This window comes from Neptuniibacter halophilus (assembly GCF_030295765.1).
GTDB classification, from domain to species: Bacteria; Pseudomonadota; Gammaproteobacteria; order Pseudomonadales; family Balneatricaceae; genus Neptuniibacter; species Neptuniibacter halophilus.
Genome location: NZ_AP027292.1, coordinates 57,672 through 115,342 on the forward strand (window position 1 = coordinate 57,672; position 57,671 = coordinate 115,342).

Genomic DNA, 57,671 nt, shown 5'->3' on the forward strand with positions numbered 1-57,671 from the left:
TTGAAGAGCTGATCGGACTGATCATCAAGATTCGTGCACTGGCGATCATCGCACAGATGTTCTGGGCACCTAACGCGTCGGGCCTGCGCCTGATGCATATGGAGTGTCAGGATTCTCAGGGGTTTTATCGCTGGACGCTGGGCTTTATCAGCTTCTACCTGATCTCCACCGCAGCCTGGAAGCTGCTGTTCCAGCATGGTATCGATCCGATCATGTTCGCGCTTATTGTTCCGGTTAACGGGCTGATACTGAATCTGGTCGCGATCATATTTATCTACGCGCACCGCAAAACCATCACCCACCTGTTTACCAATGGCTATGAGTCCGCCTCTTTACTGTTGCAGTTTATCCGCCAGAGCTGGCCCACGCTTCTGACCATCTGGCTGATGCTGCTCTGGACCATCTGGGCCAGTAACGAGTTTCTCGGCTACTACACTCAGGCAGATCACCTGACACCGGCCTGGTGGCTGACCCTGAGTTTCCCGCTGCTTGACCGGATTCTGTATGTGCTGATGAGCCGCCTTAAGGGTGTAAGCTGGCTGCAGAGCCGCACCTATGAACAGCGCTGCGACCGCTTTATCTCCCGCAGCCTGCTGATCTTCCGGATCAGTATATTCGTGGCTGTGCTCTATCACCTCACCAACACAATCGGCTACGACACCCTGTCCATGCTGACCGACAACTTCGGCAATCTGTTTGATAAGTTCCGTGACGTCGTGGTGGTGCTGATTGTCGCCTACGCCATCTGGGAGATTATCCAGTCAGCTATTGAACGTCATCTGCCCGAAGAGCTGCCAGAAGAAGACGCCGCAATGGCAACGCTGGAGGGTGAAGGCGGCGGTGCCGGGGCGAGTCGTTCTGAAACACTGCTGCCGCTGGTGCGCTCATTTTTGCTGGTTTTCCTGCTGGTCACCGTCACCCTGACGGTGATGAGTATCTCCGGCGTACAGATCGGCCCTCTGCTGGCGGGTGCCGGGATTATCGGTATTGCCGTGGGTTTTGGGGCCCAGAAACTGGTTCAGGATGTGATCTCCGGGATCTTCTTCCTCCTCGATGATGCCTTCCGCCGCGGTGAATACATTGAGGCTGCGGGCCTTCGCGGCACCGTGGAAAGGATCTCTATCCGTTCGATCCGTCTGCGCCATCATCTGGGGGCGGTACAAACCATTCCGTTTGGCGAAATGGCGACTATTACCAATTTGTCACGCGACTGGATCACAATGAAGCTCGAGTTCCGCCTGGCCTACGACACCGATATCGAAAAAGTACGTAAGATCATTAAACGGGTCGGTCAGGAGATGCTCACACATGAAGAGTATGGCCAGCATTTCCTGCTGCCGCTTAAGTCTCAGGGCGTGATCCGCATCGAAGAATCAGCACTGATCTGCCGGATGAAATTCACCTGTGTTCCGGGAGAACAATGGGTGATCCGCCGCGAAGCTTACCGTCTGGTTAAAGAAGCACTAAGCGAGAACGGCATTCACTTTGCTCATCGTTCCGTCCACGTGCTGATGCCAGATCAGAATGGCACCACGGAGGAGAACAGCGATGATCAGACACCCCAGCGGCGCATGCTGCTTGGTGCTGCGGCACTCGAAGGAAGTGCAGAGCTGCGTCGGCATGACAAAATCGATGATGAAAAAGCTAATCCGATCGGGGCCGACAGTGACAGCGTTTAAACACTCCGCTGACGGAGCGATATCACTTTACTTTTATCGCCAGATAACCCTGCATAAAAGGGTTTATGCCGAAAAAGCCCACAATAACCAAGGATAAGGGACAGGTTCTTGAACAAACTGGATAACTGCCGCCTGCTGATCTACAGCCACGACTCCTTTGGGCTGGGCCACCTGCGCCGTTGCCGTACGCTGGCCCACGCGCTGGTAGACCGCTACAAAGGTCTTTCCGTTCTGATCCTGACCGGCTCGCCGATTATCGGTCGCTTTGATTTTAAAGCCCGGGTCGATTTTGTCCGGATTCCCGGCGTCATCAAACTGCATAATGGCGAATATACACCCCTTGGTCTGCATATCGATCTGGCTGACACCCTCGCCCTGCGCGAGTCGATTATCCTGCATACCGCGCAAACCTTCGCCCCCGATCTGTTTCTGGTAGACAAAGAGCCGACCGGACTCAAGGGAGAGGTTAAATCCACACTGGAGATGTTTGCCAACACCCCGACCCGCTGTGTGCTCGGGCTGCGTGATGTTATGGACGATCCTGAACTGCTTGAACGTGAATGGCAGCAGAAAGCGGTGTGGCCGGTGCTGGAGGAACTCTATGATGAGCTATGGGTTTACGGTCCTGAAAGTCTGGGCAGCCCGCTGCAGGGATTAAGCATGGAACATAAGGTGGCCGACAAACTGATGTACACCGGCTACCTGCCCCGGCAACTGCCCGAAGCGATTCAGCCTGAGGCCCTGCAACTGCCACAACAGCCCTATATTCTGGTGACATCCGGTGGCGGCGGTGACGGCGTCGAGATGGTCGACTGGGTGATCCGCACCTATGAACAGCAATCGCAACCGATGCCCGCCTTTATCGTACTGGGCCCTTTCATGCCGCTGGCGGACCGGACCCGGTTCCAGCAGCGCGCCGCTCAGTTGGCGCAGGTTGAGACCCTCGATTTCAGTGAAAATCTCGAACACCTGATGGCTAACGCCCATGCGGTGATAGCCATGGGTGGTTACAACACCTTCTGCGAAATTCTCTCCTTCGACCGGCCGGCCCTGATTCTGCCCCGCAGCCAGCCCCGCCGCGAACAACTGATCCGGGCACGCAAAGCCCAGCAACTCGGGCTGCTCAACTACCTGCCTCTGGAGAGCGAACGCACAGCAGAACAGATGCATCAAGCGATTCAGCAACTGGTTGAACAGGCCCCGCCGTCTGCGGCCGCTGGCTGCGGATTGCTCAGCGGGCTCGATTTTGTTACCGACCGGGTCGGTCGGCTGATCGGTACCGAGGCCAGCCAAAACTCTTTTTTATCACAGAGCCCATATCGTCTATGACACGTCCTGCAAAAATCCTTTTCTATGTACAGTATCTGCTCGGCATCGGCCATGTCCGTCGCGCAGCCCTTAATGTCCGTGCGATGTGTGACGCGGGTCTGCAGGTCGATGTGGTATTCGGCGGTGCACCGGTCGAACATATCAGCTTCGCCCCGGCCCGCATGCACTATCTTGATCCGGTTAAAACCTCAGATCTGGGGTTTACCGGTCTGGTCAAAGTTGATGGCAGCGAGCTGACTGAGGCCGATAAGGCCAGCCGAACCCGGGCCTTACTCTCAATCTGCGATGCGCTGCAACCGGACCTGATCGTTACCGAAACCTATCCCTTTGGCCGCCGCCAGATGCGCTTTGAGCTGAAACCCCTGCTGCGCTGGAGCGCTGAACAGACCCATAAGCCCGTGGTCATCAGCTCGATCAGGGATATCTTGCAGGCGCGCCGGGATGAACGGGAACTGGAAACCGTCGAGCTGGTACAGCGCTATTATGACCATATTCTGGTACACGGCGATCCTGAGTTTACCCCGTTGCAGGCCAGCTTTTCCCGTACAGAACAGATTGCCGATAAAATTGCCTACAGTGGATACGTGTGCCCACCGCCTCTGCCCGCTGTCAGCCGGGAAAAATTGATTGTCGTTTCTGCCGGAGGCGGCGCCACCGGCCGGGATATCCTGCAAACCGCCGCTCAGTTACAACACTCTGGTTTTGCCGCAGATCATGAGTGGCTGCTGATTACCGGACCGAACATGCCACCTGAGGACAAAGCCTTTATTCAGACCTTTCAGGGGCCACGGCTTGAGGTCGTTGAGCTGGCAGATGATTTCGTAGGCTGCCTTAACCGCGCTGCCGCTTCCGTCTCCATGGCCGGCTACAACACCGTCATGGACCTGCTGCAGACTTCGGTTCCGGCCGTTGTTGTGCCGTTTGAGGCGGTCAAGGAGACAGAACAACTGGCACGCAGCGAACTGCTGGAAGCTCAGGATCTGCTGAAAATCATCCGCGAAAACCAGCTCTCCCCCGAAACCCTGAAAAGGGCACTGGAACAGGTGATCGGTCAGTCTGGTCAGCGTCCGCAGATAGATATCGAAGGTGCTGCGACCACCGCCCGACTGGTCAAACAGTGGGCCGAGGCCGGTACGGCCTATCAGGAGAACCCCTGAATGGCTGACTGGAAGCAATTAGTAAAGGAACTCGAGCAATGGCAGCGTCCGCTCACGCTCTGGTGGCGGGATGATGATGTCAGTCGCGACACGCCGGCATTACGCCAGCTACTGCAGTTGGCCGATCAATATCAGGTGCCGGTTCATCTGGCGACCATTCCGCAACTGACAGAGGATAGCCTGATCACGCTGATCGATACCACCCGGGCCCCCTGCTACATCTTGCAGCATGGTATCTGCCATCAGAACAATGCCCGTGAAGGCCAGCGTAAAATCGAACTGGGTGGCCAGTTAACTGCCACTGCCGCGTTGAGCGCTCTGGCCGAGGGCCGGCACCAGTTGCAGCAACAGTTTGCCTGCCGCTATCTGGATATTCTGGTGCCGCCGTGGAACCGGATCGATCCAGAACTGCTCAGCTCACTCTCAGCGCTTGGATATCAGCGGCTTTCTGTTCTGGGCCCGCGCGCTCCTCAGGCAGAACCGGCAGAGCTGAATGTACACCTTGATATCATCGACTGGAAACAGCGCAGGTTTGCCGGCGAAGCCCGCTTGCTGCAGCAGATAATTGACAACCTGCAGGCCCGCCGCCGCGGAGAACTGGACCCGGATGAACCTTACGGGTTGATGACCCACCATCTGGATCATGATGCAGAGTGCTGGGCGTTTCTCAGCCGTTTATTTGCCTGTCTGAAACCATTTTCCCATCTTAACTGGGCTGGCGGCCCGGCATTGCTCGAAGCGAAATAAAGGTTACCTGTGAAAAAAATTACTCTGGTTCTGAAAGGCTACCCACGACTCTCCGAAACCTTTATCGCTCAGGAGATTCATGCGCTTGAGCAGCGCGGATTCGAGATCACACTGGTTTCACTGCGCCACCCGACCGATAAACGCACTCATCCGATCCATGATCAGATCCGGGCTGATGTCATCTATCTGCCGGAGTACCTGCATCACGAACCCGGACGCGTACTCAAAGCCGCATGGGCCTGCCTGCGCCGTTATCCGGTTGGTTCCGCAATCAAAGCATTGTGGCGGGATTTTAAGCGGGATCACAGCCGCAACCGGGTGCGTCGCTTCGGTCAGGCACTGGTACTGGCAGCGGAGATGCCACCCGGTACCGAACAGCTTTATGCCCACTTTCTGCATACACCGGCTTCAGTCACCCGCTACGCAGCGCTGCTGACCGGCATCCGCTGGAGCTGTTCTGCCCACGCCAAAGATATCTGGACCAGCCCGAGCTGGGAGTTAAAAGAGAAACTGCAGGAGCTGGACTGGCTCTCGACCTGCACCCGGGCTAACTTTGATTACCTGCGGAGTCTGGCTGACCGGCCGGAGAAAGTTCAACTGGTCTATCACGGGCTCGATTTTAAACGCTTTGCCGCACCGCAAGCATCCGGGCAGACACAGGCTTCGACACCGGTCAGGATTATCAGCGTCGGCCGCGCCGTCGAGAAAAAAGGCTACGATGACCTGCTGACAGCCCTGTCGCAACTGCCTGCGGAGCTCGACTGGCAGTTCACTCATATCGGTGGCGGTGGCCTGCTGAAATCCCTTCAGGCACAGGCCCGTTCGCTCAATATCGAAGACCGGATTCAGTGGCTGGGCGCCCTGCCACAAAAAGAGGTGCTGGCAGCTTACCGCAACAGCGACCTGTTCGTGCTCGCCAGTAAAATCGTCGCCGACGGCGATCGGGATGGCCTGCCCAATGTACTGATGGAAGCCCAGAGCCAGAAACTTTGCTGCCTGGCGACCGATATATCCGGTATCCCCGAACTGATTAACCATGGCGAAAACGGCTGGCTGGTGCCGCAGGCGGATCCCGCTGCCCTGACCTCCGCGCTGGAAACGCTTATCCGTGACTCCCAACTGCGTCAGGCACTGGGCCAGAAAGGTCAGGAGCTGTTACAGCAGCGGTTTGATGTGGAACTGGGCATTGATCAGCTCAGCGAACTGTTCCTCCGATCGTCTGCGCCATGAATATTGCCTTTTACGCGCCGCTGAAGTCGCCCCATCACCCAAACCCGTCGGGTGACCGCCAGATCGCCCGGCTCCTGATCCGGGCGCTGCAACATGCGGGGCATAGGGTTTCACTGGTCAGCGAGCTGCGCACGCTGGAAAAACAGGGCGACCTGTCTGCCCAGCAGCGCTTATGCCGGATCGGCAAATATCTGGCTGACCGGCTGCTGCGGCGCTGGCAACATACTCAACAGACGCCAGACCTCTGGTTTACCTATCACCTCTATTACAAAGCACCGGATCTGATCGGCCCGCATATCTGCCGCGCACTGAACATTCCTTACCTGATTGCAGAAGCCTCCTGGTCTGAAAAACGCGCAACGGGCGAATGGGCCTGTTTCCACCAGCAGGTAGAAGCAGCCTTAGCCCGGGCCGATGGTATCTATACGCTGAATCCGGTCGATCGGCTGGAACTGTCGCGCTTTTATCAACGCACCCGGCCCGAGATGCTGCAACGGATGTATGACCTTCCGGCATTTATTGATCCGCCGGCGGTCACGTCTCTGAGCCGACAGGCGATTGCCGCGCGGTTCCAGCTTGATCCGGCACTGCCGTGGCTGATCACCGTCGCCATGATGCGGCCCGGCGACAAGATGGAATCCTATACCCTGCTGAGCCGGGTTCTGCAGCAGAGCCATGCCCGGTTTAACCTGCTGGTGGTGGGTGATGGAGTTTGCGGCGCTGAAGTGCGCAGCCTGCTGGGCAGTGATCCACGGGTGCGATTTGCCGGCAAACTCGACAACCCCGAACTGTTTCGTATGTTCAACGAGTTTTCTGTGAACCTCTGGCCCGCCGTTAATGAAGCGATCGGACTTAACTTTGTCGAAGCCCAGTCGCAAGGCGTGGCGATCATAGCCGGCCGGGAGCGTGGTGTGCACTCGGTTGTAGCCGATGGCCAGAGCGGCATTCTGACGCCACCCGGTGATACAGCAGCCATGGCCCTCGCGCTTGATCAGTTGCTGGCCGACCCGCAACGCTTGCAACGCTATCGCCGCCATGCTGCTGACTATATTCAGCAGCAGCACAGCTTAAACAGTACCACCGCACGGTTGAACGAAACGCTCGGTCAATTCGGGAGCCATCGTTAATGCAGCAGTTTTACTTTTTGCGCCACGGCATGACCGAGTGGAACCAGAAGAAGAGGATTCAGGGCCGCACCGATATTCCTCTTTGCCCGGAAGGCGTCGCACAAATGCAAGCCCGCGCCGCCGGGATGGACCCGGCCTATCGTCTTCTTGACTGGTACAGCAGCCCGCTTGCGCGTGCCCGCCAGACCGCGGCCCTGCTACAACTGGACGCTGCGACCGACCCGGCCCTGATTGAGATGAACTGGGGCGACTGGGAGGGACACACTCTGGCTGAACTGCGCCATGCCCGGCCTGATGCGATGGCCCTTGAAGAGGCCAGAGGCCTGCAGATGACCCCGCCACAGGGAGAATCGCCGGCCCGGGTACTGGATCGTATCAGCCACTGGGCCGCACAGATCAGTCACCCTGCCGGCATTGGCTGCATCAGCCATAAAGGGGTGATCCGGGCTGTTTACGCAGCAGCGGCTGACTGGGATATGCAACACAAAGCTCCGCACAAACTGGATTACAACTGCCTGCAGCAATTTGGCTATGCCAACGGTCGCTGGTACCTGCAGGCCCTGAATTTGCCATTAGATAAGATGCAATGAAACCAAGGTTTTCGACAGGTTATCTATACTGTGAGTAATCAGGCGAAAGCCGTCCAACGGGTGAGAGAACCGGACCAGACTTATGTACGCCACCGAAGCACTGACACGTTCTGAAACTTCAGACACTGCCGCACAATCAGTGCTGGAGGTCAGAAATCTGGCCGTCAGTTTTGCCGTTCATGGTACCGAAGTGGCTGCGGTGCGCGATGTCAGCTTTAAAATACCCCGCGGCAAAACGGTGGCTCTGGTGGGCGAATCCGGATCCGGTAAATCCGTTACCGCCCAGGCGATTCTTGGTATTTTGCCAACCAGCGCCCGGATCAGTGACGGAGAGATTCTGTTCCATGATCAGCACCGGCAAGTGGATATCGCTCAACTCGCACCGGCCAGCAGCGCCATGCGCAATCTGCGCGGGGACCAGATCAGCATTATTTTTCAGGAGCCGATGGTTTCCCTCTCCCCGGTTCACAAGCTGCTCGATCAGATAGGCGAAGCCCTGCGTCTGCACCGAAAAGTCAGCGCCGCCGAGACCCGGCAGGCTGTGCTCAGCATGCTGGAAAAAACCGGGTTTCCTGATCCCGAAAAAGCCCTCAATCAGTATCCGTTTGAACTGTCCGGTGGCCTGCGCCAGCGAGCCATGATCGCCATGGCTCTGATCTGTCAGCCTGCCCTGCTGATCGCGGATGAACCGACTACCGCACTGGATGTGACCGTACAGGCACAGATTCTCCAGTTGATTAAATCTCTGCAGGCGGAATTCTCCATGTCTGTGCTACTGATCACTCATGATCTGGGCGTAGTCGCCAATATGGCCGATGATGTGGTGGTGATGTTTCATGGCGAAGTGGTCGAAAGGGGGCCGATCCGTACCCTGTTTCGTGACCCTCAGCATCCTTATCTGAAAGCGCTGTTCGCCGCTATTCCCAGCTTTGATATGGCAGATGGCGCGCGCCTGACATCACTACGCCCGGTGACTCTCGATAGCCACTACGTTCAGGCCCACCGGCATCGCTGGAGCGAGGCAGAAAAACAGGCCGCTCCGCATCTGAGTATTCAGGGTCTGGGTAAGGACTATCACAGCCGCCATGGTAGCTGGCAGGGCAAGAGCAAAGTTATTCACGCGGTGCGGGATTTCAGTCTGGATATTCCGCCCGGCGAAAGTTTTGGTCTGGTGGGTGAAAGCGGTTGCGGTAAAACCACACTCTGCAAAATGCTGATGCGTGCGGTTACCCCTAGTCGCGGCAAGATTCTGTACAACGATCGCGGCCAGCAGATCGACCTGCTACAGATGGAGGAGCAGCCCTTACGCCAGTTCCGCCAGAAGATGCAGTTTGTATTTCAGGACCCTTTCAGCTCCCTGAGCCCGCGCATGACCGTGCTGGATATTCTCTGTGAGCCTTTTGTGATCCACGGGATCGGCAACGCTGACTTCCGGCGTCAGCGCGCCAAAGAGCTGATGAATCTGGTGGGGCTCGATAACCGCTTTCTTAACCGTTACCCGCACAGTTTCTCCGGTGGCCAGCGCCAGCGAATCAGTATTGCCCGTGCGCTGGCACTGGAACCCGATCTGCTGATTCTGGATGAACCGGTTTCAGCGCTGGATGTCTCCGTTCAGGCACAGATTCTGAATCTGCTGAAAGATCTGCAGCAGAATCTGGGGCTGACCTACCTGTTTATCTCGCACAATCTGGCGGTGGTTGATTATATTGCCGACCGGATCGGGGTGATGTGTCAGGGCCAGTTGGTCGAAGTAGCGCCGCGTCACACACTGTTCCGCCAGCCGCTGCACCCTTACACCCATGCCCTGCTCGCTGCGATCCCCTATGCCGAACTCGAGCGGCCGCTGGATTACAGCCAACTGGACCGCAAGCATATGGACCCGACCGCATGGCCCGGCCCTTATCAACTGATTAACGACGATCCCGGACTGATGCGCGAAGTCAGCCCCGGTCACCTGATACGGGAGGCCAGCCGGTGAAAGCGTTTTCTCTTTTACAGGGTCTGGGATTAAGTCTGATCCTGCTCACGACAGAGGCTGTAGCTGGCGTGGCTACAGAGATCCCTTACCTGCAGCCGCAGGTTGATGCACGGCAACTGCCACCGATGCAGCAGAGGCTGCCGGAGGTACCGGCAATGCCTTCGTTTGCAGACCGCGAGACAGGCCAGTACGGCGGGCGCCTGCGGATGCTGATGTCAAAAGCCAAAGATATACGTCAGATGGTAGTCTTCGGCTATGCCCGGCTGGTCGGCTACGATGCCCATCTGCAACTGCGGGCAGATATACTGCAGGGAATTGAGGTTGAAGATAACCGGGTCTTTACCCTGCAGTTAAGACCGGGAATGCGCTGGTCCGACGGCCACCCCTTTACCGCCGAAGATTTTCGTTTTTACTGGGAAGATATCGCCAGCAACGCAACCTTATCTCCGTTCGGCCCGCCTAAAGCGATGCTCGCGCAGGGCGAAGCCCCCCGCTTTGAGGTGCTTGACCGCTATAGGGTACGCTTTAGCTGGCCCCATCCGAACCCCTATTTCCTGCCCGCGCTGGCCGGGCCACGGCCTCTGTTCATCTATATGCCGGCGCACTATATGAAACAGTTCCACGCCGATTTTCAGGACAAGGCAGAGCTCGATCGCCTGATCGAACAGGCCCATAAACGCAACTGGCGCGGGCTGTTTGTTGAGATGGGCCGGCAGTACAAACTAACCAATCCCGATCTGCCAAGCCTGCAACCCTGGGTGAACACCACCCGACCTCCCGCCGAACGCTTCCTGTTCAGGCGCAACCCCTATTTTCACCGGGTCGACCCGCAAGGCCAGCAACTCCCCTATATCGATGAGGTGGAGATCAACCTTGCTTCCACCGGGCTGATACCGGCCAAAGCCGGGTCTGGCGAAGTCGACCTTCAGGCACGCTACCTGCGGATGGATAACTACACCTTCCTCAAAGAGGGTGAGCAGAACGGTCACTACCGGGTTTTCCTCTGGGAAACCGGGCGCGGTGCACAGATTGCCCTCTACCCTAACCTGAATGCGAAAGACCCCAGATGGCGCGAACTGATGCAGGATGTGCGCTTCAGGCGGGCACTCTCACTGGCGGTCAACCGGCATGAGATCAATCAGGTGGTCTATTTCGGTCTGGCACGCAAAATGGCCAATACCGTCTTACCCGAGTGCCCGCTGTATAAAGAATCATTCGCCACCGCCTGGAGCGACTTTGACCTGCAGGCCGCTAATCAGTTACTGGATGAGATGGGCCTGACGAAACGGGACAATCGCGGTATTCGCCTCTTGCCTGACGGCTCGCCTCTGGAACTGATGGTTCAGACCGCAGGCGAAAGCACCGAAGAAACCGATGTACTCTCACTGGTGGAGGACAGTTGGCGGCAGGCCGGCATCAAACTTTATGTCAAACCGACCCAGCGCGAAGTGCTGCGTAACCGGGTATTTTCTGGCGATGCCGTCATGTCTGCCTGGTATGGGCTTCCCAACGGGCTGCCGATTGCCAATATGAGCCCGGAACAGCTTGCGCCAACCCATCAGGATCAGTACCAGTGGCCGCAATGGGGCCGCTATTATGAAACCGGTGAGGGCGAAAGCCCCACTCTGATGGCGGTGAAAGAGCTGGTCAACCTGAATAATGCCTGGGGCCGGACCGACAGCTTCGCCTATCAGACTGAGATCTGGCAACGCATGCTGCAGATCCATGCCGATCAGGTGTTCTCGATCGGGCTGGTCAGCGGCGTACTGCAACCCATCGTGGTACATAAATCGCTGCGCAATGTGCCGGAAAAAGCCTTTTATAACTGGGACCCCGGTGCCTACTTCGGGGTGCACAATATGCCGGCATTTTACTTCAGTCAGGAGGCAGATCATGCCAGTCGTTAAGCCGCATAACGCTGAGGTACGAAGATGCTGAGCTATCTGGGCAAACGCATTGCACTGATGATTCCGACCCTGATCGTGATCAGCATACTGGTGTTTATCATTATCCAGTTACCGCCCGGTGATTATCTGGAAAGCTACATTGCAGAGCTCGAAAGTCAGGGCGAGAGCGTCGATCCGCAGAAGATCGCCTTCCTGCGCGAAGAGTATGGCCTCGACAAACCTTTATGGGAGCAATATATCACCTGGGCCGGAGGCTTTTTGCAGGGCGATCTGGGCTACTCCTTCGAATACAACCTGCCGGTCGCCGAAGTGATCGGTGACAAAATGTGGCTGACGATTCTGGTTTCCTTCTTTACCATTCTCGTCACCTGGCTGATCGCCTTTCCGATTGGTATCTATTCCGCTACTCACCCCTACAGTTGGAGCGACTACAGCCTCACCCTGCTGGGTTTTCTCGGTCTGGCGACACCGAACTTCCTGCTGGCACTGGTTCTGCTCTACCTGGCAAACCGTTACTTCGGCACCTCGATCGGTGGCCTGATGGACCCGGAGTTTCTCGACCAGCCCTGGAGCTGGGCAAAACTGGTATCGGTACTGGAGCACTTGTGGATACCGGTGCTGGTGATCGGCACCTCAGGCACCGCCGGGATGATCCGCCGGCTGCGCGCCAATCTGATGGATGAGTTGCGTAAACCTTATGTTGTTACCGGGCGTGCCAAAGGGCTGGGTGAAACCCGCTTACTGGTCAAATACCCGCTTCGGATCTCGCTGAATTTCTTTATCGCCGATATCGGCAGTCTGTTACCCAGTATTATCTCCGGCGCTGAAGTGGTTGCGGTGGTGCTTTCACTGCCGACTACCGGGCCGATCCTGCTGGCAGCGCTGCAGAGTCAGGATATGTATCTGGCCGGCTCATTCCTGATGTTTCTCGCCATTCTGACGGTCATAGGCGTGCTGGTATCAGATATTGCACTGGCACTGCTGGATCCGCGTATCCGCTTACAGGGAGGCGCTCAACGATGAACGAGCACTGGGTCAGCGATAAACCCTTCGATCCTCACACCACGGCCCAGCTCTCCGCAGAGCAGGAAAAGTTTTACATGGCCTCCCAGTGGCAACTGATCTGGTGGAAGTTCAAACGCCATCGTATCGCTATGCTCTCGGCCCTGTTTCTTGTACTGATCTACAGCGTGGCGCTGTTTGCTGAGTTCTTCGCCCCCTATGGCCTGCATAACCGGCATACCCATACCATCTACTCGCCGCCGCAGGCGGTACACTGGTTTGATCAGGGTGAGTTTCAGGGGCCGTTTGTTTACGGCTGGAATTACCAGTTGAACATGGACAAACTGATCCGCGAATACAGCGAGGATCGCAGTGTGCGTTATCCGCTACAGTTTTTCTGCCGTGGTGACAGCTACCAGCTCTGGGGGCTGATCGAATCTGACCGTCATCTGTTCTGTGTTGAACAGCCGGGCTCTGTATACCTGCTCGGTACCGACCGGCTCGGCCACGATATGCTTTCAAGGATCATCTACGGTGCCCGCATTTCGCTGACCATCGGCCTGCTGGGCATTATGCTGAGCTTTATTCTGGGGCTGACCTTTGGCGGGCTGGCAGGTTTTTATGGCGGCCTGATCGACAGCTCGGTACAACGGGTTACCGAGATCATCCGCTCCTTCCCGGAGCTGCCATTGTGGATGGCGCTCTCCGCCCTGCTCCCCCTGAACTGGAGCCCCCTGTGGATCTTCTTTGGTATCACACTGATCCTTGCCATGCTCGACTGGACCGGACTGGCGCGCACCGTGCGCGCCAAGATCCTTGCCCTGCGTGAGGAGGATTACACCACTGCAGCCCTGCTGATGGGCGCGAAACCCTCGCGGGTAATCTCCCGGCATATGTTTCCCAGCCTGTTCAGTCACCTGATCGCTTCTGCATCGCTCTCTGTTCCGGCAATGATTCTCGGTGAAACCGCGCTCTCTTTTCTCGGGCTCGGTCTGCGTCCCCCCATTACCAGTTGGGGAGTGCTGCTCAATGAGGCGCAAAATATCAATAACGTGGCGATTTATCCCTGGCTGATGCTGCCGGTCGTGCCGGTTATTCTGGTGATACTGGCGTTTAATTTTATGGGTGACGGGCTTCGCGATGCCGCTGACCCTTATCACCACTAAACCAGCAGCGCCGAAGAAGGCCCAAATGATGTTTATATCAGGAAGCGCTGCTGCAACACTGTAACATTAATGTCATAGTATTCACTTTTAATGGAACCCGCCCAACGGGCTCCCCCATACGTTGTTAAGGTCTGCCAGACAGACTCCAGGTTTCGATGCGAATACGCTATTCAGTACTTTTCCTCCTGCTTTGCTGCTGCTTTTTGACCCCGGTGCCCGTTCAGGCTGCCCGTGATAAGCTGCTGATCATCGGTGAGGAGTTCCCCCCGTTTGAGTTTGTGCAGGACGGTCAGGTCGTGGGGATCGATATCGATATCTGCAACGCCATTTTCCAACGGCTCGGTTATGACGTGGAATACCGTATTATGCCCTGGAAACGCGCCTGGTATCATGTTCAGGAAGGCATGGCGGATGTCGTCCTGACCACCAGTCGCAAAACCACCCGGGAGCCCTACGTGTGGTATCCGCAAGAGGATATGTGGCAGGATGATTTTGTCTTTTTCTTTCAGAAGGGGCGCTTTGATCCGGCCCGGATGAATCTCGAATTTGCGCGTGAGCAGGGGCTTAAAATTGGCACTATCACCGGTAACTCGTACCATCCCCGCTTCTGGCGAGCCTATCCTTTTGCCGATGGCAGCCAGGAATTTCCCGGCGATCTGGCGATTGCCCGACCTCATGCGGATCTGGTACCGGTTTCCAGCCTGAAACAGAACCTGCTTAAAGTTGCCCACGGTCGGGTTGACCTGACCATTGCCAGTTTCACCTATGGCCGTTACACCACGAATCTGCTACAACTGAATGATCAGGTTGAAGCCGGCAAGGTATCTTTATATTCAAAGCGTTATCCGGTTGCATTCGTGAAGAATTCTGCCAATCCTGATATACAATCTATTTACAGGGCTTTTGACAGGGAGTTGAAGGTATTTAAAGGCACAGAGGAGTACCGTGCTATTTTTGCCAAATGGTTGTCACAATAGATGCGTTCTATCAGCTTTAAACTGATCATCTCTTCACTGTTTGTCGCCATACTGACTACCACGGTCTATACCTCAATCAGCCTGCAGCGCACGATCGCGCAGGTGAATACCGAATTCGAACAAAGTATTGCCCAGTTTCAGGCATCTCATCTGCCATCGCTTGAGGAAGCGGTCTGGAACTTTAACGACGCGCAGGTTCAACGGATCATCAATGGCGTCACCACCTCCAAGTACATTAAACGTATTGAAGTGGAGGCGATCCCCTACTTCGAGCTCAGCGCCGGCGCTATGCCCTCCGTGAGCCGCGCCATTGCTTTTCCCCTGCAGCGGGAAAAACGTCGCATCGCCACCATCCATCTGTATCTGGATCGCAGCATACGCGAAGAGCTGATCAAACAGGAGATTCTCTCTGCGGTCTACTTCCTGCTGATCTTCTTCGCGCTGCAGACCCTGGCGATCTTTACCGCGGTGCGCTGGAGCGTGCTTCGTGATCTGAAACAGATTACCAGCGGCATCGAGAACATCTCACCTGATCGCCTGGAAAGCGGGTTGCAGGAAGGCGCCTCGCAGACCTACGAGATTGAACTGATCAAAGAAAAGATCAATCAGTTAATCGAACGTATTAAAGGTGAGCAGACCCGCGCACTTGAATATCAGGCACAACTGGAAGCCGAATCCAATTATGATGGCCTGACCCGTCTGCCCAACCGCAAAAACTGCCAGCAATTTCTGCAACAGCGCATCGCCTCTGCCGTGGCAGAAGAATCGGTTTATGTGATCTATCTCGACTTTATCAACTTCAAGTCGATCAACGGGCTATATGGCAGTACCGTGGGTGATCAGTTCCTGATCGAATCAAAGCGGCGACTGTCTTCGTGTCTGGCCGATAATTTTTATATCTCCCGCTACGGTAGCGACCGTTTTATCGTGATCAACAAACGCCCTGTGCAACAACAGGAGATTGAGCAGGTGGTCTGCCTGGTCAAAGAGGAGCTTGAAACCAAGTTCAGGCTGCCCCGCTCCCGGGTCAGTTTCTCACTGAAACTGGCTATTGGCGTGGTTCATTACCCTGAAGATTTCACCACATCCGAGCAAATGCTGCTGGCCAGCGAGCGCATGGGTAAAGCCTCCCGGAAAGCTGCCCGCCCGGTTTACTACGAGCAGTCACTGGATATGGAGATCAATGAGCGGGACCAGATCCGCCACTCCCTGATCAATGCCCTGCCGCGCCGTGAATTCAGCCTCAACTACCAGCCCATTGTTGATCTGAGAAGCGGCATCATTCAGGGCTATGAAGCGCTGATCCGCTGGCACAGCCCGGAACTGGGGTTTGTCCCGCCTGACCGTTTTATCGAGATTGCGGAAGACGAAGCGATGATTATCCCCATCGAGGAGTGGGTGATCGAGACCGCTTGCGCCGATATGGCCCGGCTTTGTACGCTGAATGATTGCGAGATCCGACTCGCCATCAACGTCTGCTATCAGCACTTTATCTCAGATGACTTTGTCGCGACCCTGCAAAGCGCCATTCGTAATAGTGGCCTGAGCCCGGATCAGATCGAGATAGAGCTGACCGAGCGAGTACTGGCCGAAGATGCCGTGCAGGTAGAACAGCGCATCCAGCGGTTGCAGCGGATGGGCATCAAGGTTTCGATTGACGACTTCGGCACCGGGTTTTCCGCCCTCAACTACATTAAAGACTTCTCCTTTGACACCCTGAAGATCGACCGCTCGTTCGTTCAGTCTATGCTCTCAAACGAACGCAATCTGGCGCTGGTTAAGAACATTATCCGTCTGGCTCACGATCTGGATATCGAGGTGATTGCCGAGGGTATCGAGCTGGATCAGCAATACCACAGCCTCAGCGGAATGAACTGTAACTTTGGTCAGGGCTACCTGATGAGCCGGCCACTGCCATTCAGGGAGCTCAATCCGAAACAGCAGTTTGCCAATAACACCGCATCTGAATAACCTGTTAGCCCGCGTGTTAACTTGCCGATGGACGGCGGTTGCCGGAGGCTTCTGCAACTGCCATCTGGTTCTGTCGCTGCTTCAGATGCGCCCGGATATCGACAATAATCTTAAGCACAATCACCAGCAGAATTACGGGACCTGCATCGCCTAACACCATCGCCAGCCCGCCCCCGAAAATCAGCACCATATGCATAAAAATAATCCGGCTGTAAGGCTCAGTCATCTGCTGTTTGATGCTCCTGCCAAGGTACTCTCTGCGGCCGATAAAATTAGTGAAAAACGAGAGCCCGTGGCTTAAAAACAGTGCCAGCAAGGCAGGCCAGAGTGGCACAAATAACGCAGCCACCTCCGCCAGACTGTCTCCGGGACCGCCACCGTTGAACCCTTCCACAAACAGGCCGTAGATAAACATAAAGTGGACCGCCATAAAGGCACCGAAATGCCCGACAAAGAAGGGGCCACTGATCAGCACCAGCCAGCGATTAATGATCGCCATCTTGCACAGATTAAAGAAACCGATCACGGCACTCTCTGCCCAGTACAGCACCATCACATCAGACAATCGCCAGCCCCACAGCCACCAGCCCAGTACCGGAATCAGATTGGCCCCCACCAAAAGCAGCGTCGACAGGTAGAACTGGCTCAGTGGCGCGGCCTCTTCTGCTTCAGCCTCAGCCAAAGCCGGCGCCGGCGCAGAGCGTTTTCGGGCCATGCGTTTTTCAGCCGCCCGTTCTGCGGCGAGCGCCTGATCATTCAGCTCCGCTTCGGTCGCATCACCCTCACGTAAAATCACCCCTGTGGCCTGCTCCAGCCGGGAGCGGATCTGTGTCAGACGCGACTCATCGATCGCTGAACCAAAATCGATCTGATACCCCCCGTCATCAAACGCCAGATGCGTGCCACGCCATGCGGTGCCTGAGTTTTTCTCAGGGCTCACCCTGCGTAAATTACGCAGTCGCTTCGGATCATAAGGAATAAACAGCGCCAGTCCGGGAAGACCGATTCCAATTTCCAGCCAGCCCGGCCCGGCCCGGAGTACCTCACGGCCAGTCAACATAATCACCAGCAGCAGAGTAAGAATCAACGGCGCCACCGACCAGCCCAGCAACCAGGCGCTGGTAAAAATCACTGAAGTCAGATCCATCAGTGAATCCAGACGCGCCCAACTGGCACTGGCCTGCTGATAAGCCCCAAAGGCCGGCACCAGAAAGACCAGATCGACTACGGCGATAATGCCTATAACCAGCCAGGAACGGCGAAAGGGCAAAACCTCGCGGATACAGCCTTTTGCCGCCACCGGTTTATCAAAACCGATCCGAAAATCGGGTGCCGGGCGCTTTAACTTTTTCTTCACAAAAATATCAATCCATTCAAAATGCGTGCAAACATCAACCCTGATACGGTCATCACAAGCAACGGCCCGGGAACCTTAGCTGCTAGCCCGGTTTGTTCTTGAGGGTAAACCACCTTTCCAGAAACTCTATGCACTGAATCACCGCCGGAGGAACAAAGCGCCGGGCCGGGTACAGCGCATAGAGCGTGAGTTGCGGCCGTTCGAAGTCCGCCAGCACCTCCACCAGTTCACCGGCTGCTAACTGATCACGGCAGACAAATTCAGGCAGGTAACCCACCCCCAGACCACCTTTTATCACCTGTAGCATAAACAGCACACTGTTAACCCTGAGGGAACCATCAATTCTGATCCCCCCTTCCAATGGCCAAAGATTTTTACCTCGGAAATAACTGTACTCAAAACAGTTATGCGCATGCAGGTCTTCAGGGACTTTAATCGCCGGATTCTTTTCAAGATAGGCCGGACTGACACAGATATGATAGTTGAAGCGGGTCAGAGGCCGCCCTACATAGCTGGAATCAAATGGCTGGCTTGAGGCCCGAAACCCCAGATCAAAGCCTTCTGCGACAAGATCCACATCTTCATCTCCCAGATGGATATCCAGATCGACATCAGGGAAGGCACGCATAAAGTCAGTAAACAGGCTGGAGAGATCCGTCAGCCCCAGCGCCATGGGGGCATTCACTTTCAGTTTACCGCGAGGCTCTGCCTGAAGTTCCTCGACAAAGCGTTCTGCTTGTTCCAGTTTTTCCAGCACTTCCCGGGCTCTTGTCAGATACCCCTCTCCGGCATGAGTTAACTGCAGATTTCGAGTTGTTCTGTGCAGCAACCGGGTACCCAGTTCATCTTCCAATCGGCTGATCTCTTTACTGACCATCGATTTTGATAGCTGGTTCTGCTCAGCCACTCTGGTAAAGCTGCCCGCCTCCATCAGACGAACAAACAACTGCATTGCTCTGAGTTTATTCATTATCCCGTTTCTTATTTGGAAACATCGCTTTTACATTATTCACATATATAAAACAAACAATACATTCTACTCTCTCCCTTGTCATCTGAGACCGCTCAGACAAGCGCCTCAGAGCTGCTAACTATGGCTTTCATCCAGGGAGAAACTCTATGTATTCACTATATTTTTTACCCGATGCCTGCTCACTCGCCACTCAGGTAGTGCTCCGAGAACTGAATCAGGAGGTCAAATTAATTAACCGGCAGAACATCGCAGACTTTCACTCAATTAATCCCGCGGGGGTCGTTCCTGTACTGATGGACGGGACGGATAAGCACACCGAAGGGGCTGCGATTCTGCTCTTTCTCCTCAACAGGCATCCGAACCGGCTGTTCCCCTCTTCCCCTCAGGCGCAACAGGACGCCATTGAGAATATTATGTTCGCCAACGCTACTATGCATCCGGCTTACGGCAGGTTGTTCTTTGCCGCGGCCAACAGCGTCGATAGCGAGCAACGCCAGATCCTTTTTGCCGAATCCGCCGCCCTGATCAATCAGCTCTGGCAGGTAGTAGCACAAAAACTGGCAGATCAGCCCTATCTGGGAGGCCTGCACCCCTCGGCCGCCGATATTCTTTTAACGGTTTACTCACGCTGGGGCGACAGCTTCCCGGTTGAAATTGATATCCCGGAAAATTGCCGTTCGATGATCAACCGCGTTCTGTCACTGCCATCGTTTGTTGAGTCGCTCAAAGCTGAAGCAGCGCTCGTAACCGGGGAGAAAGCAATATGAATCCCCGGAATCTAAATGATCTGGATACTGTCATCTCACTTGTTCAGGACTACTTTTCCGGGCTGCATTACGCAGAGGTTACAAAGCTGGATGCGGTTTTCCACCCCGATGCGGTGCTTAAAGCCCCGGGCCTGCGACGCACTAAAAAAGCATGGCTGGAAAAAGTGAGTAACCGGGAGATACCGGCTGAACTGAATATGCCCTTCGACTACCGCATTTTGTCTGTCGACCTGCTCAATGAGCAAGCGATGGTGAAAGTTTACTGCCCACTTCCGGGCAGACAGTACATCGATTTCCTCGGCCTCCTTAAAGAGCAGGGCCGCTGGATGATCGTCAACAAAATGTACGCTGACGCTTAATTTGCAGTGTATCCGGGAGAGCAATAATGCCTTATATCAATGTAAAAATTACCGATGAAAATGTAACCCGCGAACAAAAAAAACAGGTGATCGCCCGTATCACTGAGGTGATGGTGGAGGTGCTGAATAAGCAGCCGGAAACCACCTTTGTGGTGATCGATCAGGTTAATACGGATAACTGGGGCATTGGCTACGATCAGGTCAGCGAACTGATCCGTATCCGCAACACAGCCTGAATGTCGTTTCTCACAAATAGTGAAATATCGTTGCATATAACGTGAAACAGAAATAAGAAAGCAGCCTAAGGCTGCTTTCTTATTGAGACATAGCTTGCGAGTAGCAGGCACATGTTTTCTATCGACACGAAGCGTGTCATAGCGCCCTGCTAAGGGGTGAGCAACGCAATACCAAAGCCGCCGCATACCGCCTTAAACGCTAAAACCAACGTATTGTGAAAATGCTACGCGTTGCGAATCCCGCTTGAACAGTTTGCTACACCTGAAAGCGACAACCGTAGCCGGTAACAATCCAGACGCATCAATAGGATAGTCCTGGCAGCTATGATACCTTAGCGCTTCTCTGTAAGGATGCGAGCCCTATGTTGTCTGAACTGCTGATTCTGTTTGCTGCCGGTTTTTTTGGCGGCGTGCTTAACTCCGTGGCTGGCGGCGGAAGTTTTATCACCTTCCCTGCCCTGCTGTTTGTCGGCATTCCACCGATCAGCGCCAATGCCACTAACACGTTCTCCGCCTGTGCCGGTTATATGAGCGGGGCCTATGCGTTTCGTAAGGATATATTGCAGGATCGCGAGAATCTGCTGAAACTGACGCTGCTTAGTTTGATCGGTGGTATCTGTGGTGCCTGGCTGCTGTTGCGCACGCCGGAAGAGGTATTTGTTGAAGCCGTACCCTGGCTGCTGCTGTTTGCAACCATTCTGTTTATCTTTGGTGCGCGGCTTAACAGCGAACTGAAAAAACTCGCTTCCGTGCACAAGCACGCCTCTTCTCTGGGCGGTTTGCTATTGTTGCTTCTGCTGTTGGGCGTCTGTATTTACGGGGGATTCTTTAACGCCGGACTGGGAATTATCACTCTGAGTTATCTGGCACTGGCCGGTTACAGCAATATCAACACCATGAACGGGATTAAACTCCTCGTCTCCTCTTTTGTCTCCCTGATCGCCATTGTGCTGTTTGTAGTGGATGGCGTGATTGACTGGTACGCCGGCACAATTGTGATGCTCGGAACACTGGCTGGCGGCTATTTTGCTGCCCATTACTCGCGCCAGTTGCCTCAGCAACTGGTACGCAACTTCGTGATTGTCGCCAGTTGCGGTATTACCGCCTACTTTTTCTACGATATTTACGCCTGATACAAAAAAGGCAGCCCTCTGGGCTGCCTATTATCGTTTACTCAGTGGTTACTGATTTTCAGCAACGGTCATATCCTCTACCTCAGGTACAGGAATATCCATGCTCTGCAGCAATACACCAACCGCCGCCATCAGACGGTATTCAGAGAGATGGTTGTCATACTTACCGTTAACCAGCTCAGAACGGGCAGAGAACAGCTCGTTCTCGGTGTCCAGCAGGTCAAGCAATGTGCGCTGGCCGATACGGAACTGTTCGGTGTAGGAATCACGTGTTTCTTCTGCAGCCATCGCGCGCTGCTCCAGCTTAGGCAGAGTCTTACCTGTCAGGATACGTGAATTCCACGCCAGACGAATATCACGATCTAACTGACGCTTGATCTCACGAACCTGCTGTTTAGCCGCTTCACTGAGGTGTTGCTGCTGACGGTTTGCCGCCTGATCAGAACCACCTTTGTAAACGTTGTAATCGCCACGCAGCATTGCCAGTTTGTCTTCGTTGGTGCCATCTACACCATCGAGATCGTTATCCCAGTTGGCTTCCAGATCCAGACGCAGCTCAGGGCTGTAACGGGATTTTTCTGCCAGCTCGCGGGAGAGGCTGTTCTCATAGTTGGCAATCGCCGCTTTCAGTTCAGGGTGACGCAGGCAAGCCTGATCTACTGCCAGTTGCAGGGTCGGCGGGATATTGTCAGTACAGCAATCTTCCAGTTTTGGCAGGCTCAGGTTTTCAGGCTCGCTACCAACGATACGGACAAAGTTCGCCCGCGCATCTTTCTGAGCCTGCAGAATAGCCAGACGGTTGGATTCCGCCTGTGCCAGACGGCCCTCTACCTGCTGCAGATCTACCGTGCTGCCAAAACCGCTGCTGGAGCGGGATTCGATACGGTCGTAGGTCTCTTTATGGAACTCGATGTTCTTATCAGACATCTGCAGCAGTTCATCCTGACGCAGCACTTCCATATAAGCTGTTACCGCAGCCAGACCCAGGCGCTCAGATTCACTGGCAACCCGGTTAACCGCTTCATCAACACGGGCATTCGCCGCATCGACTTCATTCTTGGTACGGAAACCGTCAAACAGCATCTGAGTTGCATTCAGACCTGCTTCTCCACGGGTCAGCTCAACGGTGTCCGGACGGGTAGAGCTGTTGTTGGTTCGCTCATAACCGATACCCAGATTGGCATCGACTTTAGGGTAGTAACCGGCGCGGGCCTGATCCACATTACGATCAGCGGCCAGCTTACGGTAACCGTAAACCTGCATCTCCGGGTTGGTGGTCATGGTCTGGCTGACCGCTTCTGTCAGGGTCTGCGCCGGCAGATGCGTCGGCAACAGAACACAGGGCAGCAAAATCGTCCATAGTTGCTTGTTTTTCATAATTAGCTCCTGATCCTTACCGCAGCTTAGCGCATGTTGATTTCGACACGACGATTGCGCAGTTCATTGACACTGTCGGCAGTTTCCACCAGCAGTTCCCTTTCACCCATGCCGGACACTTTAATCCGCTCGGCTTCCAGACCCAGATCGATCAGGTTCTCACGGACCTTCTTCGCACGACGCAGCGAGAGGCTGTCGTTATAGCTGTGACTGCCCATGGTATCCGTGTGACCTACGACAATAACATCACCGGTCTGACGGCTGAGAATATTGGTATAAACCTCCTGCGCCTCGCGAGCGGATTCAGGGGTCAACTGATCGGTGTTGAAAATAAAGTAGAGGCGGGCCACCAATGAAGTGGGTTTCTCAACCGGAACCGGATCAGCGGGCAGAGCCATTTCGGTGTATTCACCCGGTTCACATTCATGCCCGTCTTCAGTGCGGCGAATCTTGCCACCATCGGAAAGAGCGATCTCCCACTCCGGCTTCTCTGGTGCCATGCTGTTAACCAGATTGCTATAACCAGAACAGCCACCCAGGAGCAGAAGGCTCAGGGCTGCAGCAGGTAAGCGAATTGAATTTATCATTATGGAATCATCCTTGTAACATCATAGATATCACCCAGAAGAGGCTCCCGTTGCGAGAAACACTCCTGCAGCGCAAAAAGCTGTATGGGGGCAGCCAATATGACTGTGGTCGCTCTGTCATCTGTACTGAACCTGCCAGTTCGGTCAAAGGCATGTCGCCGAAAGACCGCCGTTACAGGTTCAGCAAGTGATCCGTAAACGGCTGATTTACAGACGACACCCCTGAACACTGATACTACCGGTCCTGTTATTATCTGCCAACGTGCTTTACGCCCGCTAAGCCGATAGTTGCATCACCAATAATTACAGTACATACAATCCTGAACGCCCCGCTTCCCGCGGTTGGGCCAGACCTGTCACACTATACCAGTCCTCAGCCAATAAATAACCACTCTGAACACATAAACTAACACCTGTTTGAATGGTTATTTCCGCGTGTCAGGCAAAGTATAGACTTGATAGATATAAATCTCCTGCTTCCGGCCACCCGGACTGGCCGGAACGCCCTGTTTTGGGGCTCCCGGATAGCCTGAACACGGATGATATTGCTTGCACCGCCCCATATTCCCCACTAAATTAGTCAATTAATACGCACGGGTGTCCGGCCCCCGATTAAGCCGGAACCTGATTCGTGCGAAACCGCTGCTTAACGGCTGTATACAGGGACATGCCATGTCGTTCAAAGTGACTACTTTTTTGCTCTGCTGTACAGCGTTGCTCAGCGGTTGCGACGAAGCGCCCTCATCCCCGGGAAAAACTAAAGCCAAAGTCCACTTAGTTGAGGTGGTAACCGCCCGAAAACAGCCCCTGACGCTGGAGCGCACCCAGACCGGCACCCTCACCGCAAAACAGACCCTGAAACTGTTTAATCAGGAAGAGGGACAGATTATTCAATTGCCCTATCACGAGGGAGACGTGGTAAAACAGGGCGATCTGCTGGTCAGAATCGATGGCAAATTGCTTCAGGCCCAGCTTGAACGCGCCCGGGCAATCCGCAGAAAAGCGGAGAAAGATCTGCAACGGGTGCAGGAGCTGATCCGGCGTAAACTGGTTTCGCAATCAGAACTGACTCAGCGGGAAACTGAGCTGGCGATTGCGCAGGCAGATGAGAGGCTGATCGCAACCCGGCTTGGCTACACCTCTGTCTTTTCGCCGATCGACGGGGTGATCAGCCAGCGCCTGACCGAACCCGGCAATATCGCAGAAGAGTACAGTCATCTGCTGAGTATTTCAGACCTCAGCGCCCTGCTGATCGAAGTTTCGGTATCCGAGCTGTTTCTGAATCAGCTCAGGCTTAACATGCCGGTGGCGATTCAGATCGATGCACTGGCTAACTCCGGCACCTCCGGCGATTATCCCTTCCACGGTAAGATCAGCCGTATCCATCCGGTGATCGACCCCGGCACCCGTAAAGGGGTGGTGGAGATTACGCTGGAACCGATCCCATCAGGCGCCCGCCCCGGTCAGTTCGCACGGGTCAGGTTCAGCGTCGAATCCCGGCAGAGTCTCCTGGTACCCTATGCCAGCCTGCGCAGTCAGGATGGACAAACCATCCTTTATGTCCGTCACCCGGATGGTACGGTGGGTATCGCCGAAGTCAGTACCGGTCTGCGTTACGCAGACGCCATTGAAGTGCTCAGCGGCCTGAATGAGGGGCAGCAGGTAATCACCCGGGGATTCACCAACCTGAGGCCGGGCCAGAGCGTTCAGATTTCAGGCTCTGGCCGCGAGAAACAGGAATAAATCATGCTGCACTCGCGGGGATTAGCGAACTGGTCGATCAGCCATCCGGTCGGCGTGGTGATGATTGCTCTGGCGGTGATGGTGGTCGGCCTGTTCAGCCTGCATCGGCTTTCAATAGATCTGTTACCCCATATTATCTATCCCGAGATCCGGGTACGAGTGCTGGATAACGGTGTCCCGCCCTCCATAATGGAAGACAAAATCACCCGTCAGTTGGAGGAACAACTGGCGATCACCGAAGATGCTTACCACGTTCAGTCAAACACAACCCGTGGCGTCAGCACGGTCGACCTCTCCTTTGATTATGGCAAAGATATCGACATCGCCCTGCGCGATGCCAGCACCCGGCTGGATCGGGCCAAACGGTTCCTGCCGGACTCCATCGATCCGCCGGTGATCTATAAACTGGACCCGTCACAGATTCCGGTGATGGAATTTGTGGTCAGCTCCGCTGAACTCGACAGCACCCGGTTACGTGACTGGACCGATAACACCCTCTCCAAGTGGCTGCTCAATCTGCCCGGCGTCGCCGCCGCAGAAGTGGGCGGGGGTGTCGTGCGGGAGGTGCATGTTATCCCGGATCAGCAGCGCCTGAAGGCATACGGCCTGAGCTATACGCAGGTGATTGATGCTATCCGGTCCGCCAACAGTGATGATTCGATTGGCCGCATCGATATGTCCGGCTATGAGATTGCCAGCCGGATCAGCGGCCGGTTGCAGACCATAGATGAGCTGAAACAATTACCGATCGCTGAGAACAACGGTCAGACACTGTTTCTGACCGATGTGGCACAGGTTGAATCTTCCGCCGAAGATGAACGCATTCTGATCCGCGCCAATGGCACTTCCGGTATCAAACTCTCCATACAGAAGCAGCCCACCGCAAACACCACCGAAGTCGCCGCTTACGTTAAACAACGTCTCGCCTGGCTGCAGTCGGAACGGATTATTCCCACGGAGATTCAGGTAACAGCGATCTCCGACCAGTCGATCTATATTACTCAGTCCCTGAGTAATGCCGCGATGGCCGCGATCAGTGGCGCCCTGCTGGCGATGGCAGTGGTGTATATGTTCCTCGGCAATCTGCGCCATACCCTGATTATCGGCAGTGCGATTCCGATCGCTATAATGTTTACCTGTGTCCTGATGGGGCTTGGCGATCTGACATTAAACATTATGACACTGGGCGGGCTGGCGCTGGGCATCGGCATGCTGGTCGATAACACCATTGTTATGCTGGAAAACATCAACCGCCATCAGCAAAACCATGAACAGCCCATGCAGGCCGCACAAACGGCGGCGACTGAGGTTAACAGCGCGATTATCGCTTCTACCTCGACCAACCTCTGCGCCGTACTCCCCTTCCTTTTTATCGGCGGCCTGACCGGCCTGCTGTTTCAGGAACTGATTATTACCATTTCCGCAGCGATTTTTGCCTCCATGATTATCGCCCTGACACTGGTTCCTGCGCTCGCTGCGCGCAGCCGTATTCTCATTCGCGAAGGTCGCAGTAAACGCCGCTGGTTTGACCGGGTGATGCGTAACACTCAGGCCGCTTATGCCTCTGCTCTGGGGATCTTTCTCAACCGCCCCGGGTTTACCTTCTGCGCTTTTATTCTCGCACTGGGGCTGAGCGTGCCGGTGTTTATGAGCGGCAAACAGATCTTTCTGCCACAACTGGATAATGGCCTGATCCGGGTGATCGTATCCGCCGATACCGGTATCTCCCTACCTGAGATGAATGCCAAAACCCGGTTACTGGAAACCCTGTTTGAGCAGCAGGAGGAAACTGAAACCCTCTACACGCTGGTGGGCGGTTCGGTATTTGGCCGAACCCAGCGGGAAACCCCGAGCCGCTCAACCATTACCGTTCAGCTCAAGCCCCTGCAGCAGCGCAGTGTCAGCAGTCAGGCCTGGATACAGCGGATGAATAAGCAGATTGCAGCGCTGGAACTGGCAGGGCTCAAAGTGCGGATGAGCCAACGGGGCATTCGCGGCATCCGTACCAGCCGTGGCGATGATGATATCAGCCTGCGCCTGCAGGGTGACGATCTGCAGATTCTGAAAACGCTGGCAGAACAACTGGTTGACCGGGTTCGGTCGGTATCTGGCTTGCGCAATATCACCCATTCAGCAGAAGACTCGGTAAATGAGATATCCCTGAAGCTGGACCGGGTCAGAGCAGCCCAGTTGGGGGTCAGTCAGGAAGATCTGGTTAAAGCCGCGCGTATCTCCCTGCAGGGTCAGATCATCAGCGACTTTATCGAGGGAGACCGTTCCTACGATATTCGCATGCGTTTTAATCAGACCGACATTAACTCGCCGCAAGCGCTGGAAAATATTCTCCTGTTCCCGCAGGCCAGCTCCCGCCCTGCCGTGTTACTTGGCGATGTCGCTGCCATCGAGCTGCTGGAATCCCCCGCGACCATTATGCGTGACAACCAGATGCGGATTGTAGAAGTCACCGCCTCACTGGTTGAAGGCGCGACACTGGGTGAAGTGCTCAATGCACTGGATCAGGTCAAAACCGAATTTGCCCTGCCTCAGGGTTACACTCTTTACGATGGCGGGGCGCGACAGGCCCTCGAAGAACAAAACCAGCTCACCCTGATCTTGTTAGGGCTGGCACTGTTTCTGGTGTTTGTGGTGATGGCGATTCAGTATGAATCGCTGCGTAATCCGCTGATTATCATCTTTGGTGTTCCCTTCTGCGCCATCGGCGTGGCACTGGGCATTGAATTGCTGGCCGTGCCCCTGTCGATGCCAGTCTGGCTCGGCATGATCATGCTCACCGGGATTGTGGTTAATAACGCCATTCTGATGGTGGAGTATATTGAGATCGCCCGTCAGCAACGTAAGCTCGGTCTGCGTTCAGCCATTCTGACCGCCGCCCGGTTACGCCTGAGACCGGTGATTATGACCACCCTGAGTACCGTCGCCGGGATGTTCCCACTGGCCCTGGGCTGGGGCGACGGTGCTGAGATGTTACAGCCGCTGGCCATCACCGTAGTCTGGGGCCTGAGCTTTTCCCTGCTGGTAAGCCTGCTCCTGATTCCGGTGGTGTACCAGTTGGTCAACCGCCACCAGGCCCCGAAATAACTGCACCCACATCGGCCCGGGGCGAGCGTCCTACCGCCGGCTCAATTCCTGTACGAGGCGTGTCTCACGCCGAAAAGATACCGGCCCCACATCGGCCCGGCATGGGTCACCTGCCCTTTTCCTGCGCCCGCTCATCGATAGGCTATAGTTGAATGACCCGAACTTGCCGGGGCCACCCATCCAGCCGCAAAGGAGGTGTCGCAGATGTCTGAGCAACAGGGTTTTCCACTGTCCCGGCCGGGGCGGTTGTACCTGACCGAGGGCGGAACAGAAACCGAAATCATGTACAAATACGGTTTTGAACTGCCTCACTTTGCCATGTTTCCTCTGCTGGACAACCCGGCAGCAGTAACCAAAATGCGCGATATGTTCCGCTACTACCTTGATGTGGTGGCCAAACATAAGCTGTGTGCATTGATTGGCGGGCTCGACTACCGCGCCAGCCCCGACTGGGGCAAACTGCTGGGCTATTCCGACGCGGGGCTGGCTGAAGCGAACCTGCAATCGATCGACTTTCTGCGCGACGTGGCAGCAGAGTACGCGCATGATATTGAGCAAACCCTGATTCAGGGCCTGATCGGCCCACGGGGTGACGCCTACCAACAGGGCCATACCATCACTGCAGAGGCCGCCGAAGATTACCATGCCATACAGTTAACGACCCTGAAAAAAGCCGGTGTCGACCTCGCGCTGGCGATCACCTTTAACAATGTTGAAGAATCGATCGGCGTCGCCCGGGCAGCGAAAACGATCGGCGTTCCGCTGGCCATCTCCCTGACCCTCAATCGCAACTCAACGCTGGGTGATGGCACGCCACTGGCCGACGCCATTGAACAGATCGATCAGGCCACGGATCACTCTGTCGAATTTTATTCCATCAACTGCTCACACCCCATCGAGTATGAACCGGCCATTGATGGGGGCCCGTGGTTGCAAAGGGTTCGCGGTGTGCGGCCCAATGCCTCGAAAATGGAAAAAGTCGCACTCTGTAAGATCGGCCATCTGGAATCAGGTGACCCGGTTGAACTGGGTGAACAGTGTGGTGAACTGGCAAAACGTTACCCGCATATGGATATCTGGGGCGGTTGCTGTGGCACCTGGGATCAGCATCTGGATCAGATTGCCCTGAATATCCGCAAGGTACACGGGCTCGCCTGATCAACGGAGATAGTGCGCCAGCGCCTCAGGCGTATCGATATCCTGTTCGGCATTGGGCATCGCCAGGGTTTCAATATGCAATGACGGGCTGTAGAGGAGTTGTTTCGCCCCCTTATCTCCCTGCAGAGAGATCAGCTCAGGAAACAACGCACGGCGAAACAACGCCGGTACACCCCTGCGCCCGGCATATTCGGCACAGACCACATCGGCCGGATCAGAGATCAACAATAATCGCTGCAGATCGGTCGTCGTCAGCGCAATCTGATCCGCCAGCAGTATCAGTAACTGATCTGTATCCTCTGGTAACTGGCGAACCGCTTCAGCAATTGAACTGCCCAGTCCCTCCTGCCAATTCGGATTATGAATCAGCGGCAAAGCGGTTACACGCTGCTGCTGTTGCGCTGCAACGATTTCAGCATGCCAGGCGCCACTGACAATCGCCATAAACTCCGCTTGCAGCGGCATTGCCAACTGTATGCTGTGTTCCAGCAGCGCCACGCCGGGTGCGACCTCCGCCAGGAGTTTGCAGCCACCAAAGCGACTGCTGGACCCTGCGGCCATAATCAGCACCGCCAGACTCATGCAGCCTCACTCCGTGGCCGGGACTGGCTGGCTTCACCCAGATGCAACTGGCGATGACACTCGGCCAGAATGGACAAAGCAATACTCTCCGGCAGTTCGCCCCCCAAAGGCATACCTGCAGGGCCGGCCAGCGCTGGCTGCAGCATTGCGGTTTTCAGCCGGGCCTGACGCAACACTTTCTGTTTACGACTGTGCGGCCCGAGCAGTGCCATATATTCCAGCCCGGCCCCGTTAACTGCCTGTAAAGCCGCTGCATCCAGCTCCACATTGTGAGACATCAGCACCGCGGCATTAACCCGGTTCTGGCTGATATAGCCATTCAGGTCAGACACGTTATCACGCAGAATCCTGTCGGCCAGCATGAAATGTTCACGCCGGGCATTGGCCGGCCTCGGGTCCCACAGGCTGACTTCCCAGCCGAGCTGTTTAGCCATTGCGACCAGCGGTTGTGCATCAACGCCGCCCCCTACCACCAGCAGGTGGGGATCCGGATCAATCGCCGTGACCAGCCAGTTCTGGCCTTCACTTTGAGTAATCCGGTGTTTCTGATCGCTGCTTCTGTGCTGATCCAACGGCAAAAAGATGGAGCTCGCCCTGCCTCCATTGACCGGGATCTGCTGGTAATAGAGCCCTGAAACCCGGTTACGCAGGTGTTCATACAACTGATCCAACTGCTGATAATCATTTTCGCGGTCAATCCGGTGCAGCATGATATACACCGTGCCGCCACAACCAATACCGAGTTGAAACGAGAGATCATCCTCATCACTGCCGTCGTAACAGAGCGTCAACGAGCTGCCGGTCTGCATCACTCGCCGGGCATGGGTCTGAATATCCGATTCCAGGCAGCCCCCGCTGAGCATCCCAAACTGCTGACCGAGGCTGTTGAACAGCATCATCGCCCCGGCTTTTCGATAACTCGGGCCTTCGGTGCGGTAAACCGTTCCCAGCACCCAGTCGCATTCATCGCGCTGCGGATACCACTGTTCCAGCAATGCAGAAAGCTGGTTAGCCATGTCAGTTCCTCCTGCCCGCGCCATCAGGACGCGGGCTTTCAGGCTTAAGCGACTTAAGCGGGCGATTTAATCTGAATGGGTAAACGATCAAACGTCTGCCCGGTCAACGCGAAGAGCGCATTCGCCACGGCCGGTGCAATCGGCGGCGTACCGGGCTCACCGACCCCGGTGGGCGGCTCGGCTGAAGGCACAATATGCACCTCGATCTCCGGCATCTGATGAATGCGCAGCACTTCGTAGTCATTAAAGTTGGACTGTACTGCGGCACCGTTTTCCAGTGTGATCTCGCTCATCAATGCAGGCGACAGGCCAAAGCCGATGCCCCCCTCCATTTGTGCTTTGATCACATCCGGGTTAATTGCTAAACCGCAATCCACAGCACAGATGACTTTCACAACGCGGAAAGTTCCATCCTCCGCCAGCGCTACTTCGGCAACCTGAGCCACGTAGGAGTTAAACGATTCGACCACCGCCACCCCCTGAGCATGGCCTTTCGGCAGGGTTTTACCCCAACCGGCTTTTTCCGCCGCCAGTTTAAGTACGCCGCTGTGTCGTGGGTGCGCTTTCAGCAACTCAAGACGCAAGGCAACCGGATCTTTGCCGGCTGCTTTAGCCACCCGGTCCATAAACACTTCGGTAGAAAACGCGGTATGGGTATGCCCGACTGAACGCCACCACTGTACCGGAACCGGTAACTGTACGGTGTGCAGTTCGACCTGCAGGTTATCTACCGCATAAGGCAGGTTGTTTGCCCCCTCAACCGAGGTGGCATCGACCCCATCTTTAATCAGATACTGTTCAAGCACAGTACCGGCACCGATCGACTGACCGACAATCCGCTGTTGCCAGGCAATCAGATTGCCATCGGCATCCAGCCCGCCACGAATACGGTGGAAGTACATCGGTCGATAGTAGCCCTGCCGGGTATCATCTTCACGGGTCCAGACCAGTTTCACCGGCGTTCCCGGACGTTGCCTGGCTATGTTCACACACTCCAGCAGGTAATCGGCATGGGGGTTGGCCCGACGCCCGAAACTACCTCCGGCAAACAGCATATTGATCTTCACCTGTTCCGGTTTAATCTGCAGAAGCGCCGCAATAGTGTACTGGTCGTTGGTCTGCATCTGCTCACCGTTCCAGATCTCGCAACCCCCGGCACTGACTCTGGCCACGCAGTTAAGCGGCTCCATCGCCGCGTGGGCCAGATAAGGAAATTCAAAATCCGCTTCGATCAGGGTCGCAGCATTGTCCAGCCCGGCAACAGCATCACCGTTATTAGTCGCTGTTGCGCCGGGTTTTGCCGCCAGCTCGCGGTACTTCTGCATCAGTTGCGCCGAGCTTTTATTCAGTGCCTGAGACTGATCCCACTCGATGCTGAGCGCATCACGGCCTTTTTTCGCACTCCAGAAATCTATGGCCAGCACCGCAACGCCTGTTGGAATGGCGACAACATCGACCACACCCTTAACCGCTTTAGCAGCCGCGGCGTCAAAGGTTTTCAGGGTGGCGCCAAAACGGGGGGCATGAGCTACCAGTGCGGTGAGCATCCCCTCCAGCTTTAAGTCCTGAGTGAAGATCGCTGTACCATCGGTTTTGCCCTGATCTTTACGTCGCAGACGGGTTTTACCAATCAGGCTGAACGCTTTCGGATCTTTCAGTTTCAGCTCCGATACGTCCGGCACCCGCTGTTGTGCTGCTGCATCGGCCAGTTCTGCAAATCCGGCCTTACGACCGCTCGCCGGATCGGTCACAACCCCCTGCTCAACCCGAATACCGGAAGCCGCTACCTGCCACTGCTCAGCCGCAGCAGCCACCAGCATCGCTTTGGCTGTCGCTCCCGCTATGCGCATCTGTTCAAATGAGTTAGCGATTGCTGAGCTGCCACCGGTACCCTGAGCGCCCCAGTGCAGGTTTTTATAGCGCGCGGCATCGGCCGGAGCGCCTTCGGCAATCACATCATCCCAATTGGCATCCAGCTCCTCAGCCACCAGTGTGGCCAAACCGGTATAACTACCCTGCCCCATCTCCAGATGCTTCATCAGCACCCGGACTTTTCCGTCGTTGCCGATTTTGACAAATGCATTGGGCTGGAATTGACCATCCCCGTTCAGGTGTGACTCTGCTTTCTCTGCGGCAACCGCATTGGGCAACTTCATCGCCAGCGTTAATCCCGCACCGCTACCTGCCACCAGTTTCAGAAAGTTACGTCGGCTGGTCGCAGCCACACCGCGCTGCTGTTTGATTCGATTCAACATATCAACTTACCCCAGCTTTTCTGCCGCCGATTTAATCGCAGCACGGATTCTTGGATAGGTGGCACAGCGGCAGATATTGCCCTGCATGGCGGCATCAATATCCGCATCGGAAGGATTCGGGTTAGACTCGAGCAGTGCTGTAGCCGACATAATCTGGCCGGACTGGCAGTACCCGCACTGGGGTACCTGCAGAGATTCCCAGGCATCCTGCACCACCTTGGCAGCAGACGATTCTACCCCTTCGATGGTGGTGATCTTCATTCCGGCCACCGCCACCACCGGAATCGAACATGAGCGTACCGGATTACCATCGGCGTGCACTGTGCAGGCACCGCACATCGCAATACCGCAACCAAATTTTGTGCCGGTCAGTTCGATATGATCCCTGATCGCCCAGAGCAACGGGGTATCGGGTTCAACATCAAGGGTATGTTCCCTGCCATTCACATTCAGTGTGACGGACATAACACTTGCTCCTGAAAGTTAGCAATTTAGACAATGCCTAATACTATGGCCGCCAGCACAATAATCCGTTATTAAGATTCTCCGAACTATTTGCACAAAACTCCGAACCTTCGCATTATTAATGGAGCATTCCGGGTATTCAGTGCCATAATCCTATGATCTGAATCACTGCTGGGAGAGGCCCGTGCACTATAACTCCAGGCTGGCTGCGACTATTGCCGGTTACTGTCAGAATGAGGGTATTAACGAAACCCCGGTGGCAGGCCTGAACCTATACCAGTTGCATGCCCCGCCTCCCCGGCAACCGGCTATGTATGCCCCGGCTATCTGTATCGTCGCCCAGGGGCGTAAACAGCTCTATTTCGGCGACCAGACCCGCGCTTACGATCCGGATAACTATCTGATCAACTCCGTGTCCATGCCGCTGGAAGCAGAAGTACATGATGTGACTGACGACGCTCCCTACCTGGGCCTGAGTCTGGAGATCGAAAGCTATCTGGTCAGCCAGTTGCTGATTGAGATGGAACTGCAGAATCAGAACACTCCGCCCACCGAAGATATTATTGTTTCCACCGCAGTGAGTGAGCGCCTCAATGACTCAGTGATCCGGCTATTGAATTGTCTCGATAATCCTATGGATACCCGGGTGCTGGCCCCAGCCCTGAAGCGTGAGATTTTTTATGAGGTGCTACGGGGGCCTTTCGGCCATGTACTGAAGAACTGCGTTGCCAACCACAGCGGAGCCCACCGGATTGCCTCAGTGGTGAATTTCATTGAGGAAAACTTTCATCAGCCACTGGATGTGGAGACCATCGCCCGGCATGCAGGGATGAGCAGCTCGACCCTGCATGATCACTTCAAGCAGGTCACGTCCATGTCACCGATGCAGTTTGTTAAAAGCCTGCGCCTACATCAGGCCCACTCGCTGCTGTTAAGCGGGAATGCCGCCAGTGAGACCTCCTATCAGGTCGGTTATAACAGCCCTTCCCAGTTCAGCCGCGAATTCAAACGTTTTTTTGGCGAATCACCCCGCCAGATTCAGGCCGCAGCGGGTTAACCGCCCCGGCCCCTTTTATTCCTGTTGATTCAGACTACTGTGGCGTCAGAAAATGCTGGTTGAGCTGGCCTTCGAGTTCGCGGTTGAAGTGCTCTGCGGATTGCATATGCTGCAACATCAGTTCGCGGGCCTGTTCGGCATCACCGGCTCTGAAGGCACTCAGCAACCGTTTATGGTAGTTCAGGTTGGCACAGGAGAACTCACGCTGCTCCGGCAGCTCTGATTTTTTGAAGAACACCAGATCCCGAATCATGTCGTTAACGAAGCGACCGATAAACTCCAGCATTGAGTTCTGACAGCGACGTGCCAGCACCACGTGAAACTCCAGCTCCGCCACCCGTTGCGCCATCCGCTCTTCAAAGCTGTCCGGTGGTGTTTCACACCGATCCACCAGCGCCTGCAGCTCATCCAGATCTTCGGCGCTCAGGTTCGGCGTCGCCAGTGCCGCAATTTCTGGCTCAATCAGGGTGCGCAAGGCGTAAATTTCGGTTCCGCAGGGTTGTTCGAAGTGGAGGAAGTTGCGCAGTAATTCGCTGGCTTTGCTGAACTCCACCCGCATCAGGACAGCGCCACCGTTAGGGCCGGTCTTAATGCTTATGAGCCCCTGAACTTCAAGTGACTTCAGCGCTTCCCGTACGGTGCCTTTGGAGCATTCAAACTGCTCCATCAGCTCTTTTTCGTTTGGCAGCCGGTCTCCCGGCTGTTTGTTATTAATGGCAACCCAGCGCTTGATCGATTCAACAATCTGATCCGCACGTTTAATACGTTTTGGGCTGGCTAAGGTCTTGTCTTGCATATTGTTTACGTCGAGAAGGTCTGGGTTTCCCATCCTGCCACAGATCAAGGTCTTTATCGATATGGTTGAATTATTATATTTATTACTATAAATAGTAAAAATAGAGTTTAAAAATTCACCAATAACAACGTCTGACACTCAGAACAGGCTATGGAGAAACAAGATGACGGCTACCTCTCATTTCAACTGGGATGACCCTTTACTGCTGGTTCAGCAACTGACCGAGGAGGAGCGACAGATCAGCGACGCTGCCCGGGCGTACTGTCAGGAGCAGTTGCAGCCACGGGTGCTCAGCGCCTACCGTGAAGAGCGGTTTGACCGTGAGATCATGAATGAGATGGGTGAGATGGGCCTGCTCGGTGCCACCGTAGCGGAAGAGTACGGTGGCGCGGGCCTTGGCCATGTCGCCTACGGTCTGGTTGCACGTGAAGTTGAGCGGGTTGATTCCGGTTACCGCTCCGCTATGAGTGTGCAGTCATCACTGGTGATGTATCCGATCGAAGCTTACGGATCAGAAGAGCAGAAACAGAAGTTTTTGCCAAAACTGGCCTCCGGTGAATTTATCGGTTGCTTCGGCCTGACCGAACCGGATCACGGTTCTGACCCGGGTTCCATGAACACCCGCGCGAAAAAAGTCGATGGCGGCTACCTGCTGACAGGGCAAAAAATGTGGATCACCAACAGCCCGATCGCTGATCTCGCGGTGGTCTGGGCCCGCTCTGACGCTCACGAAAACAAGATCCGCGGCTTTATCGTGGAACGCGGCACCGAAGGTTTCTCCACTCCAAAGATTGAAGGCAAGCTAAGCCTGCGCGCGTCGATCACCGGCGAAATTGTGCTGGATGAAGCCTTTGTGCCAGAAGAAAACCTGCTGCCCAACGCCAGCGGCCTGTCCGGCCCCTTTGGCTGCCTCAACAAAGCGCGCTTTGGTATTGCCTGGGGTGCGATGGGCGCTGCAGAATTCTGCTGGCATGCGGCACGCCAGTACACACTGGATCGCAAGCAGTTTAATCGCCCGCTGGCCGCCAACCAGTTAATCCAGCTTAAACTGGCCAATATGCAGACCGAGATCACGCTGGGCCTGCAGGCCGCGCTGCAGGTGGGCCGCCTGATGGACAGCGGCAACTGGGCACCGGAGATGGTATCTCTGATCAAACGCAATAACTGCGGTAAAGCGCTGGATGTTGCGCGCATGGCGCGTGATATGCACGGCGGTAACGGTATCGCAGACGAGTTTGGGGTGATGCGTCACATGGTCAATCTGGAAACGGTGAACACCTACGAGGGTACCCACGATGTCCACGCACTGATTCTGGGGCGTGCACAAACCGGTATTCAGGCTTTCTGTTAACCGTTACGGGGCCAGACTCAGGCTCTGGCCCCACTCTGGAGGATGACCATGGATAAGCCTCTGCAAGGAATACGCGTACTTGATCTGTCACGCATACTCGCAGGCCCCTGGTGCAGTCAGCATCTGGCAGATATGGGTGCTGAGGTGATTAAAGTCGAGCACCCGTCACGGGGGGATGATACCCGCGGCTGGGGGCCTCCTTACCTCAGGGAGACCCATGATGCGGCCTATTATCTCTGCGCAAACCGGGGTAAAAAATCGATCGCGGTAGATATCGCTCAGGAAGAGGGGCAGGCGCTGATTCGTGAACTCTGCCTGCAAAGTGATGTCTTGCTGGAAAACTTTAAGGTGGGTGGCCTTAAGCGTTACGGGCTGGATTACGACAGCCTCCGGGCTATTAACCCGAAACTGATCTACTGCTCGATCACCGGATTCGGTCAGGACGGCCCCTATGCCAACCGCGCCGGATACGATTTCCTGCTGCAGGGCATGGGCGGCCTGATGGGGATCACCGGCAAACCGGACTCAGAACCCGGTGGAGGCCCGGTTAAAGTTGGCGTTGCCGTCACCGATCTGTTTACCGGCATGTATGCAGCAACCTCAATCCTGTCTGCCATTATCGGCCGGCAGCAGACCGGGGAAGGCACCTGGATCGACCTCTCCCTGCTTGATGTTCAGGTTGCGGTGCTCGCCAATCAGGCGATGAACTACCTTACCTCGGGCACCTCTCCCGGCCGTCTGGGAAACGCGCATCCGAATATCGTCCCTTATCAGGCCTTCCCCACGGCCGATGGGCATATCATTCTGGCCGTGGGCAACGACAGTCAGTTCCAGCGATTCTGTCAGGTCGCTGAGGTCAGTGAACTGGCGCAGGACTCACGTTTTGCGACGAATCGTGGCCGGGTGGAAAACCGGAATGAACTGGTGCCTCAGGTAGCCGCTGCCATCGCCCGACGCCCTTCCGCCTTCTGGCTGAAAGCACTGGAAGCCGAGGGTGTACCCTGTGGCCCGATCAACAGTATGGAGGAAGTGTTCGCCGACCCTCAGGTAAAACACCGGGGCGTCGAGATCGAACTTCCGCATCCGCAGGCCGGTCGCGTTAATCTGGTCAGCAATCCGGTACGAATGGATCAGCAACCACAAAACGCCCGCACCGCACCGCCTGCACTCGGTGAACATACCGAATCCGTACTTGCAGAGCTGCTGCCGGATCGGTTGGCCGATATGACCGAGCTGCGCCGTAAAGGCGTGCTGGGCTGAGCGGAATCAACAAAACGCGCCAGCGATAGCGGCGCGTTATTTGAGCCGTCTGGCCTGAGAAGCACACAACTGATAGCATCGACTAACACTTTTCAATATTGTTATTCAGCTACCATGACTTACAACGAAACCATTGCCGAACATGACTATATAGCGCCAATTACCGCTCATAAGATCCGTCAACTTAGCCAACGAGTGACTAAATCGGAAGCGCGGGTCGCGCAGTTTATTCTCCTGAACCTGCATCGCATCGGCTATGAAACCGGCGCCTCGATTGCGGAAAAAGCCGCGGTCAGTCAGATCACTGTGAGTCGGTTTCTGAAAAAAGCAGGATATAAGGGGATCGCAGCGCTCAAGGCTGAAGTTCAGAAGGAGCAGTTGCCGCTGGACGGATCAGAAGGCCGACGTCAGGATCAGGAGATCCACAGCCAATATGCTGCACAGATGCAACGGGACGCTGAATCGCTGGTCAGCCTCTATAAACAGTTCGGCACACCAGCCTGGGAGCGGTTAGTAGACTGCGTGTTTGAAGCCAACCGGGTCTATGTCACGGGTTTTCAGGCCATTCGCGGGGCCGCCGAGGATCTATACCGTCATCTGGCACTGGCCCGCAACGATGTTTATTATCTGTCCCCACACGATGGCATGCTGGCTGAACTGCTACCTTCAAAAAAGCCTCAGTCTGATGAGAAAATTACCATTATCCTCATCGATATAGCCCCCTATGCTGCGGATAACCAAACCCTCTGCAAACTCACTAAAGAGTTAGGTATCGAGCTTGTTGTGATCAGTGATGAATTTTGCCACTGGACCAAACTCTACACAGAACATGTAATCTATGCGCGCTGCCAGACCGGTTTGTTTGCCGAGTCCTCATGGGGCGTCGTGCTGGCTGCCAATGCCCTGGTCAACGCCATCGCCCAACGAGATCCGGAACATAGCGCAGAGCGCTACCGGGTTTGGGGAGAACGTACAAAAGCACTGAATCTTTTTTGGTAAACAGACTTTCTATCTACCCAATTAAAACACTCAGTATGGCTAATTGATTGAAATTAATACCTATTCAAGAATGTTAGATAAGTAACATTTTCTGATATTGTGATTTAAATACAGATCTCTAACACTAAAAACCACAGCTCGGGATTGATGCCCGGATCCCCAGGATTCGCCGGCAGCCCTTGATGGTTCGCAGAAAAACAATAACACCGGAGATCAATATGCAGTTTAAGAAAACCAGCCTTAGCGCCTTACTTTCCCTGGCCCTCGCCTCCTCTCCTACCGTTTCAGCCACTGAACAGGTACTCAACGTATACAACTGGTGGGATTACATCACGCCGGGTGCAGTTGAAGAATTTCAGGCGAAAACCGGTATCAAGGTTAATTACGATGTCTATGACTCCAACGAAATTCTTGAAGCCAAACTAATGTCGGGCGGAAGCGGTTATGACATTGTTGTGCCAAGCGCAAACTTTCTCGAACGTCAGGCGAAATCCGGCGTCTATTCCAGGCTCGATCGAAGCCAATTGAAGAACTATTCCAATCTCGATCCGGCTCTGATGAAACAGATCGAAGGCCACGACCCGGGAAATACGTATGCTGTACCTTACACCTGGGGAACCCTTGGATTGGCTTACAATGTGGATATGCTCAAACAACGTCTGGGGGATATGCCACTGGACAGCTACGACCTCCTGTTCAAACCTGAGGTTGCAGCCAAATTACAGGACTGCGGTATCGGTCTGGTGGACTCCCCCGCCGAAGTGATGGCGCTGGCCCTCAACTACCTGGGTCTGGACCCGAACAGTGAACGCAAAGAGGATCTGAAGCAGGCAACCGACCTGCTCAATTCAGTTCGCTCAAGTTACAAGCACTTCAATACCGGCAATATACAGGCTGACCTGATCAACGGCGACCTCTGTCTCGGCCTGGGCTACAGCGGCGATATGCTGCAGGCTCAGGGCCGGGCCGACGAAGCCAAAACAGGCGTTACTCTGGAATACCTGATCCCTAAAGAGGGTACTATCGCCTGGTTTGATCTGGTTGCTATCCCGGCTGACGCGCCTAACAAAGAAGCCGCTCACAAGTTCATCGACTTTCTTCTGGAACCGGAAACCGGTGCAGGCCTCTCCAACTACGTTTACTACGCGGTGCCCAATACCAGGATAGCCCCGCTGGTGGAGCCGGAGATTCTCAATAACCCAGCGGTTTATCCAACAGAAGAGATCAAATCAAAGTTGTTTACGCAGCAAGCACACAGCCAGAAATATGATCGCCTGCTCAGCCGTGCCTGGTCCAACATTAAAACCGGCCGCTAAGCCCTCTTAATCCCTGGCCGTTCCCCGGCCAGGTAGCAAAACATTCACCCGACCCTGAATAACTCTGGTTGAAGCAACCGGGATCATGCGACCAGTGGTCGGTCGCTTAAGGTAAATCACATGGTACAAATCGTCACCACGCAACAGGTTGAAGGAATTATCCATTCGCAACTGGGTATTAGCCGCGCCAACTGGGAAGAACCAAGCATGATGGCCTATAGCCATCTGCATATGGACCGGATGATGCCGCTTACTCTGCTGGAGCCGGGCCCACACACTCAACAGCTACCACGCACCACCCTGCCACTTAACATCTCCGACATGCTGTTCACTGATCCGTTTAATAACCGACCGATGAATGGTGAACAATTCCTCGACCGCCGCTTGTATAACGATGCTCTGCTGGTGTTCCACCGAGGTCAGGTGATCCATGAATCTTATCGTAATGGTATGCACCCTGATGATCATCATCTGCAGCATTCCACCACCAAGTCCTTTATGGCCATGCTGGTAGGCATTGCCATTGATGAGGGTCAGATGTCAGCGGATGCACCGTTCACAACTTATATGCCAGAGCTGAAAGATTTTCCGGCATGGCAGGAAGTGACCCTGCAACATGTCCTCGATATGGCTGTCGGCGTGGACTACCACGAAGATTACTCACGGGACGATTGTCCCTTCTTCCCTTACGCCCGTGCCGTCGGTTACTACCCGACAGAACCCGGAGAAGAACCGATCGGGACTAAAGCCTGGATGCTGGAAAACCTGATTAACCCAGTCAGCACTCCCGGTACTCGGTTCAACTACTGTTCCCCCCTGACCAACGCTCTGGGTATGGCCGTTGCCAACGCATACCAGCGCCCCTGCCTGGAGCTGATTGAGGAGAAACTTTATCAACGTGTCGGCTGCGCCGAACCTGCCTGGGTAAATACCGATGGGCATGGTGTACCGATTATGGAAGGTCAGATGAGCCTGACACTGGAAGACTTTACCCGCTGGGCGCTGCTGATGCTTAATCAGGGACGCAACCTGAATGGCGATCAGGTGATCCCCGAAGCGTTTATCCATGACACGGTGGCAATCAGAGAATCCTCACGACAGGCTTTCTCAGGTGATCCGCTCAGTACACTCTTTGCTAACGGCCAGTACCGCAATCAGTTCTGGGTCCTGAATCCGGAACAGCACCAGTTCAGTATGCTGGGTATTCATGGTCAGTTTGCCTGGTACGATCTGAACCGGGAACTGATGATCTGCGGCTATGGTTCCTACCCGGTGCAGGACGAGCCCTTGCTGAATATTATCCTCAACCAGCTTTGGTCACGTATCGCCGAAGCAACCGATAACCGCTAATCTCTTTGCCGGCCCAGGCCTGTAATAGTCTGCTGCGCTGCTACAGGCCTGAATAATCGCCGTTTAACTGATTTGCACCTGCTTCAACTGGCGGTTATGCAGTTTTGACAGGAACAGTAATGCACTGATCGCTCCCAGCAGTGCCAGCGCCATATCTGACTGGGTATCCCAGACATACCCCTGAGTACCGAGAAATGCCTCGGCCCCCTCACCGCTGGCCAGCGCAACCCACCACTCAAGCAGTTCATAGAATGCGCTGAAAGCGAGGCAGACTGAGATCACAAACAATACGCACCATCCTTCACCGTTGACGACCTGTTTACGAATCAGGATTTCACGCGCCAGCAGCGCAGGCACGAACCCCTGAAAGAAGTGCCCCACCTTGTCGTAATTGTTGCGCTCAGCCCCGAACAGACCATCAAACAGAGGCACTTCAGCGTAGGTATAGTGCCCTCCCACCATCAGCACCAGACAGTGCAACAGGATAAACAGGTAGAGCATCGGTGTGAGAGGAAAACGGCGGTAAGTGGTTAACAGCAGCACGGCACCGAGCATCGCGGGCAGCACTTCGAGAAACCAGGTGAACTGATCTTTTGGGTTGATACCGGACCAGATAAGCCCGGCCGTAAAGATAATTGCCCAGAGGTATTTAATAGCCTTTCCCTTTCTTAGCATACGCAACCGTTTCGCAGGCCATTACGATCGGGTTACTACTCCTCCAGCAGATAGTCGGGACAAAGGCCCAGCACCTGCCGTGCGAATACCGTGGGCTGATTAAAACTGACCTTAGCCCCGCTGGCTTTAGCCTGATCTTTAAGGATGATCAGCATCGCCAGCCCCGAAGAATCCATCTCCTCCAGTTGACTCAGATCGACCTCGAAATGGCTCGAGGTACCGAGCTGGTCGATGTAAGCATTGCGGAACCAACCGTATTGGTCAAATTTAAGCTGTTTGCCTACATCAATTCTAATCGTTTGTTTTTCGTTTGTTTCCGGGTGCCGCTCTGATAGTTGTCGTCTCATTTGGTGTGTAAAGAACACCGCACCTTCCCTTTAGCCGGGCCCCATCTGCGGTGTTCACAGTCCTTTATATTATTTTTGTTTGACCGGTCAGCGAACTGTAAAGCCCCTCCCGGAGTTCCGTCGTTAATTCCCTTGCCGGTCTTATTCAAATTGCCGGCATCTGTTTAAATACAACTTATTGTATTAAACGGAAGACCAATAAACTTACAGATTGAAGGGTTATAGTCAAGCGATTACTGATCTATTTTCCTGTTTGATAATCACCCGACAGACAAGCACTCTCTACGTCGAAACAACGGCAGTGGATCAGAGGAAACCTGCTTCGCCGATCTGGCGAATATCCACGATAATCAGCGTTATAGCCGCCCTGTTAAAAGTTGGGTGCGCAAATAGCGGCGGTACCTTCTTGCGACCTTGCGACTACGGATTACCCCTGCCAATAACAGAGTTGATTTCAGCTTATAAGGTGAAAGGTGGAACGGTGAAAAGATGAGAAGCTGACGCATAACCCGGGCGACAACACAGCGCAGTAAAATTGCCAACCCGATTGCAAATACCGAACGGAAAATTACCCTCTGAGCAGCCCATCAGCGGACGCTTCAGATCAGAGAAGAGGAGAGAAGAGAATAAAACAACAGGAAAAGAAGGCGGAAACGCCTCAGAAAAAAGCTATCGGATAGAACCCTCCGCCCGCTGGCGAAGGGTTCTACCACAAAATCAATCCTGATAGATCGATTCTTTCAGGCTAAGCATCTGCTGCTCAAGACGCCCACGGTCGATATCCCATAGATTGATATGACCGACTTTACGACCCGGACGGATCGATTTGTTATACAGGTGAACCTGAACATTGCCGCGGCAAGGCAGGTCTTTATCGACCTCTTTACCCAGCAGGTTGACCATTGCCGTATGACAAACCGGATTTGTTTCGCCCAGTGGCTGATCCGTAATACCCAGCAGATGGTTAGCGAACTGGCTGCACACTCCGGCAGCCTGAGTCCAGTGACCACTGTTGTGTACGCGTGGCGCCATCTCATTCACCAGCAGACGCTGATCCTGAGTCACAAAGAACTCAACGGAGAGAACTCCGGTGTAATCCAGTGCATCGAGAATTTTCTGAGTGATCTGCTGCGCTTCTGCTTTCAGTGCATCGTCAGCAAAAGCAGCCGGCGCGATGGAGGTAAGCAGAATGCCATTCTCATGGTGGTTCTCAGCCGCCGGATAAAAGGCACAACGGCCATCCGCAGCGCGTACCGAAACCGTAGAGATTTCACGTTCAAAGCTGATCACGCCTTCAACGATATATTCCATGCTGACCTGATTTTCTTCCAGCCAGGTATCCAGATCTTCCTGCGTTTTCAGGCGCCACTGGCCACGACCATCATACCCCTGCTGACAGGATTTAATGATCACTGGCAGACCAACCTCGGCCACACCTTTCGCCACCGAATCAGCACAGTCCGCCAGCGCAAAAGGTGCTGTCGGTACGCCGATATCGCGGAGGAAAGATTTCTCTACGCCACGGTGCTTACACTTCTCAATTGCTTCCGGCGACGGATACACGTTACAGAACTGCTGAACATCACGCAGCATATCGGTATCCACGTCTTCACGCTCTACGGTCACTACCGCAGGCTCGCCCAGTGCCTTAAACAACGCTTCACCACGAAGACTGTCAGGTACTTCAACGATTTCACCCAGACCTTCTACCGGCTGAACACTCTCACCGGGAAATGCGGCAAACGTGAAGGTATAACCCATTCTCCAGCCATCGAGTGCCATCATTCGCGCTAACTGACCGCAACCGATGATCGCAATGTGCATTATTCAACCTCCTGCGGGATAGCGTCGGTTTGTTTGGTTCTCCACTCGACCAGACGCTGGCTCAGTGCAGGATCTTTCAGGGCCAGCATCTGGCACGCCAGCAGACCTGCATTGTAAGCACCTGCGGCTCCAATTGCCTGACAGGCAACCGCTACACCACGAGGCATCTGTACCATGGACATCAGGCTGTCCATACCTTTCAGGTTTTTACTGGCAACGGGAACCGCGATAACCGGCAGATGAGTCATCGCAGCCGCCATGCCCGCCAGGTGAGCTGCACCGCCCGCACCGGCAATAATCACTTCAACACCTTCGTTGTGTGCGTTGGTTGCGAACTCGTACAAACGGCCCGGGGTCCGGTGTGCGGAAACCACTTTTGCTTCATAGGGTACGCCCAACTCCTCCAGCAGGATGGTTGCTTCCTGCATGGTAGGCCAATCGGACTGAGAGCCCATAATGATGCTTACCTGAACATTGCTCATTAAATCTACCTTAAAGTTAAATCATGACATCATGCCGACCGACAGCGCCCGATGAACCGGGCTTCCGGCTGAATAGCGCACGGAAATAAGGTCGTCAGCGACGAAGTAATCGACGAGCTGAGATTTGCACAGTTGGGTCTGCCCTGATTGCGGTAAGACCACAAAAAACACAAACATTCGCCTCAGGGGCAGCCACAACAGCCCCGGCAAATCTCCAGCAAATCAGAAACTACGCCACCCGGCATAGCTCCCACTAGCGGCACCACTACCCAAAAAGGCGGTTAAAGAACCATACCCTCTGAGCAGATTCAACCCTGATGTCGCAACTCGTACTATCTCCGGCAGAAAGAGTGCCTGCACTCCAACAAAAACCGGCTGCCGAAGAGGGGCATAATTTTACCGTTTCGTCCCCCTGCCCACCAGCCGATTAAAACAATGCCAGGCAGAAATCCACGTCCCCTCAACCAGGCGGGCCATTATAAATAAGAATGAAGCTAAGTCCTAGGGAACCGACGAAGAAGTCCTGTGTAACTTGCCCCGGGGGGCCTCTTTACACGGCGATTGTGTCAACCGGCCACAGAACGATGTGAAGAATTGATACAACGCAAACAAACAAGCCCGATAACAGAAAACAATCAATCCCGGCCAAGTGCATTGGTTTACACCCAACGCATATTTTTCCAACCGGCAGAAAACCTGATGAACAATTGCCAGAGCGCCGGCTGGGCATCTGCAGCAACTTAGGCTAACCTAAACGGAGACACGGCCACAGGCCCACTAACAACCTGTTTACACACGACTTTTCGCACATATTCAGGTGTTCATCTGCAGAGGTTAGGGATAAATGACAGAAAACAAGCAGAAGTTACTGGTTGGTGCACTGGAATGCTGCGATCTGCCGGATCTGGAACTTTCCGGCGTTCAGATGCGCGTCGATACCGGCGCTGCCACATCGTCACTGCACGTCGACAATATCGAAGAATTTACCAAAGACGGCAAACGCTGGGTTAACTTTGATATCCATCCGGATGTTCACAACGTTGACCGTGTGGTGAATAAGTCGCTGCTGCTCAAAGGTAAGAAGGTGGTGAAAAGTTCTACCGCCGACCGGGAAAAGCGCTTTGTGATAAAGACTATAATTCAGTTAGGCGGACGCGAATGGCCGATCAAACTGACCCTGACTGACCGCTCCAGCATGCAGAATCTGATGCTGTTGGGGCGGGAAGCGATGACCGATCATATTCTGGTTGATCCCAGCCGGGAGTTTCTGGTTTCCGATGACCCGGTCTGATCAACCCCTTGGCCCGGTGAGCCCAAACATTTTCAGTACCTGACGGATCAACCCGCCAGACATATCAGGAAAGCATTACCATGAAACTAGCAATACTCTCGTGCGGCCCGAACTCCTACAGCACACAGCGCCTGAAAGAGGCCGCTCTCCAGCGAGGACACGACGTTAAGGTGCTGAATACCCTTAAATTTGCGATTGATCTGCAGCGTGGCACCCCTGCCCTGCACTTCCGCCAGAAAGCACTCAGCGAATACGATGCAGTGCTGCCGAGAATTGGCGCGTCAATCACCTACTATGGCACCGCAGTCGTACGCCAGTTTCAGGAGATGGATGTGTTCTGTGCCAATACTGCACATGGCATCAACAACTCCCGCGACAAACTGCGCAGCCTGCAGCTACTGAGCCGGCATCATATCGGCATCCCGCGTACTGCGTTTGTGCGCGATAAAAAAGATGTACTGCCTGCGATTGAACGTGTCGGTGGCGCGCCGGTCATCATCAAACTGATCGAAGGTACTCAGGGCATCGGTGTCCTGCTGGCGGAATCCGTAACCACGGCAGAATCGATCATCGAACTGCTACAGAGTCAGAAACAGAACGTGCTCATTCAGAAATTTGTGGCCGAAAGTAAAGGTAAGGATATCCGTGCCATCGTGGTTGGCGACCGGGTCGTTGCCGCCATGCGCCGCGTTGCACAGGGACAGGAGTTCCGCAGCAACGTGCATCGTGGCGGTATTGCTGAAGCGGTGGAACTGAGCGACGAATATAAAGAGACCGCTGTGCGTGCAGCCCAGATCATGGGCTTGCAGGTAGCCGGGGTTGATATGCTTGAGAGCCAGACCGGCCCACAGGTGATGGAAGTGAACTCCTCCCCGGGTCTGGAAGGCATTGAAACCTGTACCGGACTGGATGTGGCCGGTGCGATTATCGAGTACATTGCAGCGCAGGTGGATTTCCCTGAGATCGACGTGCGCCAGCGCCTGACCGTCAGTAAGGGTTACGGTGTTGGTGAAATATATGTGCCTGAAGGTTCTAAGTTTGTCGGTAAAACCATTGTTGAGACCCAGCTTAATGAGAAGGACATTAACGTCCTGACCCTTTACCGGGGCAACAAAGTGATTCCAAACCCCCGTAAAGACCGGGTACTGGAAGCTGAAGACAAACTGCTCTGTTTCGGTAAGATGGAATCGATGCGCGAGATGATCCCGGCGAAAACCCGTCGCCGCCGCAGCCCGACCGTGGCCGACCTGCCCGACTCACTGCCGGAAGCCACAGGTCCGGAAGACGCCTGATCCTGTTAAAAGCGACCTGATCACAGCTCCCGAAACCGACCTCCCGACGCCCCTGCGCCGGGAGGCCACTCCACGGCACTCCCCCAGCCTCTCCCGGCCCCACTTAATTCCCTGAACGTGCCTGCGTTACTTCTGCCGGTTTTAACCCCGCTATTGACATGATGATCATCATGCGAGATTCTAATTCGCATGACGACCATCATGCGAGGTTACCATGACGCTCAGAGCAGATATGAAACAGCAATCGCGGGACAAAATTCTCAGCGCTGCTGGACAGAGAATGCGGATTGAGGGGCTGGACGGATCCGGTATTGCAGCAGTAATGAAAGATGCCGGCCTCACCCACGGCGCGTTTTATTCGCATTTCAAAAACAAAGATGAAATGCTTCGCGATGCGCTGCATACCGCACTGGACGATAACCGCAAGCGCTGGATAGGACGGCCGAAAAAAGAACCTTGGTCACAACGCCTGGCCCGTCTGGCGAAACGCTACCTGACCCCAGGCCACCGTAACGATCTGAGTAACAGTTGTGCACTTGCCTCGCTGTGTTCGGAAGCCGCCCGCAGCAACGATGCTTTTCGGCAAAACTACGAAAAAGAGCTGCTTAAGTCGCTGACTGCAGTCTGTGGCGAAGCGTTCTCTGAAACAGATAAAGACCGTTCTCAACAATCACTGGCCTTTATGTCCCTGATCATCGGCTCACTGGTGTTATCCCGTGCCGTGTATTCAGAAGAATTATCTGACCGCTTACTGCAGGCAGGTCAGGCAACCGCTGAACGCCTGTCAGCAGATATAAACCCGCAACCAGAAAATCAAACCGCACCCACAGCGGAGAAAGACCATGAATAACTCACTGACCTATGCTCTGTTTATGTTACTCGCCGGTATCGGTATCCCTACGATGGCCACGCTCAACGGCGGCCTCGGCAGCAAACTGCTCAGTTCAACGCTGGCTACCACCATCTCACTGGCGGTTGGCTTCACCGTGGCGGTTATCTACCTGTTCGCAACTGAAGGGGTACCCAGCAAGCTTGTCGCCGCCGACACGCCGGTTTATTACTATCTGGGCGGATTCTGCGTGGCGTTTTATATCATCAGCGTCACCTGGATTGCGCCACGCTTCGGCATCTCCAATGCCATCGCTTTTGCCCTGCTTGGACAACTGATCGCCATGAGCGCTATCGACCACTTCGGCCTGCTGGGCGCTCAACAATCCACAATCGGATTACAACGGATCATTGGACTGGGCCTGATGGCGGCAGGTGTTTTTCTGGTCCTCAACAAAACCACCCCTGCCACCGTGTAACGCACCGGGCTACAGACAAGGCTCATACTGTTCGCTGCGCTGTTTCTGTTGCCATAACATAATCAGCGCCAGCGCCAGTAAAACGCCACTGCCACTGGCCAGCAGAAGATACAGCATCTCCAGTGAACCGGTGGTTGTCTGAATCAGACCGGCAACGAAATTCCCGGAGCTGCCACCAAGCGCTGACGCCACCATACCTAAACCGCTGAGCTGCATAGTCGCAACCGGAGAATAAACCTGAGATACCCAGGAGGCGAGAATCCCCCACACCGGGAAATAGATCAGCCCATAACCGATCCCGGCGATAAAGGCATACTCAACCGGATCATAGCTGAACACAGCCAGACTCACTGCATAGCCCAAAGCCATGACCAGCATGGCAGTTGCATGGCCTTTTTTGTCCGCCAGCCGACCAATACCCGCGCCGGCCAGCATGCCGCTCACCCCGAGTATCGTCCAGGTGGGCCCCGCCAGCGAGGTCTGCCCAAGCTCATCCAGATAAGTGTTCAGCCAGCCTGAAAAAGTAATGCAGGTAAAGCCGATCAGAAAATAGATGGCACAACTCAGCGCAGCGCGTTGCTCCGTCAGCAACGCCCGGAATAACTTGCGCGTACTCAGCACCCCGGGGCTGCGCTCAACCTGTGGGCTAACAAGTGCCACATCGGGCAACCCTTGAAGAGAACGCAACATAAACAGAGACAGCAGCAGAACAAAAACACCGGCTGCGGCGGTCACCATCCAGGTTATCTGCCAGCCAAGCAACGGTACCCAGAACAGCAGCAACAATCCGTTAACACCATAACCCCAGGCGGTGCCGCTGCCTGCCGCCGACAGGGAGCTGGCAGCTCTGTCTGCAGGCACATAGCGGGTAATAATACCGACAATAGAGCCCCAGCAAACCGCGGCACTGAAAGCCAGCAGCGCCAGCACCATAATCATCAGCACCGGCTGCAGCAAAACAGCAAGAGAGAATAAAAGCCCTGAGCTGGCCGCAGCCGAGAGCAGAATCAGTTTCTCTGCGGGCAGAATACGCCCCAACAATCCGATGGACATCGCGCCGGCCAGATACGCCAGTTGCGTCGCGATGCCAACCGCCGACAGGTGCCAGTAGGTAAGCCCCAGATCATCACGCATAAACGGAAACAGCGCGGCAAACAGAAACACGCCAAAGCCATGACTGAGCACCTGATTGGCCCCCAGTAATGCAGTTAATTTCATGCTTATTCTCCTTAATACTACTCGCCTGCTGATCTGAATAAGCGCCATTATTATTCACTTGACCACCTTCAATATATCGATAAATATTGACCAACACATTCAACTTAATTGAATCCTGATATGAAAGACCTGCCAATCTCACTTTTGCGAACCTTCGTGACCGTCGCCCGAACCCTGAACCTGACCAGTGCAGCGCAACAGCGGCATAAGGCTCCTTCAACCGTGAGTATGCAGTTAAGCCGGCTTGAGAGTCTGCTCGACGCAACCCTGCTGGAACGCGGACAGTATGGCGTCAGGCTGACCGCCGCAGGTCGCCAACTGGAGATGGATGCACGCAAACTGATCAGCCTGCATGACCAGATTCTTGGCAATTACCAGCATGGCGGCATTAAGGGCACCGTGCGTCTGGGCACCCATGATCAATACGCCACCCGTGTGCTGACCCCGATACTGGAAGCCTTTGTGCTCTCTTATCCCGAGGCAAATCTGGAAGTGTTTATTGACCATCGCCCGCAACAATTGCAGAAGATGCTGGATGAAGACCAACTTGATCTGGCCCTGATCGAAATGCCCTTCTCTTCGGAAGGAGGTGAACGTTTAACGCTGGATGAACTGGTCTGGGTACGCTCACCCAGTCATCAGATTGACCTCAACATGACCCTGCCTCTGGCGGTTTTCCTCGACGGCTGTTACCACCGGGACAGCGCCCAAAGCGCCCTGCAGGCAGCGGAGAAAGACTACCGTATCGCCTTCAGCAGCCAGAGCCGAACCGGTATTCTCGCCGCAGTCAAAGCCGGGATCGGCATCGGAGTTCTGCCCCGCTCTACCGTAGAACCGGGCATCTCTGTTATCGAAGAAGGGTTGCCAGCACTACCCAAAACCCACGCAACGCTGTTTGTCGCCAACAACGTAAACGAAGCCACTCAGCGCCTCTCAGCAACAATCCGCGAACGGGCAGCAGAGGGGTTGTTGCAGTAAACTAAGCTTCGGAGCTGCCAGCCCCCTCCTCACCCGGCTATCAGAGTCCACTGACCTGTCTGAAAGCCGCTGTCTGATCTACCGCCAGTCTGAAAGTAAGCGGAGAACCCGGCCGGTTCGGTTTCACCGAACCATCTGCCCAACTGACTTCGCGCTCACTGCTTTGTGGACTCAGGCCACGTCGCTTGCTTCTGATCGTTGTCGGGGACATGCCAAAGTGCTCTTTGAAACAGTTACTGAAATGACTGGAACTCACAAAGCCACTGGCCAGCGCCACATTGGTAATTGTCTCATTAGTCTGCTGCAATAAGTTTCGTGCATGGTTCAGCCTGATATGCAGGTAATGTCGTGAGGGGCTGATATCCAGATGATTATGAAACAGTCGCTCCAGTTGTCGGCGTGAAATATTAATACAATCGCTGATTTCCCCGAGTGTCAGGGGCTCCTCAATATTACTTCTCATCAACTGCATCGCTTCACGAACGGGTTCCGGAAGCCTTGGATCATCACCGATCTGCAGAGGTGTATCGGTTGAAGATTGCTTCACTGAGTCGCAATTGATGATCTGACAAACGTCTTTGACCGCCTCAGCGCCAATCACCGACTGAATCAGTCTGAGTATCATTTCTAAAGCGCTGGCAGGGCCGGAAGATGAAGCTCTTTTCTCATCAAACGACATCGTGTTTTTGGTAACCCGCAGATCTTTAAAAGATTCTCCGAAGTAAGCATGATTATCAGGATGCAGAGCTGACTCACGATCCTGCATCAGGCCCGCATGGGCAATCGGTATTACCCCATTCCAGAGCGCAGCGAGGACAGCACCCGATTTATCTGCCGACTGTAAAAATGAGGTTAACCTGGCATCCTCTGCCAGTGGGGTGCGATATCCGCCGCAGACAATGACGATGTCAAAATCAGCCCGGGCCAGCTCGTCATCTGTGGCTAAGCAACTATCAACTGGCAACTTGATCCCCAGATCACTGGTAACCGACTTTCCTGCGGTCGCGATCGTCTGATAGGTGAATATCTCCGAATCATGCACCAGATTGGTGGTAACCAAAGCATCCAGTGCCGCAGTAAAAGCCATCATTGAAAAATGCTCCTGGAGAACAAACCCTACCGAGGCTGATGACGTCATTGGCTGAGCAGATTTGGAGTTATTCATATGAGAACCCTTTATTATTGTGTTGGTTGCTTTGTGGTTTCCGGATGACAGGACAGCTAACAAGCCACTATCTAACTTATTGTTTATCCCCACTTGCTTCCAATGATATTTTCGCGGAGCTATTCATAACCAAAAGTCATTAAACCCGCGCCTCCCTCGTATCCAAAGCAGCAGGCATACCACCTGCAACCTGTTGAAAGCGTTTCATCTGACCTTTCGTTATGTGTATTATCAGTGCTTAAGAACGAACTATTAGGTGCTGATTGCTGTGGTAAAACACGTAGAACCCGATTTGATACTTGTAAAAATGCCCTCCCTGAGGGCGGTCAGGTGTTTTGTCGCAGCCGCTAAATATCAGAACTTCACCCGCGCGGCTGAAGCCCTTTGCGTGACTCAGGCTTCAATCAGCCGGCAGATCCGGGAGCTCGAAGACAACCTTGGCGTTGAGCTTTTCAAACGCACAGGCAGAGCCGTTGAGCTTACCGAGGCAGGCAATATTCTTTACGATGCCGGCTACCTTTCCTTTATGAACATTGCGCAAGCCGCACGCCGTATTGGTGAAGCCGCCAAAACAAGGCATGAATTGACGATCTGCTGCAGCCCGGCATTCTCTGCATTCTGGCTGTCCGCCCATCTGCCCAGCTTCTTTACCGAAAACCCCGACATTGTCGTGAACGTCGTCACCACGAACAACTTCCTGCATATGGAACCCGGTGTCTACCCGGACATGTTCATCAACAAAGCCTGCGATACCCGGGAGGGCTATCATTCCATCCCTCTGTTCTACGACCGTGTATTTCCGGTCTGCTCCCCTCTGTATCTGAAGCAGCATCCCGAAATTGAAACTCTGGAAGGCCTGCAAACGTCCCGACTGCTGAATCTGACCCCATACGGACGCTCCGGGGTTGCCGAGCATGTTGACTGGGGTGTCTGGTTTAATACCCTGGATTCTGAACTGGGCTCTGATTTAACCGAGGACGACTTCTCATTTAACGCCAATGATTACAACATGCTGATCCAGATGGCACTCAGCCATCAGGGGGTTACGCTGGGCTGGAACCAACTGGTTTCACCGATGATCGATCAGGGCTGGCTGGTTAAGGCAGGTGAGCTGGAAGTCTGCTACCGCGAAAAGTTACATTACCTGACCTACTCAGAAAACAAGGCTCAAGACCCGGCCTTTATGACATTTAAAGAATGGTTTCTGGAGCGTATAGCTCAGGAACCCACCTGCGTCGCCAATTTATCTGATAAAGAATAAGGCGCGCAGCTCAGCCCGCAAGGCACACATCCTGTAACGCCCCCTGACCCGCTATCTGTCTCTGTGCGAAGGTGAAACTCGCCTGCCTGATCATGGGCGCAGCGCAATAATACCCCCCGGATACTCCCGAGCACTGGCCTTATTTCCATAACCTGACGTTATGCTTTCCATGCAAAAAAGGTTGATTGTGCCGGTTTCTTTTACCTCGTTAATATTTATTGCACGTCGGGATCAAATTATTCCGGTCCAGAATAACAACCATATTGACGGTGAATGCAATGCAATTTGAAGGTATTTATACGCCGGTCATCACTCCATTCAAAGATGACTACTCCATTGACTATGACGCTTACGCAGCCCAGGTTGAATACCTGCTGAAGTCCGGTGTTCACGGTCTTATGATTGGCGGAACCACGGGTGAGTACTATGTAGAAACCCACGAAGAGCGCGTAGAACTTCTGAAAATCGCTCGCCAGATCTGTGCAGATAATCTGCAGATTATTTTTGGTACCGGATCAGTTAACCCAAACGCCTCAGTTAAGCTGGCTGAAGATGCGGCCAAACATCAGGCCGATATAATTTTGCTGGCTACACCGCCATACTCGTTGCCAACCCAGTATGAACTGGCGCAGCACGCACTGACCATTGACAGTGCGGCCGACCTGCCGGTGATGCTGTACAACTACCCTGATCGCATGGGTATCAATATGGAAGCCGAGTTTTTCGATCTGATCGCTGATCGTAAGAACATCTGCGGCATCAAGGAAAGCTCCGGTGACATTAACCGACTGCACATGCTGGTTAATCAGTACCCTGAAATTCAGGTTTCCTGCGGCATGGACGATCAGGCACTGGAATTCTTTGCCTGGGGTGCAAAAAGCTGGGTATGTGCCGGTTCGAACTTCCTGCCGGAAGAGCATCTGGCTTTGTATCAGGCTTGCGTCATCGAAAATGATTTCGGCAAAGGTCGCCGCATCATGGCAGAAATGATGCCTCTGATGCAGGTTCTGGAACAGGGTGGCAAATTCATCCAGAGCGTTAAGTACGGTGTAACTCACGGTGGCCGTTTCGCCGGCGAAGTCCGCAAACCCCTTCTGGGCCTGAGCGAAGACGAGAAACAGGCCATGGCGGCGGTAGTCGAGACCCTGAAAACGAACATCCGCGATATTGTGGAAGGAGCGAAGTGATGTCTGATCTACGTACTCATCAGGAATACCAGAAGATTGCCGCAGAACTGACGCCTCCATCCCAGTGCTTCATCAACGGTAGTTTACATTCCGCCAGCAACGGAGAGGTCATCAAGGTGACCAACCCGGCAACCGGTGCTGAGATCACTCAGATCCCGGCATGCACAACCGAAGATGTAGATCTGGCGGTAGCGGCTGCCCGTGATGTATTTGAAAGTGGAAGCTGGAGCAAACGTCACCCTGGCGAGCGCAAGGAAGTGCTGATTAAACTGGCACAGTTGATTGAGGACAATGGTGATGAACTGGCCGTACTGGAAAGTATGGATTCAGGTAAACCGATCGCCGACTGTGTCACCATTGATATTCCAGAAGTGGCTCACACACTGCGCTGGCACGCTGAACTGATCGATAAAATCTATGATCAGACAGCACCTGTAGGCAGTGGCGCTGTATCAATGATCGTACGCGAACCGGTAGGCGTAGTCGGTGCCGTTCTGCCCTGGAATTTCCCAATTCTGATGCTGGCATGGAAGATCGCGCCGTCTCTGGCTGCAGGTTGCTCTGTTGTACTCAAACCGGCTGCGCAAACCTCCCTGACAGCTATTCGTGTTGCTGAACTGGCGGTGGAAGCTGGCCTGCCTGCGGGCGTGCTGAATGTTATCACCGGTTCTGGTCGCGTGGTGGGTGAGGCAATCGGCAAACACATGGATATCGACATGGTGACCTTCACCGGTTCTACCGCAACGGGTCGGAAATTCCTCAACTACTCCGCTGACTCCAACATCAAAGAAGTCGTACTGGAACTGGGCGGTAAGAACCCATGCGTTGTCCTGAATGACGCTGAGGATCTTGATGTGGTTGCCGAGCATGTTGTATCTGCCGCGTTCTGGAACATGGGTGAAAACTGCTCTGCAGGCTCCCGCCTGATCGTCGAAGAGGGTATCAAAGACGCGCTGCTTGAGAAGATTGTTGAGCAAGCTAGAGCGTGGAAAACCGGTGACCCACTCGACCCGGAAAATCAGTTGGGCGCACTGGTCGATCAGGGCCACTTCAATAAGGTGACCGAATACTTCGATATCGCTAAAGAAGATGGTCATCAGTTGGTAATTGGTGGCGAATCTGTCGATGGCTGCTACGTACTGCCTACCATCTATGATGGCGTTAAAAACAGTGACCGTCTGGCCCGCGAAGAAATTTTCGGCCCGATTCTTTCAGTGATTACCGTATCGGGTTATGAAGAAGCTATCGCTGTGGCCAACGACACAGAATACGGTCTGACCGCATCTGTTTTCACCGCACATGCTAAGCGCTCAATGCGTGCGGCTCAGGCGCTGAGAGCGGGTACCGTCACGGTCAACTGCTTCGGCGAGGGCGATATCAGCACACCGTTTGGCGGCTATAAACAGTCCGGCTTTGGTGGTCGCGATAACTCAATCCACGCCCATGACCAGTTCACTCAACTGAAAACAATCTGGGTCGATCTGGATTGATCACGCTACAGCGTGTTCTGAACATCAGTTCACGCTCGTTCTTTATGATTTTTTAGCAACCCCTTTGCTGGCCGGGCCTGAATACGGCTCCGGGCCTGGCCAGCAAAGCTTTACCCTGCTCGATGGAATCATCATGGCTAATAAAAACAACATTAATGTCAAACGCCTGCCGGTTGACCCGGGTCCAGCCGCCTGGAACAGCATTCTCCCCAAAGCGCGTACCTATCCACTCCTCAGGGAAGATATCACCGTAGATTGGGCGATTATTGGTGGCGGTTTTGCCGGTTTAGCCGCAGCGAAACGGTTATCCCAACTGGTGGGTAATGACAGCATCGCCCTGCTGGAAGCCAGTGCACTGGCACAGGGACCTGCAGGTCGTAATAGCGGATTTATGATCGATCTGCCCCACGAGCTGAACTCCGAAAGCTATGCCGGCGGGCATGCGCAGGATCTGCGTCAGATAAAACTGAATCGCGCGGCTATCGATTTTGCCCGCGAAATGGCAGAAGAATACGCAATGCCCAAGGCCGTTTTTGACCCCTGCGGTAAAGTCACTGCAGCCGGCACGGCAAAAGGTGTTGCACACATTGAAAGCTATCGGCAGCACCTCGAAACACTGGGCGAACAGTACGAGGTTCGCTCCGCCGACGAGATGAAGACCTGGACCGGCACAGAGTTCTATCAAAAAGGCCTGTTTACCCCGGGCGCTGTCATGATTCAGCCCGCCTCATTCATCCGCTCAGTGGCTGATGGGCTCTCTGAGCGAGTTGCCATCTATGAGAATACCCCGGTGGTCTCGATGCAACTGGGCGATACACACACACTGTCGACCCCGCAGGGAAAGGTGAAAGCCAAAAACGTGATCATGGCCGTTAACGGGCATCTCCAGTCTTTTGGTTATTTCCCGGGTCGCTTGCTGCATGTTTTTACCTACGCCTCAATGACTCGCCCACTCTCGCCCCAGGAGATCAAAAGGCTTGGTGGAAGTTCAGACTGGGGTATACTCCCGGCAGACCCTATGGGAACAACGGTTCGACGTTTCTCAGATTATCAGGGTG

At 54.5% G+C, this 57,671-nt stretch carries 50 protein-coding genes and 1 pseudogene (2 of these 51 cut by a window edge); 36 read left to right on the plus strand and 15 right to left on the minus strand.

Features of this window, described 5'->3' with window-relative positions; all coding sequences use genetic code 11:
* The 13 genes from QUD59_RS00290 to QUD59_RS00350 form a co-directional block, all read left to right on the plus strand.
* On the plus strand, positions 1 to 1,679 hold the 3' portion of the coding sequence (locus tag QUD59_RS00290) for a mechanosensitive ion channel family protein (protein WP_286238805.1). Its footprint begins 484 nt before the window's first position; only the last 1,679 of its 2,163 coding nucleotides appear in the window; its start codon lies off the left edge, out of view; it ends in the stop codon at positions 1,677 to 1,679.
* Between the two features lie 108 nt (positions 1,680 to 1,787).
* Positions 1,788 to 3,008, plus strand: coding sequence for a glycosyltransferase family protein (locus QUD59_RS00295; RefSeq protein WP_286238806.1), 1,221 nt, complete (start codon positions 1,788 to 1,790; stop codon positions 3,006 to 3,008).
* Positions 3,005 to 4,165 (plus strand): glycosyltransferase family protein, encoded by a 1,161-nt coding sequence (locus tag QUD59_RS00300; RefSeq protein ID WP_286238807.1) that lies wholly within the window; start codon positions 3,005 to 3,007, stop codon positions 4,163 to 4,165. Before QUD59_RS00295 ends, QUD59_RS00300 begins: the two co-directional genes overlap by 4 nt.
* Positions 4,166 to 4,912 carry a polysaccharide deacetylase family protein gene (locus QUD59_RS00305; protein WP_286238808.1) on the plus strand — a complete coding sequence of 249 codons (747 nt, stop codon included), beginning with the start codon at positions 4,166 to 4,168 and terminating at the stop codon, positions 4,910 to 4,912. It abuts the gene before it with no gap.
* Between the two features lie 9 nt (positions 4,913 to 4,921).
* Positions 4,922 to 6,142: a glycosyltransferase family 4 protein gene (locus tag QUD59_RS00310; RefSeq protein ID WP_286238809.1), complete on the plus strand. Its 1,221-nt coding sequence runs from the start codon at positions 4,922 to 4,924 to the stop codon at positions 6,140 to 6,142.
* Entirely contained in the window at positions 6,139 to 7,269 is a 1,131-nt protein-coding gene (locus tag QUD59_RS00315; protein ID WP_286238810.1) for a glycosyltransferase family 4 protein, read from the plus strand. Before QUD59_RS00310 ends, QUD59_RS00315 begins: the two co-directional genes overlap by 4 nt.
* Positions 7,269 to 7,859 carry a histidine phosphatase family protein gene (locus tag QUD59_RS00320; protein WP_286238811.1) on the plus strand — a complete coding sequence of 197 codons (591 nt, stop codon included), beginning with the start codon at positions 7,269 to 7,271 and terminating at the stop codon, positions 7,857 to 7,859. The genes QUD59_RS00315 and QUD59_RS00320 overlap by 1 nt, the downstream gene beginning before the upstream one ends.
* An 82-nt stretch (positions 7,860 to 7,941) precedes the next feature.
* A complete protein-coding gene (locus tag QUD59_RS00325) occupies positions 7,942 to 9,837 on the plus strand; it encodes an ABC transporter ATP-binding protein (protein WP_286238812.1) in 1,896 nt (631 codons plus the stop codon).
* Entirely contained in the window at positions 9,834 to 11,744 is a 1,911-nt protein-coding gene (locus tag QUD59_RS00330; RefSeq protein WP_286238813.1) for an ABC transporter substrate-binding protein, read from the plus strand. The genes QUD59_RS00325 and QUD59_RS00330 overlap by 4 nt, the downstream gene beginning before the upstream one ends.
* Before the next feature lie 24 nt (positions 11,745 to 11,768).
* Entirely contained in the window at positions 11,769 to 12,767 is a 999-nt protein-coding gene (locus QUD59_RS00335; protein ID WP_286238814.1) for an ABC transporter permease, read from the plus strand.
* On the plus strand, positions 12,764 to 13,912 hold the full coding sequence (locus QUD59_RS00340; protein WP_286238815.1) for an ABC transporter permease: 1,149 nt from the start codon (positions 12,764 to 12,766) through the stop codon (positions 13,910 to 13,912). Before QUD59_RS00335 ends, QUD59_RS00340 begins: the two co-directional genes overlap by 4 nt.
* Before the next feature lie 155 nt (positions 13,913 to 14,067).
* Complete coding sequence (locus QUD59_RS00345; protein ID WP_286238816.1) at positions 14,068 to 14,889, plus strand: substrate-binding periplasmic protein; 822 nt, start codon at positions 14,068 to 14,070, stop codon at positions 14,887 to 14,889.
* A complete protein-coding gene (locus QUD59_RS00350; RefSeq protein WP_286238817.1) occupies positions 14,890 to 16,860 on the plus strand; it encodes a putative bifunctional diguanylate cyclase/phosphodiesterase in 1,971 nt (656 codons plus the stop codon). It abuts the gene before it with no gap.
* Positions 16,861 to 16,876: 16 nt separating this feature from the next.
* On the opposite strand, the gene QUD59_RS00355 is transcribed toward QUD59_RS00350, so the two are convergent.
* Together QUD59_RS00355 and QUD59_RS00360 are read right to left on the minus strand one after the other, a co-directional pair.
* Positions 16,877 to 18,217, minus strand: a complete 1,341-nt coding sequence (locus QUD59_RS00355; RefSeq protein WP_286238818.1) for a DUF6498-containing protein — start codon at positions 18,215 to 18,217, stop codon at positions 16,877 to 16,879.
* Between the two features lie 82 nt (positions 18,218 to 18,299).
* The gene (locus QUD59_RS00360; RefSeq protein ID WP_286238819.1) at positions 18,300 to 19,187 is read right to left on the minus strand and encodes a LysR family transcriptional regulator; all 888 of its coding nucleotides are present in this window, start codon (positions 19,185 to 19,187) and stop codon (positions 18,300 to 18,302) included.
* Positions 19,188 to 19,336: 149 nt separating this feature from the next.
* On the opposite strand from QUD59_RS00360, the gene QUD59_RS00365 reads away from it, so the two are divergent.
* The 4 genes from QUD59_RS00365 (at position 19,337) to QUD59_RS00380 (ending at position 21,685) form a co-directional block, all read left to right on the plus strand.
* Positions 19,337 to 19,957, plus strand: coding sequence for a glutathione S-transferase family protein (locus QUD59_RS00365; RefSeq protein WP_286238820.1), 621 nt, complete (start codon positions 19,337 to 19,339; stop codon positions 19,955 to 19,957).
* Complete coding sequence (locus QUD59_RS00370; RefSeq protein ID WP_286238821.1) at positions 19,954 to 20,316, plus strand: nuclear transport factor 2 family protein; 363 nt, start codon at positions 19,954 to 19,956, stop codon at positions 20,314 to 20,316. The genes QUD59_RS00365 and QUD59_RS00370 overlap by 4 nt, the downstream gene beginning before the upstream one ends.
* A 26-nt stretch (positions 20,317 to 20,342) precedes the next feature.
* Positions 20,343 to 20,552: a tautomerase family protein gene (locus QUD59_RS00375; protein WP_286238822.1), complete on the plus strand. Its 210-nt coding sequence runs from the start codon at positions 20,343 to 20,345 to the stop codon at positions 20,550 to 20,552.
* 362 nt (positions 20,553 to 20,914) lie between these two features.
* Entirely contained in the window at positions 20,915 to 21,685 is a 771-nt protein-coding gene (locus QUD59_RS00380; protein WP_286238823.1) for a sulfite exporter TauE/SafE family protein, read from the plus strand.
* Between the two features lie 48 nt (positions 21,686 to 21,733).
* Here the strand turns inward: QUD59_RS00380 and QUD59_RS00385 are convergent, their stop codons facing one another.
* Both QUD59_RS00385 and QUD59_RS00390 read right to left on the minus strand, forming a co-directional pair.
* Entirely contained in the window at positions 21,734 to 23,062 is a 1,329-nt protein-coding gene (locus tag QUD59_RS00385; protein ID WP_286238824.1) for a TolC family outer membrane protein, read from the minus strand.
* Between the two features lie 26 nt (positions 23,063 to 23,088).
* Positions 23,089 to 23,649 (minus strand): OmpA family protein, encoded by a 561-nt coding sequence (locus tag QUD59_RS00390; protein ID WP_286238825.1) that lies wholly within the window; start codon positions 23,647 to 23,649, stop codon positions 23,089 to 23,091.
* A gap of 672 nt (positions 23,650 to 24,321) precedes the next feature.
* Here QUD59_RS00390 and QUD59_RS00395 point away from each other — a divergent pair.
* The 3 genes from QUD59_RS00395 (at position 24,322) to QUD59_RS00405 (ending at position 29,649) form a co-directional block, all read left to right on the plus strand.
* Complete coding sequence (locus QUD59_RS00395; RefSeq protein ID WP_286238826.1) at positions 24,322 to 25,392, plus strand: efflux RND transporter periplasmic adaptor subunit; 1,071 nt, start codon at positions 24,322 to 24,324, stop codon at positions 25,390 to 25,392.
* 3 nt (positions 25,393 to 25,395) lie between these two features.
* Positions 25,396 to 28,491: an efflux RND transporter permease subunit gene (locus QUD59_RS00400; protein ID WP_286238827.1), complete on the plus strand. Its 3,096-nt coding sequence runs from the start codon at positions 25,396 to 25,398 to the stop codon at positions 28,489 to 28,491.
* A gap of 204 nt (positions 28,492 to 28,695) precedes the next feature.
* Positions 28,696 to 29,649 (plus strand): homocysteine S-methyltransferase family protein, encoded by a 954-nt coding sequence (locus QUD59_RS00405; RefSeq protein WP_286238828.1) that lies wholly within the window; start codon positions 28,696 to 28,698, stop codon positions 29,647 to 29,649.
* Here the strand turns inward: QUD59_RS00405 and QUD59_RS00410 are convergent, their stop codons facing one another.
* From QUD59_RS00410 to QUD59_RS00425, 4 genes are read right to left on the minus strand one after another with little or no spacing between them, the layout of a single operon-like run.
* Positions 29,650 to 30,231 (minus strand): nucleotidyltransferase family protein, encoded by a 582-nt coding sequence (locus QUD59_RS00410; protein WP_286238829.1) that lies wholly within the window; start codon positions 30,229 to 30,231, stop codon positions 29,650 to 29,652. It lies immediately after the preceding gene.
* Positions 30,228 to 31,247, minus strand: a complete 1,020-nt coding sequence (locus QUD59_RS00415; RefSeq protein WP_286238830.1) for an XdhC family protein — start codon at positions 31,245 to 31,247, stop codon at positions 30,228 to 30,230. The genes QUD59_RS00410 and QUD59_RS00415 overlap by 4 nt, the downstream gene beginning before the upstream one ends.
* A gap of 53 nt (positions 31,248 to 31,300) precedes the next feature.
* The gene (locus QUD59_RS00420) at positions 31,301 to 33,502 is read right to left on the minus strand and encodes a xanthine dehydrogenase family protein molybdopterin-binding subunit (protein WP_286238832.1); all 2,202 of its coding nucleotides are present in this window, start codon (positions 33,500 to 33,502) and stop codon (positions 31,301 to 31,303) included.
* Positions 33,503 to 33,508: 6 nt separating this feature from the next.
* Positions 33,509 to 33,967: a (2Fe-2S)-binding protein gene (locus tag QUD59_RS00425; protein ID WP_286238833.1), complete on the minus strand. Its 459-nt coding sequence runs from the start codon at positions 33,965 to 33,967 to the stop codon at positions 33,509 to 33,511.
* Positions 33,968 to 34,151: 184 nt separating this feature from the next.
* On the opposite strand from QUD59_RS00425, the gene QUD59_RS00430 reads away from it, so the two are divergent.
* Complete coding sequence (locus tag QUD59_RS00430; protein ID WP_286238834.1) at positions 34,152 to 35,024, plus strand: AraC family transcriptional regulator; 873 nt, start codon at positions 34,152 to 34,154, stop codon at positions 35,022 to 35,024.
* Positions 35,025 to 35,058: 34 nt separating this feature from the next.
* On the opposite strand, the gene QUD59_RS00435 is transcribed toward QUD59_RS00430, so the two are convergent.
* Complete coding sequence (locus tag QUD59_RS00435) at positions 35,059 to 35,820, minus strand: FadR/GntR family transcriptional regulator (protein WP_286238835.1); 762 nt, start codon at positions 35,818 to 35,820, stop codon at positions 35,059 to 35,061.
* A gap of 163 nt (positions 35,821 to 35,983) precedes the next feature.
* Here QUD59_RS00435 and QUD59_RS00440 point away from each other — a divergent pair, with 163 nt between their 5' ends.
* The 5 genes from QUD59_RS00440 (at position 35,984) to QUD59_RS00460 (ending at position 42,096) form a co-directional block, all read left to right on the plus strand.
* Positions 35,984 to 37,171, plus strand: a complete 1,188-nt coding sequence (locus tag QUD59_RS00440; RefSeq protein ID WP_286238836.1) for an acyl-CoA dehydrogenase — start codon at positions 35,984 to 35,986, stop codon at positions 37,169 to 37,171.
* A gap of 48 nt (positions 37,172 to 37,219) precedes the next feature.
* Positions 37,220 to 38,431 (plus strand): CaiB/BaiF CoA transferase family protein, encoded by a 1,212-nt coding sequence (locus QUD59_RS00445; RefSeq protein WP_286238837.1) that lies wholly within the window; start codon positions 37,220 to 37,222, stop codon positions 38,429 to 38,431.
* 114 nt (positions 38,432 to 38,545) lie between these two features.
* The gene (locus QUD59_RS00450) at positions 38,546 to 39,430 is read left to right on the plus strand and encodes a MurR/RpiR family transcriptional regulator (RefSeq protein ID WP_286238838.1); all 885 of its coding nucleotides are present in this window, start codon (positions 38,546 to 38,548) and stop codon (positions 39,428 to 39,430) included.
* Positions 39,431 to 39,648: 218 nt separating this feature from the next.
* Positions 39,649 to 40,746 (plus strand): polyamine ABC transporter substrate-binding protein, encoded by a 1,098-nt coding sequence (locus tag QUD59_RS00455; RefSeq protein WP_286238839.1) that lies wholly within the window; start codon positions 39,649 to 39,651, stop codon positions 40,744 to 40,746.
* 120 nt (positions 40,747 to 40,866) lie between these two features.
* Entirely contained in the window at positions 40,867 to 42,096 is a 1,230-nt protein-coding gene (locus QUD59_RS00460) for a serine hydrolase domain-containing protein (RefSeq protein ID WP_286238840.1), read from the plus strand.
* 63 nt (positions 42,097 to 42,159) lie between these two features.
* On the opposite strand, the gene QUD59_RS00465 is transcribed toward QUD59_RS00460, so the two are convergent.
* From QUD59_RS00465 to purE, 4 genes are all read right to left on the minus strand, one after another.
* A complete protein-coding gene (locus QUD59_RS00465) occupies positions 42,160 to 42,771 on the minus strand; it encodes a DUF2238 domain-containing protein (protein WP_286238841.1) in 612 nt (203 codons plus the stop codon).
* 35 nt (positions 42,772 to 42,806) lie between these two features.
* A complete protein-coding gene (locus QUD59_RS00470) occupies positions 42,807 to 43,118 on the minus strand; it encodes an STAS domain-containing protein (protein WP_286238842.1) in 312 nt (103 codons plus the stop codon).
* A gap of 717 nt (positions 43,119 to 43,835) precedes the next feature.
* Positions 43,836 to 44,942, minus strand: a complete 1,107-nt coding sequence (locus QUD59_RS00475) for a 5-(carboxyamino)imidazole ribonucleotide synthase (RefSeq protein ID WP_286238843.1) — start codon at positions 44,940 to 44,942, stop codon at positions 43,836 to 43,838.
* Positions 44,942 to 45,424: a 5-(carboxyamino)imidazole ribonucleotide mutase gene (purE, locus tag QUD59_RS00480; protein WP_286238845.1), complete on the minus strand. Its 483-nt coding sequence runs from the start codon at positions 45,422 to 45,424 to the stop codon at positions 44,942 to 44,944. The genes QUD59_RS00475 and purE overlap by 1 nt, the downstream gene beginning before the upstream one ends.
* Before the next feature lie 844 nt (positions 45,425 to 46,268).
* Here purE and QUD59_RS00485 point away from each other — a divergent pair.
* From QUD59_RS00485 to QUD59_RS00505, 5 genes and pseudogenes are all read left to right on the plus strand, one after another.
* Positions 46,269 to 46,715, plus strand: a complete 447-nt coding sequence (locus QUD59_RS00485) for an ATP-dependent zinc protease family protein (protein ID WP_286238846.1) — start codon at positions 46,269 to 46,271, stop codon at positions 46,713 to 46,715.
* Positions 46,716 to 46,795: 80 nt separating this feature from the next.
* A pseudogene (gene rimK / locus QUD59_RS00490) lies at positions 46,796 to 47,719 on the plus strand (30S ribosomal protein S6--L-glutamate ligase); the annotation flags it as partial.
* 15 nt (positions 47,720 to 47,734) lie between these two features.
* Complete coding sequence (locus QUD59_RS00495) at positions 47,735 to 48,007, plus strand: cation:proton antiporter regulatory subunit (RefSeq protein ID WP_286241068.1); 273 nt, start codon at positions 47,735 to 47,737, stop codon at positions 48,005 to 48,007.
* 232 nt (positions 48,008 to 48,239) lie between these two features.
* Positions 48,240 to 48,857: a TetR/AcrR family transcriptional regulator gene (locus tag QUD59_RS00500; protein ID WP_286238847.1), complete on the plus strand. Its 618-nt coding sequence runs from the start codon at positions 48,240 to 48,242 to the stop codon at positions 48,855 to 48,857.
* A complete protein-coding gene (locus QUD59_RS00505) occupies positions 48,850 to 49,314 on the plus strand; it encodes a DMT family transporter (protein WP_286238848.1) in 465 nt (154 codons plus the stop codon). The genes QUD59_RS00500 and QUD59_RS00505 overlap by 8 nt, the downstream gene beginning before the upstream one ends.
* Positions 49,315 to 49,323: 9 nt before the next feature.
* On the opposite strand, the gene QUD59_RS00510 is transcribed toward QUD59_RS00505, so the two are convergent.
* Complete coding sequence (locus QUD59_RS00510) at positions 49,324 to 50,532, minus strand: MFS transporter (RefSeq protein WP_286238849.1); 1,209 nt, start codon at positions 50,530 to 50,532, stop codon at positions 49,324 to 49,326.
* Between the two features lie 120 nt (positions 50,533 to 50,652).
* Between QUD59_RS00510 and QUD59_RS00515 the strand changes: the two genes are divergently transcribed.
* On the plus strand, positions 50,653 to 51,510 hold the full coding sequence (locus QUD59_RS00515; protein WP_286238850.1) for a LysR family transcriptional regulator: 858 nt from the start codon (positions 50,653 to 50,655) through the stop codon (positions 51,508 to 51,510).
* A 40-nt stretch (positions 51,511 to 51,550) separates the two neighbouring features.
* Here the strand turns inward: QUD59_RS00515 and QUD59_RS00520 are convergent, their stop codons facing one another.
* Positions 51,551 to 52,600, minus strand: a complete 1,050-nt coding sequence (locus tag QUD59_RS00520; RefSeq protein ID WP_286238851.1) for a GlxA family transcriptional regulator — start codon at positions 52,598 to 52,600, stop codon at positions 51,551 to 51,553.
* Positions 52,601 to 52,967: 367 nt separating this feature from the next.
* Here QUD59_RS00520 and QUD59_RS00525 point away from each other — a divergent pair, with 367 nt between their 5' ends.
* The 4 genes from QUD59_RS00525 to QUD59_RS00540 all read left to right on the plus strand — a co-directional run.
* On the plus strand, positions 52,968 to 53,936 hold the full coding sequence (locus tag QUD59_RS00525; RefSeq protein ID WP_286238852.1) for a LysR family transcriptional regulator: 969 nt from the start codon (positions 52,968 to 52,970) through the stop codon (positions 53,934 to 53,936).
* A 278-nt stretch (positions 53,937 to 54,214) separates the two neighbouring features.
* Positions 54,215 to 55,123 carry a dihydrodipicolinate synthase family protein gene (locus QUD59_RS00530; protein WP_286238853.1) on the plus strand — a complete coding sequence of 303 codons (909 nt, stop codon included), beginning with the start codon at positions 54,215 to 54,217 and terminating at the stop codon, positions 55,121 to 55,123.
* Positions 55,123 to 56,613, plus strand: coding sequence for an aldehyde dehydrogenase (locus QUD59_RS00535; RefSeq protein ID WP_286238854.1), 1,491 nt, complete (start codon positions 55,123 to 55,125; stop codon positions 56,611 to 56,613). Before QUD59_RS00530 ends, QUD59_RS00535 begins: the two co-directional genes overlap by 1 nt.
* A 133-nt stretch (positions 56,614 to 56,746) precedes the next feature.
* Positions 56,747 to 57,671: the 5' portion of an NAD(P)/FAD-dependent oxidoreductase gene (locus QUD59_RS00540; RefSeq protein WP_286238855.1), read on the plus strand. 428 nt of this gene lie beyond the right edge of the window; 925 of the gene's 1,353 nt are visible here — the first part of the coding sequence; it begins with the start codon at positions 56,747 to 56,749; its stop codon lies beyond the right edge, outside the window.

Excerpts from the sequence above, each read along its gene's own strand:
- QUD59_RS00300 (WP_286238807.1), top strand. The coding sequence starts at position 3,005 with ATGACACGTCCTGCAAAAATCCTTTTCTATGTACAGTATCTGCTCGGC.
- QUD59_RS00305 (WP_286238808.1), top strand. The coding sequence starts at position 4,166 with ATGGCTGACTGGAAGCAATTAGTAAAGGAACTCGAGCAATGGCAGCGT.
- QUD59_RS00315 (WP_286238810.1), top strand. The coding sequence starts at position 6,139 with ATGAATATTGCCTTTTACGCGCCGCTGAAGTCGCCCCATCACCCAAAC.
- QUD59_RS00320 (WP_286238811.1), top strand. The coding sequence starts at position 7,269 with ATGCAGCAGTTTTACTTTTTGCGCCACGGCATGACCGAGTGGAACCAG.
- QUD59_RS00325 (WP_286238812.1), top strand. The coding sequence starts at position 7,942 with ATGTACGCCACCGAAGCACTGACACGTTCTGAAACTTCAGACACTGCC.
- QUD59_RS00335 (WP_286238814.1), top strand. The coding sequence starts at position 11,769 with ATGCTGAGCTATCTGGGCAAACGCATTGCACTGATGATTCCGACCCTG.
- QUD59_RS00340 (WP_286238815.1), top strand. The coding sequence starts at position 12,764 with ATGAACGAGCACTGGGTCAGCGATAAACCCTTCGATCCTCACACCACG.
- QUD59_RS00345 (WP_286238816.1), top strand. The coding sequence starts at position 14,068 with ATGCGAATACGCTATTCAGTACTTTTCCTCCTGCTTTGCTGCTGCTTT.
- QUD59_RS00350 (WP_286238817.1), top strand. The coding sequence starts at position 14,890 with ATGCGTTCTATCAGCTTTAAACTGATCATCTCTTCACTGTTTGTCGCC.
- QUD59_RS00360 (WP_286238819.1), bottom strand. The coding sequence starts at position 19,187 with ATGAATAAACTCAGAGCAATGCAGTTGTTTGTTCGTCTGATGGAGGCG.
- QUD59_RS00365 (WP_286238820.1), top strand. The coding sequence starts at position 19,337 with ATGTATTCACTATATTTTTTACCCGATGCCTGCTCACTCGCCACTCAG.
- QUD59_RS00370 (WP_286238821.1), top strand. The coding sequence starts at position 19,954 with ATGAATCCCCGGAATCTAAATGATCTGGATACTGTCATCTCACTTGTT.
- QUD59_RS00375 (WP_286238822.1), top strand. The coding sequence starts at position 20,343 with ATGCCTTATATCAATGTAAAAATTACCGATGAAAATGTAACCCGCGAA.
- QUD59_RS00380 (WP_286238823.1), top strand. The coding sequence starts at position 20,915 with ATGTTGTCTGAACTGCTGATTCTGTTTGCTGCCGGTTTTTTTGGCGGC.
- QUD59_RS00385 (WP_286238824.1), bottom strand. The coding sequence starts at position 23,062 with ATGAAAAACAAGCAACTATGGACGATTTTGCTGCCCTGTGTTCTGTTG.
- QUD59_RS00390 (WP_286238825.1), bottom strand. The coding sequence starts at position 23,649 with ATGATAAATTCAATTCGCTTACCTGCTGCAGCCCTGAGCCTTCTGCTC.
- QUD59_RS00395 (WP_286238826.1), top strand. The coding sequence starts at position 24,322 with ATGTCGTTCAAAGTGACTACTTTTTTGCTCTGCTGTACAGCGTTGCTC.
- QUD59_RS00400 (WP_286238827.1), top strand. The coding sequence starts at position 25,396 with ATGCTGCACTCGCGGGGATTAGCGAACTGGTCGATCAGCCATCCGGTC.
- QUD59_RS00405 (WP_286238828.1), top strand. The coding sequence starts at position 28,696 with ATGTCTGAGCAACAGGGTTTTCCACTGTCCCGGCCGGGGCGGTTGTAC.
- QUD59_RS00410 (WP_286238829.1), bottom strand. The coding sequence starts at position 30,231 with ATGAGTCTGGCGGTGCTGATTATGGCCGCAGGGTCCAGCAGTCGCTTT.
- QUD59_RS00415 (WP_286238830.1), bottom strand. The coding sequence starts at position 31,247 with ATGGCTAACCAGCTTTCTGCATTGCTGGAACAGTGGTATCCGCAGCGC.
- QUD59_RS00420 (WP_286238832.1), bottom strand. The coding sequence starts at position 33,502 with ATGTTGAATCGAATCAAACAGCAGCGCGGTGTGGCTGCGACCAGCCGA.
- QUD59_RS00425 (WP_286238833.1), bottom strand. The coding sequence starts at position 33,967 with ATGTCCGTCACACTGAATGTGAATGGCAGGGAACATACCCTTGATGTT.
- QUD59_RS00435 (WP_286238835.1), bottom strand. The coding sequence starts at position 35,820 with ATGCAAGACAAGACCTTAGCCAGCCCAAAACGTATTAAACGTGCGGAT.
- QUD59_RS00440 (WP_286238836.1), top strand. The coding sequence starts at position 35,984 with ATGACGGCTACCTCTCATTTCAACTGGGATGACCCTTTACTGCTGGTT.
- QUD59_RS00445 (WP_286238837.1), top strand. The coding sequence starts at position 37,220 with ATGGATAAGCCTCTGCAAGGAATACGCGTACTTGATCTGTCACGCATA.
- QUD59_RS00450 (WP_286238838.1), top strand. The coding sequence starts at position 38,546 with ATGACTTACAACGAAACCATTGCCGAACATGACTATATAGCGCCAATT.
- QUD59_RS00455 (WP_286238839.1), top strand. The coding sequence starts at position 39,649 with ATGCAGTTTAAGAAAACCAGCCTTAGCGCCTTACTTTCCCTGGCCCTC.
- QUD59_RS00460 (WP_286238840.1), top strand. The coding sequence starts at position 40,867 with ATGGTACAAATCGTCACCACGCAACAGGTTGAAGGAATTATCCATTCG.
- QUD59_RS00465 (WP_286238841.1), bottom strand. The coding sequence starts at position 42,771 with ATGCTAAGAAAGGGAAAGGCTATTAAATACCTCTGGGCAATTATCTTT.
- QUD59_RS00470 (WP_286238842.1), bottom strand. The coding sequence starts at position 43,118 with ATGAGACGACAACTATCAGAGCGGCACCCGGAAACAAACGAAAAACAA.
- QUD59_RS00475 (WP_286238843.1), bottom strand. The coding sequence starts at position 44,942 with ATGCACATTGCGATCATCGGTTGCGGTCAGTTAGCGCGAATGATGGCA.
- purE (WP_286238845.1), bottom strand. The coding sequence starts at position 45,424 with ATGAGCAATGTTCAGGTAAGCATCATTATGGGCTCTCAGTCCGATTGG.
- QUD59_RS00485 (WP_286238846.1), top strand. The coding sequence starts at position 46,269 with ATGACAGAAAACAAGCAGAAGTTACTGGTTGGTGCACTGGAATGCTGC.
- QUD59_RS00500 (WP_286238847.1), top strand. The coding sequence starts at position 48,240 with ATGAAACAGCAATCGCGGGACAAAATTCTCAGCGCTGCTGGACAGAGA.
- QUD59_RS00505 (WP_286238848.1), top strand. The coding sequence starts at position 48,850 with ATGAATAACTCACTGACCTATGCTCTGTTTATGTTACTCGCCGGTATC.
- QUD59_RS00510 (WP_286238849.1), bottom strand. The coding sequence starts at position 50,532 with ATGAAATTAACTGCATTACTGGGGGCCAATCAGGTGCTCAGTCATGGC.
- QUD59_RS00515 (WP_286238850.1), top strand. The coding sequence starts at position 50,653 with ATGAAAGACCTGCCAATCTCACTTTTGCGAACCTTCGTGACCGTCGCC.
- QUD59_RS00520 (WP_286238851.1), bottom strand. The coding sequence starts at position 52,600 with ATGATGGCTTTTACTGCGGCACTGGATGCTTTGGTTACCACCAATCTG.
- QUD59_RS00530 (WP_286238853.1), top strand. The coding sequence starts at position 54,215 with ATGCAATTTGAAGGTATTTATACGCCGGTCATCACTCCATTCAAAGAT.
- QUD59_RS00535 (WP_286238854.1), top strand. The coding sequence starts at position 55,123 with ATGTCTGATCTACGTACTCATCAGGAATACCAGAAGATTGCCGCAGAA.